Annotated in this window: 51 protein-coding genes and 2 tRNA genes (2 of these 53 running past the window's edge); 37 read left to right on the top strand and 16 right to left on the bottom strand. The window is 57.5% G+C overall.

Annotated features, from left to right (window positions below):
* Together COA55_RS02080 and COA55_RS02075 are read right to left on the bottom strand one after the other, a co-directional pair.
* Positions 1-100 carry the beginning of an SDR family oxidoreductase gene (locus tag COA55_RS02080; RefSeq protein ID WP_290500395.1) on the bottom strand. It extends 770 nt beyond the left edge of the window, so the window shows 100 of its 870 coding nt (coding positions 1-100); the start codon lies at positions 98-100; its stop codon lies off the left edge, out of view.
* A gap of 109 nt (positions 101-209) precedes the next feature.
* Positions 210-2,012, bottom strand: coding sequence for an acyclic terpene utilization AtuA family protein (locus COA55_RS02075; RefSeq protein WP_290500393.1), 1,803 nt, complete (start codon positions 2,010-2,012; stop codon positions 210-212).
* Positions 2,013-2,384: 372 nt separating this feature from the next.
* On the opposite strand from COA55_RS02075, the gene COA55_RS02070 reads away from it, so the two are divergent.
* From COA55_RS02070 to COA55_RS02000, 15 genes are all read left to right on the top strand, one after another.
* Positions 2,385-2,981 (top strand): TetR/AcrR family transcriptional regulator, encoded by a 597-nt coding sequence (locus tag COA55_RS02070; RefSeq protein ID WP_290500391.1) that lies wholly within the window; start codon positions 2,385-2,387, stop codon positions 2,979-2,981.
* Positions 2,978-3,166, top strand: coding sequence for a hypothetical protein (locus COA55_RS02065; protein WP_063520823.1), 189 nt, complete (start codon positions 2,978-2,980; stop codon positions 3,164-3,166). The genes COA55_RS02070 and COA55_RS02065 overlap by 4 nt, the downstream gene beginning before the upstream one ends.
* Before the next feature lie 174 nt (positions 3,167-3,340).
* Positions 3,341-3,416: transfer RNA gene (locus COA55_RS02060), tRNA-Val, on the top strand.
* A 36-nt stretch (positions 3,417-3,452) separates the two neighbouring features.
* Positions 3,453-3,529, top strand: a tRNA-Asp gene (locus COA55_RS02055).
* 666 nt (positions 3,530-4,195) lie between these two features.
* Entirely contained in the window at positions 4,196-5,557 is a 1,362-nt protein-coding gene (locus COA55_RS02050) for a hypothetical protein (RefSeq protein ID WP_063538553.1), read from the top strand.
* A 133-nt stretch (positions 5,558-5,690) separates the two neighbouring features.
* Positions 5,691-6,764, top strand: coding sequence for a cyclic nucleotide-binding domain-containing protein (locus tag COA55_RS02045; RefSeq protein WP_063538551.1), 1,074 nt, complete (start codon positions 5,691-5,693; stop codon positions 6,762-6,764).
* A 65-nt stretch (positions 6,765-6,829) separates the two neighbouring features.
* Positions 6,830-7,735, top strand: coding sequence for an NAD(+) kinase (locus COA55_RS02040; RefSeq protein WP_290500387.1), 906 nt, complete (start codon positions 6,830-6,832; stop codon positions 7,733-7,735).
* 128 nt (positions 7,736-7,863) lie between these two features.
* Complete coding sequence (locus COA55_RS02035; protein ID WP_063520240.1) at positions 7,864-8,136, top strand: DUF1315 family protein; 273 nt, start codon at positions 7,864-7,866, stop codon at positions 8,134-8,136.
* 280 nt (positions 8,137-8,416) lie between these two features.
* A complete protein-coding gene (locus COA55_RS02030; protein ID WP_290500386.1) occupies positions 8,417-10,903 on the top strand; it encodes a hypothetical protein in 2,487 nt (828 codons plus the stop codon).
* Between the two features lie 106 nt (positions 10,904-11,009).
* Positions 11,010-13,619 carry an aminopeptidase N gene (gene pepN / locus COA55_RS02025; RefSeq protein ID WP_290500385.1) on the top strand — a complete coding sequence of 870 codons (2,610 nt, stop codon included), beginning with the start codon at positions 11,010-11,012 and terminating at the stop codon, positions 13,617-13,619.
* Positions 13,620-13,850: 231 nt separating this feature from the next.
* Positions 13,851-15,851: a DUF1302 domain-containing protein gene (locus tag COA55_RS02020; protein WP_290500383.1), complete on the top strand. Its 2,001-nt coding sequence runs from the start codon at positions 13,851-13,853 to the stop codon at positions 15,849-15,851.
* A 46-nt stretch (positions 15,852-15,897) separates the two neighbouring features.
* Positions 15,898-17,304, top strand: a complete 1,407-nt coding sequence (locus tag COA55_RS02015) for a DUF1329 domain-containing protein (RefSeq protein ID WP_290500382.1) — start codon at positions 15,898-15,900, stop codon at positions 17,302-17,304.
* Between the two features lie 118 nt (positions 17,305-17,422).
* On the top strand, positions 17,423-18,514 hold the full coding sequence (locus COA55_RS02010) for a YCF48-related protein (protein ID WP_290500381.1): 1,092 nt from the start codon (positions 17,423-17,425) through the stop codon (positions 18,512-18,514).
* A gap of 11 nt (positions 18,515-18,525) precedes the next feature.
* On the top strand, positions 18,526-20,907 hold the full coding sequence (locus COA55_RS02005; protein WP_290500380.1) for an MMPL family transporter: 2,382 nt from the start codon (positions 18,526-18,528) through the stop codon (positions 20,905-20,907).
* Between the two features lie 246 nt (positions 20,908-21,153).
* Complete coding sequence (locus COA55_RS02000) at positions 21,154-22,164, top strand: quinone-dependent dihydroorotate dehydrogenase (protein WP_063521044.1); 1,011 nt, start codon at positions 21,154-21,156, stop codon at positions 22,162-22,164.
* A gap of 230 nt (positions 22,165-22,394) precedes the next feature.
* Here the strand turns inward: COA55_RS02000 and rmf are convergent, their stop codons facing one another.
* Positions 22,395-22,601: a ribosome modulation factor gene (rmf, locus tag COA55_RS01995; protein ID WP_007149522.1), complete on the bottom strand. Its 207-nt coding sequence runs from the start codon at positions 22,599-22,601 to the stop codon at positions 22,395-22,397.
* 255 nt (positions 22,602-22,856) lie between these two features.
* Between rmf and rlmKL the strand changes: the two genes are divergently transcribed.
* Positions 22,857-24,971 (top strand): bifunctional 23S rRNA (guanine(2069)-N(7))-methyltransferase RlmK/23S rRNA (guanine(2445)-N(2))-methyltransferase RlmL, encoded by a 2,115-nt coding sequence (rlmKL, locus tag COA55_RS01990; protein ID WP_290500379.1) that lies wholly within the window; start codon positions 22,857-22,859, stop codon positions 24,969-24,971.
* Positions 24,968-25,189 (top strand): glutaredoxin family protein, encoded by a 222-nt coding sequence (locus COA55_RS01985; RefSeq protein ID WP_063520833.1) that lies wholly within the window; start codon positions 24,968-24,970, stop codon positions 25,187-25,189. The genes rlmKL and COA55_RS01985 overlap by 4 nt, the downstream gene beginning before the upstream one ends.
* 96 nt (positions 25,190-25,285) lie before the next feature.
* Here the strand turns inward: COA55_RS01985 and COA55_RS01980 are convergent, their stop codons facing one another.
* Genes COA55_RS01980 through lexA form a run of 3 tightly spaced genes read right to left on the bottom strand, consistent with a single transcriptional unit; the run spans position 25,286 to position 27,153 of the window.
* The gene (locus COA55_RS01980) at positions 25,286-26,119 is read right to left on the bottom strand and encodes a TatD family hydrolase (RefSeq protein ID WP_290500377.1); all 834 of its coding nucleotides are present in this window, start codon (positions 26,117-26,119) and stop codon (positions 25,286-25,288) included.
* A complete protein-coding gene (locus COA55_RS01975) occupies positions 26,067-26,483 on the bottom strand; it encodes a DUF1499 domain-containing protein (protein WP_290500375.1) in 417 nt (138 codons plus the stop codon). Before COA55_RS01975 ends, COA55_RS01980 begins: the two co-directional genes overlap by 53 nt.
* Before the next feature lie 55 nt (positions 26,484-26,538).
* Positions 26,539-27,153 (bottom strand): transcriptional repressor LexA, encoded by a 615-nt coding sequence (lexA, locus tag COA55_RS01970; RefSeq protein ID WP_063520830.1) that lies wholly within the window; start codon positions 27,151-27,153, stop codon positions 26,539-26,541.
* Positions 27,154-27,453: 300 nt separating this feature from the next.
* Between lexA and COA55_RS01965 the strand changes: the two genes are divergently transcribed.
* Positions 27,454-28,104, top strand: coding sequence for a cyclic nucleotide-binding domain-containing protein (locus COA55_RS01965; protein WP_063521693.1), 651 nt, complete (start codon positions 27,454-27,456; stop codon positions 28,102-28,104).
* A gap of 63 nt (positions 28,105-28,167) precedes the next feature.
* On the opposite strand, the gene COA55_RS01960 is transcribed toward COA55_RS01965, so the two are convergent.
* The gene (locus tag COA55_RS01960; protein WP_290500372.1) at positions 28,168-28,605 is read right to left on the bottom strand and encodes a universal stress protein; all 438 of its coding nucleotides are present in this window, start codon (positions 28,603-28,605) and stop codon (positions 28,168-28,170) included.
* 215 nt (positions 28,606-28,820) lie between these two features.
* Between COA55_RS01960 and topA the strand changes: the two genes are divergently transcribed.
* The 15 genes from topA (at position 28,821) to COA55_RS01885 (ending at position 45,119) form a co-directional block, all read left to right on the top strand.
* Complete coding sequence (gene topA / locus COA55_RS01955) at positions 28,821-31,565, top strand: type I DNA topoisomerase (protein ID WP_290500370.1); 2,745 nt, start codon at positions 28,821-28,823, stop codon at positions 31,563-31,565.
* A gap of 73 nt (positions 31,566-31,638) precedes the next feature.
* Positions 31,639-32,169: a hypothetical protein gene (locus COA55_RS01950; protein ID WP_290500369.1), complete on the top strand. Its 531-nt coding sequence runs from the start codon at positions 31,639-31,641 to the stop codon at positions 32,167-32,169.
* A 287-nt stretch (positions 32,170-32,456) separates the two neighbouring features.
* Positions 32,457-33,248, top strand: coding sequence for an outer membrane lipoprotein-sorting protein (locus COA55_RS01945; RefSeq protein WP_290500368.1), 792 nt, complete (start codon positions 32,457-32,459; stop codon positions 33,246-33,248).
* A gap of 17 nt (positions 33,249-33,265) precedes the next feature.
* Positions 33,266-34,549 carry a hypothetical protein gene (locus COA55_RS01940; RefSeq protein ID WP_290500366.1) on the top strand — a complete coding sequence of 428 codons (1,284 nt, stop codon included), beginning with the start codon at positions 33,266-33,268 and terminating at the stop codon, positions 34,547-34,549.
* 116 nt (positions 34,550-34,665) lie between these two features.
* Positions 34,666-35,322, top strand: a complete 657-nt coding sequence (locus COA55_RS01935) for a TetR/AcrR family transcriptional regulator (RefSeq protein WP_290500365.1) — start codon at positions 34,666-34,668, stop codon at positions 35,320-35,322.
* Positions 35,323-35,416: 94 nt separating this feature from the next.
* A complete protein-coding gene (locus tag COA55_RS01930) occupies positions 35,417-35,887 on the top strand; it encodes a L,D-transpeptidase (protein ID WP_063520895.1) in 471 nt (156 codons plus the stop codon).
* A complete protein-coding gene (nagZ, locus tag COA55_RS01925) occupies positions 35,887-36,933 on the top strand; it encodes a beta-N-acetylhexosaminidase (protein ID WP_290500363.1) in 1,047 nt (348 codons plus the stop codon). The genes COA55_RS01930 and nagZ overlap by 1 nt, the downstream gene beginning before the upstream one ends.
* Before the next feature lie 70 nt (positions 36,934-37,003).
* Positions 37,004-38,161: a mechanosensitive ion channel family protein gene (locus COA55_RS01920; RefSeq protein WP_290500362.1), complete on the top strand. Its 1,158-nt coding sequence runs from the start codon at positions 37,004-37,006 to the stop codon at positions 38,159-38,161.
* Positions 38,148-38,720, top strand: a complete 573-nt coding sequence (locus tag COA55_RS01915) for a hypoxanthine-guanine phosphoribosyltransferase (RefSeq protein WP_290500361.1) — start codon at positions 38,148-38,150, stop codon at positions 38,718-38,720. Before COA55_RS01920 ends, COA55_RS01915 begins: the two co-directional genes overlap by 14 nt.
* Entirely contained in the window at positions 38,720-39,463 is a 744-nt protein-coding gene (locus COA55_RS01910; protein ID WP_063520891.1) for an S-methyl-5'-thioinosine phosphorylase, read from the top strand. The genes COA55_RS01915 and COA55_RS01910 overlap by 1 nt, the downstream gene beginning before the upstream one ends.
* A 57-nt stretch (positions 39,464-39,520) precedes the next feature.
* Positions 39,521-40,546, top strand: a complete 1,026-nt coding sequence (locus tag COA55_RS01905) for a CNNM domain-containing protein (protein WP_290500360.1) — start codon at positions 39,521-39,523, stop codon at positions 40,544-40,546.
* 39 nt (positions 40,547-40,585) lie between these two features.
* On the top strand, positions 40,586-41,554 hold the full coding sequence (gene cysK / locus COA55_RS01900) for a cysteine synthase A (protein WP_063520889.1): 969 nt from the start codon (positions 40,586-40,588) through the stop codon (positions 41,552-41,554).
* Positions 41,555-41,703: 149 nt separating this feature from the next.
* Entirely contained in the window at positions 41,704-41,982 is a 279-nt protein-coding gene (locus COA55_RS01895; RefSeq protein WP_063520888.1) for a hypothetical protein, read from the top strand.
* A gap of 103 nt (positions 41,983-42,085) precedes the next feature.
* Positions 42,086-43,291, top strand: coding sequence for an NAD(P)/FAD-dependent oxidoreductase (locus tag COA55_RS01890; protein ID WP_290500359.1), 1,206 nt, complete (start codon positions 42,086-42,088; stop codon positions 43,289-43,291).
* A 115-nt stretch (positions 43,292-43,406) separates the two neighbouring features.
* Entirely contained in the window at positions 43,407-45,119 is a 1,713-nt protein-coding gene (locus COA55_RS01885; protein ID WP_290500358.1) for an alpha/beta hydrolase, read from the top strand.
* Positions 45,120-45,147: 28 nt separating this feature from the next.
* On the opposite strand, the gene COA55_RS01880 is transcribed toward COA55_RS01885, so the two are convergent.
* On the bottom strand, positions 45,148-45,564 hold the full coding sequence (locus COA55_RS01880; RefSeq protein WP_290500357.1) for a thioesterase family protein: 417 nt from the start codon (positions 45,562-45,564) through the stop codon (positions 45,148-45,150).
* Positions 45,565-45,990: 426 nt separating this feature from the next.
* Between COA55_RS01880 and COA55_RS01875 the strand changes: the two genes are divergently transcribed.
* Positions 45,991-46,917, top strand: a complete 927-nt coding sequence (locus COA55_RS01875; RefSeq protein WP_290500356.1) for an oxidoreductase — start codon at positions 45,991-45,993, stop codon at positions 46,915-46,917.
* A 161-nt stretch (positions 46,918-47,078) separates the two neighbouring features.
* The gene (locus COA55_RS01870; protein ID WP_290500355.1) at positions 47,079-48,800 is read left to right on the top strand and encodes an alpha/beta hydrolase; all 1,722 of its coding nucleotides are present in this window, start codon (positions 47,079-47,081) and stop codon (positions 48,798-48,800) included.
* Positions 48,801-48,805: 5 nt separating this feature from the next.
* On the opposite strand, the gene COA55_RS01865 is transcribed toward COA55_RS01870, so the two are convergent.
* Positions 48,806-49,402, bottom strand: a complete 597-nt coding sequence (locus COA55_RS01865; protein ID WP_290500354.1) for a peptidoglycan binding protein CsiV — start codon at positions 49,400-49,402, stop codon at positions 48,806-48,808.
* A 252-nt stretch (positions 49,403-49,654) separates the two neighbouring features.
* Positions 49,655-53,134: a transcription-repair coupling factor gene (gene mfd / locus COA55_RS01860; protein WP_290500353.1), complete on the bottom strand. Its 3,480-nt coding sequence runs from the start codon at positions 53,132-53,134 to the stop codon at positions 49,655-49,657.
* 108 nt (positions 53,135-53,242) lie between these two features.
* Here mfd and COA55_RS01855 point away from each other — a divergent pair, with 108 nt between their 5' ends.
* A complete protein-coding gene (locus tag COA55_RS01855) occupies positions 53,243-53,530 on the top strand; it encodes a hypothetical protein (RefSeq protein ID WP_290500351.1) in 288 nt (95 codons plus the stop codon).
* On the opposite strand, the gene COA55_RS01850 is transcribed toward COA55_RS01855, so the two are convergent.
* Genes COA55_RS01850 through COA55_RS01825 form a run of 6 tightly spaced genes read right to left on the bottom strand, consistent with a single transcriptional unit; the run spans position 53,505 to position 57,238 of the window.
* On the bottom strand, positions 53,505-53,978 hold the full coding sequence (locus COA55_RS01850; RefSeq protein WP_290500350.1) for a GNAT family N-acetyltransferase: 474 nt from the start codon (positions 53,976-53,978) through the stop codon (positions 53,505-53,507). The two genes, COA55_RS01855 and COA55_RS01850, sit on opposite strands and share 26 nt — an antisense overlap.
* Complete coding sequence (locus COA55_RS01845) at positions 53,978-54,394, bottom strand: tail fiber protein (RefSeq protein WP_290500349.1); 417 nt, start codon at positions 54,392-54,394, stop codon at positions 53,978-53,980. Before COA55_RS01845 ends, COA55_RS01850 begins: the two co-directional genes overlap by 1 nt.
* A gap of 8 nt (positions 54,395-54,402) precedes the next feature.
* Positions 54,403-54,813, bottom strand: a complete 411-nt coding sequence (locus tag COA55_RS01840; RefSeq protein WP_290500348.1) for a tail fiber protein — start codon at positions 54,811-54,813, stop codon at positions 54,403-54,405.
* A gap of 13 nt (positions 54,814-54,826) precedes the next feature.
* Positions 54,827-55,240, bottom strand: coding sequence for a tail fiber protein (locus COA55_RS01835; protein WP_082872413.1), 414 nt, complete (start codon positions 55,238-55,240; stop codon positions 54,827-54,829).
* Between the two features lie 7 nt (positions 55,241-55,247).
* Positions 55,248-56,021 (bottom strand): hypothetical protein, encoded by a 774-nt coding sequence (locus tag COA55_RS01830; RefSeq protein ID WP_290500347.1) that lies wholly within the window; start codon positions 56,019-56,021, stop codon positions 55,248-55,250.
* Positions 56,021-57,238: a hypothetical protein gene (locus COA55_RS01825; RefSeq protein ID WP_290500346.1), complete on the bottom strand. Its 1,218-nt coding sequence runs from the start codon at positions 57,236-57,238 to the stop codon at positions 56,021-56,023. The genes COA55_RS01830 and COA55_RS01825 overlap by 1 nt, the downstream gene beginning before the upstream one ends.
* Before the next feature lie 195 nt (positions 57,239-57,433).
* On the opposite strand from COA55_RS01825, the gene tesB reads away from it, so the two are divergent.
* A protein-coding gene (tesB, locus tag COA55_RS01820) for an acyl-CoA thioesterase II (protein WP_063520590.1) crosses the window boundary here: on the top strand, positions 57,434-57,671 show its start. Its footprint extends 641 nt past the window's final position; 238 of the gene's 879 nt are visible here — the first part of the coding sequence; its start codon is at positions 57,434-57,436; its stop codon lies off the right edge, out of view.

Below are 57,671 nucleotides of genomic sequence, written 5' to 3'. Positions count from 1 at the left end.
GCTCATGGGCGGTACAGCGGCCGATGCCGGAGCCGCCGCCGGTGACAATGATATTCTGGCCGGCGAACAGGTTTTCTTTAAAGACGGAACGGTATGACATGTTTTAGTCCTTGGTTTGTCCTTCTTTGTGGGAAGCGATGCTTGCATCGCGAATAGCGCTCGGTCGTGGTGGGCGTCGATTCGTCATGCAAGCATGACTTCCCACAAAATTATTCATTTTCTGTGAGTGTTTTGGCGATTTCGTTGCTTACTTTTACAGGCATATCCAGTAACTGCTGGGCAAAGGCCTTGCCTTGCGGGTCAATGCGCAGCGAAGCGATGCCGCCGCCGCCCAGGGCGTTTTTCAACAGAAAGTTGAAGGCATTCATGCCGGGCATGGACCAGCGGTGCACGCTGCCTGCGTCCGGGTCCAGCACGTGCTGCATGTATGTGGCCACACTTTGCTCGGTCAGCGCCGCATTCAGGTAAGGCAAATATTCCGCCTTGCGAGCGATGACGCCGATGTTGGCATGATTGCCCTTGTCGCCACTGCGGGCCCAGGCCAGTTTGACCAGGGGCACTGTGGTGTCGGTGTCAGCATCGTCGTTGGCGGTGCCGTAGTCCGTGTCCTGGGGCAGGGCGCTGGCATCAAAGACCTGACCGGTGGGGATGTCGACGGATTGCGTGTTGCCATCCAGGTCCACAGTGGCGGTTACTGCGCTTTTTTCTACCAGGGTAGAAAACAGGCGGATGCGCGGGAAGGGTTTGGGGCGGCCGCCGACCAGGCCGGAAAGGCCCGGCGCCATGCCGGTGGCGGCCTGGGCGATTTCCCGGGCAAACAGGCCCAGCGCTTTCTTGTCATCGTGCAGGGCGGCGATTTTGACCACCACTTCACGGGTGTCCGCGCGGCGGGCATTAGCGCCATAGGTACTTTCGCTGCCGAGCACTTCCACACTGGTGTCGCGGAACGGGGCCATGCCGAGCTGCTGAAAGAGACCGGCCACTTTTTTGAGTATGGCGTCGGCGACCACCTGGCCTTTGGCGGGTGCATCGATGCCCCCCATCAAAAAGGAGGCGGTAATCCGGTTGCCGTCCGGGTAGGTGGCGGAGACTTTATAGCTGTCCGTGGGGGGCAGGCCCCGGGCGCCGGAGACGCTGACTCGATGCTCGCCGACCTGTTCCAGTGTCACCTGGGTAAAATCGCACACCACGTCCGGCAGCAAATAGGCTCGGGGGTCGCCAATTTCGTACACGATCTGCTCGCCCACGGTGGCGCAGGTGACCAAACCACCGGTGTTGTCAGGCTTGGTGATCACAAAGTGGCCATCCGCATGGCATTCGGCCACCGGGAAACCCATGTTGTGGAAGTCCGGCACGTCGCGCCAGTCGGTGAAGTTGCCGCCGGTGCATTGGGCGCCGCATTCGATCACGTGCCCGGCCAGCGACCCCTGGGCCAGCTTGTCGTAATCCTCGGCGGACCAGTCGAACTCGTGCATCAGCGGGCCCAGCACCACGGCAGAGTCGGCTATGCGGCCGGTCAGCACGATGTCGGCGCCGGCATCCAGTGCTGCCTTGATGGGCAGGGCGCCCAGGTAGGCGTTCATGGTGACCGTCATGGGGGGCAGGGGGGCGCCGCTGTCCAGTTCGGTCACATCGGCAAAATCGTTGCGGCGTGTATTCAGATCGTCCCCTTCTACCAGGGCAATCTTCATTTCCACGCCGGCGGCCGTAAACGCTTTTTGCAGGGCATCGCGGCAGGCACGGGGGTTCACGCCCCCGGCGTTGCTGATCACCTTGATGTTTTTCGCCTTGATGTCCTTGGCGAGAGGGGCCATCACATTGGTGACAAAGTCATGGGCATAGCCGGCGTTGGGGTCTTTCATCCGCGCCCCGGCCATGATCGACAGGGTGACTTCGGCCAGGTAATCGAACACCAGGTAATCCAGCTCGGTCTGGTGGACCAGCTGGAAGGCAGCACTGTTGGTATCGCCCCAGAATCCGGCGGCACAACCGATGCGAACAGGCTCTGACATGGTGGCTCCATTTGCGTGTGAGTTCATGGTCTCGTAAGCTACCAAGCAAGCGCTTGGTTTGTAAAGGGCTTGGCGGGTCGATGGAGCATTAATTACGAAGCCGCTGTAGGAGCTTGCTTGCAAGCGAACCGTGCGTCAGCACAGCCTCAATCGAGGCATATCTCCGGGCTTGACGTCGGAGCAATCTGGCATTCCAGATTTCTTGGACGTTTTTTTGAAAGCATGAAAGGAAACGTCACCGATTTCCTCGCTTGGGCTCGGTTCGCTTGCAAGCAAGCTCCTACAGTTTTATCGGAGCAGGGTGGTGGCGCTGCCCTTGCAGCTTGCAGACCGGAGTCGGGATAATGCCCCTATACAAAAAAGAGGATGGCAATGGCTGAGTCACTGGCAATTAATGGAATCGATGATTCTCCCCGCGGGCGTCTGCTCAGTGCCGCGGCTCACCTGTTTCGGGATAAGGGGTTCGACCGCACCACGGTCCGTGATATTGCGGCGTCGGTGGGGATTCAAAGTGGTTCCATCTTTCATCACTTCAAGACCAAGGAGGATATCCTCTATGCGGTGATGGAGGAGGTGATTCACTTCAATACCGAGCGGCTGCGTCAGGCGGTGGCCTCCCATGCGACCGGAAAGGACAAGTTGCGGGCACTGATTCGGGCGGAGCTGCAATCCATTGTGGGAGATACGGCCGAGGCGATGACCGTGATGGTCACCGAATGGCGCTGTCTGAGTGCAGACAAGCAGGCTCGAGCGCTCAAATTACGCAGTATTTATGAGCAGCTGTGGCTGGATGTATTGTCGGAATTGCACGATCAGGGCGAATTCACCACGGACCCTTTCATTATGCGTCGCCTGCTGACGGGGATGACTGGCTGGGCCCCAAACTGGTTTGACCGTGAAGGGCCGCTGAGCCTGGATGACCTGGCCGATATCATGCTGGCCCGGGTCATTGGTGAGTCCGCACCATGATTGGTAATGCCATAGCCTGGGGAGAAACCGGTTACTCCATCATCGAGGAGGGCGAGCTGAACCGACAGACCTGGGCGCTGGATGTGCATCATTATCTGATTGCCCGGCCGAATGGGCAGTCTCTGCCGGGAAAATTCACTCTGGAAGAGGCAAAAGCGAGAATTGAGGCGCTGGAGGCAGGGTAGATCGTCTGTGGTGCTCTGCATGGATCGGTGCCATTTTCGCCGGTTTTGTGGCTGTTTTGTCCAAGTTTTAGGCGTATCGCCCATTTTCTAGGCAAACGAACGGCTTTCTGAAAAAAAGCCGTTGACACCCCCGGCCCAATCCCTAAAATGGCGCCCACTTCGCAGCGCGAACAAGGGTGATTAGCTCAGCTGGGAGAGCATCTGCCTTACAAGCAGAGGGTCGGCGGTTCGATCCCGTCATCACCCACCATATTTAGCAAGTGAAAGAATTCCGAAAGGGATAAGTGGAGCGGTAGTTCAGTTGGTTAGAATACCGGCCTGTCACGCCGGGGGTCGCGGGTTCGAGTCCCGTCCGCTCCGCCACTATTCAGCAAGAAAGGCTCTCCTTCGGGAGGGCCTTTTTTGTGTGTGAAAAACGCTGAAAACGGCACGCTTGATGCCAAATGCCTGATGTTTGACGCAAAACGGTCGCTGTTCCTGCGTTGTTAGTTCTTGCCTTTGTCCTTGCGTGCTCCCGGTTTTTCTTTGTCAGGCATCCAGCGTCAGGCATCTGGCGTTACCTTTCATGAACTTGTCACTTTCTTTCTGTCTAATTTCACGGACAACATGTGAAACGATAGAAGGAAAAAGACAATGGATGATTATCTGGAAGAGCGTCTGGAAGAAAAGCTGCTGATGGAAAGCTTGGAAGAGTGGCTGGAAGATGATGATTGGGCAGATGACGGCGAGGAGTTGTAATCCTTCGCCGTTCTCTGCCCCTCTTTGGTTGCCCCTCCGTCCATCCCGCCTCATTTCTGTCTGCCTTTTCTGCCGCAACGTGACCCCGGTACTGTTCTGATGGCGTTGTCTGACGCAAGCTATTGGCGTGACTTTTGTTTAACTGCCTTTCAGGTCACACTCTTTCCATAAGGCCTGACTATAATTGGCAGCGCCGCGACTGTAGGTGTCACTTTTGGGAGTGACGCGATGTGCGACGCATCTGCCTGCGGCGGCCACCTATAAAATAATTTCAAGGGAAGGACCGGCACCATGGCTGCATCCTCTGTTACCTCGGAAGCAATTCTGTTTTTTGATCATCGGGGTATTTCCAAAAGCATGCTCTACGCGGATTTCGAAGCCATTCTTGATGGGATGGTGGGGGTGCCGGAGTTTGCAGACAAAGAGGTGCGCGGGGCCTATTGCCTGGTGAATGGCCAGTTACGAGTGCGCTCGCTGGTATTGTTCACCATTGATTTCGATGAAGACGGTATGGCCGATACCACCTGGAATGTGCCGTTGCGTCATCTGGCGGAACACGCAGGCCAGGGCCCGGACATGGGCGCAGGCCCGATTCGTCTTGCCTGCCGTAGTCAGTGCCCGGTGGCCTGGCATCAGGACCAGATGTGGGACCCGGGAATGAAGCCCGGTGCCAATGATTTTATCGCGATCCGTGATTCCATTCGTGAGCGAGGCCCGAAAATGGGCCTGGAAATGGATGATGAGATGGATGCCGCTGCACCGCCAGTGGTGGGATCCTCTGCTCCTACAATCGCACCGGAAGCCGATGAGTCGCAAAAGAAAGCGGATCAGGAGCGTGTTCGCCTGGCACGCATTATCAAAGAGCTGCGCCTGCGGGTGCAGACCCTGGAAAACACCCAGTCTGAAGATGCCGCCAAGGTGCGCTATGCGGCTCAGCAGAAAGAAGAAATCCTCAATGCCCAGCTGGAAAAGGTGATGGGCCAGTTCAAGGCGATCAAATCCCAGAATGGCGCCTTGCGGGAGCAGAATGAATCCCTGAAAGGGCAGTTGTTGTCCCTGAATCAGAGTTTGGAAGAGCAGAGCCGCCGCAGTGAGCACCAGGGAAGCGAAATGGAGGTGCTGACGGAACAGTACAAACTGGCGCTGGAGCAGCGGCTGGAGGAAGAGCGGGCGAAGATGTCCGAGCAGCTGCACGCACTGGAAATGGATGTACTGACCCGCGATGACCTGATTGGCCAGCTCCGTGGGGAAATTGCCGAACAAAAACGCAATAAGGCGAAAGATGCGAACAGCGGGGCCCAGAAGACCCTGGAGAAGCTGGAAGAACTGGGGCTGAGCTTTATCGCCTTTCACCCTGGAGCGGGGCACATTTCCATTGCCGCGGACCAGGTGGCCAGCTACATGGAAAACCCGATCGCCTTTGCGGCACGCAAATGCCTGGTAACCGAGGATCATTACCGGGCCTGGTTGGCGCACTATGAAAGCCCCACCTGTCAGGTTCCCGTTGGGGCCGACCAGTCTCCCTGTGGCAAGCGGGTAATCCGTGTGGAGGTGCCCAATCAGTTCAAGCCCGGGGTGTCAGATTGCAATGCTAACCGCTGCCCGAACTGCCGCAATGACTCTGCCATCGACAATGTGCTGCGATTCCGTTGAGCGAGCAATTGTGAACTGGGTCCGCCAGGTGCTTGATTGGTAAGATTTTTGCAGTACTTTTTTCTGATAGGGGCTTTGGCCTGGCAGAATTGCAATCACCATTGCAACAACAAGAACATCGGGAGCCGCTGTTATGGCGCAGGAATCCATCGATAAAAGCCTGTTACAGACGTTTGTGCCGGTTAACGCGCTGTCTGGGGATCAACTGGACTGGCTGCTCGACCAGCAGGAAGTGTGCCGCTATGCGTCAGGTGATGCCCTTTTTTCGCTGGGAGATCAGGACAACACCACGATTTACCTGCTTAGCGGCCGGGTTGAACTAACCGATGAAGACGGCAATAGCCATACAGTCAGTGCTGGGGATACCGCATCCTGGCACCCACTGGAGCATGTGCAGCCCCGGCGCAGTACCGCAAAAGCCGTGGGTGAGGTGAGTGTGGTGCGCTTTGACAGCTTCCGGCTGGATACCATTTTGTCATGGGACCAGTCGGCGGGTTACGTCATTCTTGATATTAATGCCAACTCTGCCTACCAGAACGACCGGGAATGGATGATCCGGTTGCTCAAGTCCAAGCTTTTTCATCGGGTGCCGCCGACCAATATCCTGGAAATCTTTCGGCGTCTCAAAGCCACCCGCCACAAAGAAGGTGAGGTGATTATTCGTCAGGGAGAGGCCGCTGATTGCTGCTATATCCTGAAAGAAGGCGTATGCGAGGTGTCGATCAGCATGGGCGAGAGTGAGCCCACGCCTGTGGCCATGCTGGAAGAAGGGCAGTGGTTTGGTGAGGAGGCGCTGTTGTCCGGCAAGCCGCGTAACGCCACGGTGACCATGGCCACGGACGGTGTGCTGATGAAGCTGGATCGGCAGGACTTCGATGCGCTACTGCGCGAGCCCATCATTAATACCATGCCCGGCGATCAGGTGTTGTCTTCCGCAGAGAAGGGGGCCTGGTGGCTGGATGTGCGTACCAGTGACGAATTCGACCAGGAGCATTTGGTCGGGGCTACCAATATGCCGCTTAACGTATTGCGCCTCAAATCCCGTTTGTTGGATCCGGGCAAGACCTATATCGCCTACTGTGATACCGGCCGACGTAGCGCCACCGCCGCTTTTCTGTTAAAAAACGCCGGCCTGGATGTGATCGTGTTGGATGGCGGCCTGAATGCCAATGCTGGTACCCTGCACGAGTACCTGACTCAGGGGTAGCGCTTGCCGGATGGTGAGGCTGCCCGGCCTTCGGGTTTCGCATCACCCGACGCAGCATTACCTGAATGAGATCCCCCCCTGTGGCGCAAGAGAAATTTCGCAATATTGGTTTAATCGCACGGTCTGAAAGTGAGCAGGCGCTCTATTCGTTGCGCCAGCTGATCCATTTCCTGCATGGCCGTGATTGCACCGTCATCCTCGATAAACACATTATCGGCAATCTCCCGGAGATGGGCTTGCAGGCCGCCAGTGCCTCACAAATGGGGGAGTCCTGTGATCTGGTGATTGTGGTTGGCGGGGATGGTAGCCTGCTGGGCGCAGCGCGTACGTTGTCCCGCTATAACGTGCCGGTACTGGGTGTGAACCGCGGCCACCTGGGTTTTCTTACCGACATTCTTCCCTCTGAAATCGAATCCCGGGTCGGTCAGGTGCTGGATGGCGAGTACAGTACGGAGAAGCGTTTCCTGCTGGATCTGGAAGTGCGGCGGGGCAAAACGGTGGTGGGTGGGGGTAGCGCCCTGAACGACATTGTGCTGCTGTCGGGTGACAGTGTGCACATGATCGATTTTGAATTGATGATCGACGGGCACTTTGTCTACGGACAGCGCTCCGATGGCCTGATTATCTCTACGCCCACCGGCTCTACCGCCTACGCCCTGTCCGGTGGTGGCCCCATCATGCATCCCAAGCTGGATGCCATGGTGCTGGTGCCCCTGAATCCTCACACCTTGACCAGCCGTCCGCTGGTGGTGGCGGGTGACAGTGAAATCAAGATCCATATCACCACGGAAAAAGTACGGCCCCTGGTCAGCTGCGATGGCACAGAAGGGATTCGTCTGCAGGTGGATGATGTGATCGCGATCCGCAAAAAACCGCATCGCTTGCAGCTGATTCATCCTCCTGGGCATGATTTTTATCAGGCGTGCCGCTCCAAGCTGGGCTGGAGTAGCCGGCCTGGTGATGGCAGTTGATGGTGTGTCTGTAGGAAGCTGCTTGCAGCCGAACCGTTTTCGCTTGCAAGCAAGCTCCTGCAGCCGCAACGACCACCCATGATGCGCCAGACGTTTGGCGTGCTGCCGTTTTAAAATGAGTTATCGATATGAACTACCAGAGCTTTGAAGATCTTATTGCGTCCATGACCCCGCAAGCCTGCGACAACATGCGCCGTGCAGTGGAAACCGGCAAGTGGGCGGATGGCCGGGTTTTAACCCGCGAGCAAAAAGAGCTCTGCCTGCAGGCAGTGATTGCCTGGGAGCAAAAAAACCTGCCTGAAGAGCAGCGCACCGGGTATATGGAACAGGCCTGCAAGAGCAGTGAAGAAAAACCGGAAGAGCAGCCGGTAATCTTGCGTGGCCCGGATACGCTGCAGTAAACATATTTTAAGTATTTGAATACTTTTCGTCGGTGACCGGCGAGTCGTCCCTGAAAAAACGCCTGCCGGCGTTTCTCGCCATTATTTTTCTGTTACGCGCGTTTGTGGAAAAACGGAATTAATGTATTCTTCCTAGAAACCCTGCTTCGGTAGTGGGGTTAGCGTAGGCACAAATAATTCGTTTGGCTAAAGAGCCTTCTGCTGCTTGTATCAAGCCCCCCTGAGTGTAAGTGCAGGCAACGGCAGGAATTAGATAATAAAAAGTGGTTTGGGAGAGATCATGAATACTTATAAAAAGGTACTGCCTCTGGCAGTAGCTATGGCGCTGGCTGCTTGTGGCGGCAGCGACGATACCGTACCGGATCAGAGTGAGGGGGGCATTCCCGTTGACGCAAACGGCGCGCCCCCCGCTGAATACGGCACGTACGCCCGTTTTAATCCCGTGGCCTCGGATCTGCCGCTCAATACAGATTTGGTTTTCGCAGACAGCACCGACGGCACTGCCGATGCCGGCGTTCCCAGTAATCCAGTGACGGCGGCACTGAATCAATTAGATGGATTTTCCACCTCGGCGTATTTTGACATCGCCTTTGCCGGTGGTGATGACGGTGGCAGTCTGGACCCTCTCAGCCTTTGTACGCTGGCCGTCGAATGCGAACCCGATGTTTCCCCCAATGTCTTCCTGGTGCCTTTAGCCATCGAGGGTGATGCCTTGTCCCCGCCTGAGGGTGTGGTACCAATGCCTGATGTGGATGCGCTGGCTGAGACGGCGATTAGCGCCAGTGCAGTGTCGCTCGACGTCGAAGACGACAGTGTGAAAAACACGCTGCGTATTACCCCACTCAAGCCGCTACTGCCCGCAACGAAGTACTTGGTTTTTATCACTAATGGTGTCAAGGATAGCACTGGCAAGCCGGTGGTCGGGTCGCTTAAATATAAGGCGCTAGGTGGCCCCGTCACAGGCTCTCTTGGTGACGCGGTTAAGGGATGGGAATCGCTGGCTGCGGCGGTGTTGACTGGTGACCCGACGTCTCAGGCAGCCAAAGACTCGCTGGCTATTTCCTTTACCTTCACCACCACCAACCCGATTGCGCCGCTAGTGGCCATGGCGGCACCGCGGGCTCAAGGAATTCCTGGCGCGCTTGATAATAGTACTCCTGTGTCTCGTGATGTGGCTGTTAGCGTTCAAACGTCACTGGATATTGCGCGTTTGACTGGGACTGATTGTGCGCAACCTCAGCCAGGCCAGTTGCCTTGCGAAGTTGGCTCTTTGTTCACCGGGCAGATTACCCTGCCTTACTATCAGTCTGCCGCTAGCAAGGCAGTGCCTTTTGATCCTTCCTATCTGGCAGAGAGCTGGCGCCCTGATACCACTTTGGCGGGCAATATTGGAGCAACTGTTCCGCAAGACGAGGACGGTAGCTTAAATGTGACCTACCGGTACCCGTTCGCTGAAGAAAAGACCACAGAGTCCGTGCCGTTGCAGGTGACGTTGCCTGAACCTGATTATCAGCCTGACTTTGGGGGCGGGGCTACTTGTTCGCAGCTGACGGCAGTGCCTGATAATCCGATTTCGGGGGGCTATCCCGTAGCGCTTTACATCCATGGTATTACCAGTGATCGTGCCTCTGTTGTTGCGCTGGCGCATACGCTGGCTAGTCAGTGCGTGGCGACGGTGGCGATTGATTTGCCGGTCCATGGTATTGCCGCCAATAGTCCTTTTGTATCGGCGTTAAATGTTGAGAAGGTTTTGATCCCTGAGGGGGCACCTGGGGCCGGTACTCTTTTGTATCCTGCTTTATATGGTGATGCGGCTCCTCGTGAGCGCCACTTTAACGTCGCGCAAAGTGAGACTGCGCAGCCAGTGGAAATGAATTTTGATGCCCCAACCGAGCTGGATCGCTCTGGCGCCTGGTTTGTTAATCTGGGGAACCTGACGAATACCCGTGATAATCTCCGTCAGGCTGTAATGGACCTGCTGAATGTTAATGCAAGTCTGGATGCCATTGCGGCTCAGGACCTTGATGATGATGCAGACCCAGGGACCTTGCTGTTTGATAAGAGCAAGCTGTACGTTGTGGGGCATTCTTTGGGCAGCATTGTCGGTTCGGTATTTGCCACAGTAAATGAGCAGGCGAGGGGCTTGGATGGGGTGGATTCCAATTTGAACCCCATTAAAGGGCTGGTGGTTTCGGCTGGTGGCAGCCAGTTAAGTCAGATCCTTAATAATTCCTCGACTTTGGGCCCGACTATCAAGGCGGGCTTGGCTGCTAATGGTGTCGAAGAAGGTACTACCAATTACGAACGGTTCCTATATGTTGCGCAAAGCACTGTGGATTCCGGTGATCCGGTGAACTTTGCTCAGGCGTTGGGCGCACTGGATGTCCCTGTGCTGGTACAACAGATTGTCGGTGGCGGAGCAGATGAAAGTGTCAGCTGCGACGTTCCTGGAGGGCAATTACCTTTGCATACATCGGATAAAGTTGTACCTAATGAGGCTGAAGGTGCGCCTTTGGCGGGCACAACACCGCTGGCGATGCTGCTGGGCGATGCAGCGGAGTTGGTGAACTTGACCATCGGTCACCATGCGTCTCTGTTGCGTCCTAATGAATGTGGAGATGACGGGGTGGCTCCAACTGATCTGGAGCTTTTGGCCACAGGTGAACTGCAAACCGAAGTGGTAAGCTTTATTCTGTCCGGGGGGGCTGCAACATCAGTAGGAACGGCAGGAGGCGGCGCCGCTGCAAACTTCGTTGAAACCCCGTAAAAGCTAAGTCAGTCTGCTAAAACGACAACACCCCGCTTCGGCGGGGTGTTGTCGTTCTGGGCTAGCGATTATGATGGCGGTTCCCGTGATTTGTCAGGAGCAGTAAATGGAAACCGCGCACAGTGCAGTGAAAACCACCCGTCTGGCGGACTACCAGCCGCCGGCCTATCTGGTTGACCGGGTGGCGCTGGATGTGGATATCCGCGATGGCGTCACCACCGTGACCAGTAGCTTGTCGTTACGTCGTAATCCTGCCTCTCCTGACGCCACAGTAATGACCTTCAATGGTGAAGGCCTCCTCTTGCGTACTCTGGCGCTGGATGATGTGGTGCTCAATAGCGACCGTTACCACTATGAAAACGGTTTGTTAACCGTTGAGGGTTTACCTGAAGTCTGCACACTCACTTCTGTGGTGGATATTGAGCCGGAAAAAAATACCGCGCTGGAAGGGTTATACCAGTCCAATGGCATGTACTGCACCCAGTGCGAAGCGGAAGGTTTTCGCCATATTACGTTTTTCCCGGATCGTCCGGATGTGCTGGCCCGGTTCACTACCACGGTAAGGGCCGACAAGGCCCGCTATCCGCTACTGCTCTCCAATGGCAATCCGATAGATCAGGGAGAAGAGGGGGATCGCCACTGGGTGACCTGGGAAGACCCGTTTCCGAAACCCTGTTATCTGTTTGCGCTGGTGGCCGGTGACTTGGCTTGTCTGGAGGACACTTTCGTGACGGTATCCGGGCGCAAGGTGGCATTGCGCCTGTATGCCGAGCACCGTGATCTGGACAAGCTGGACCATGCCATGGCGTCGCTGAAAAACGCCATGCGCTGGGATGAGCAGGTTTACGGCCGGGAATACGATCTGGATATCTACATGATCGTGGCGGTCAGCCACTTCAACATGGGGGCCATGGAAAACAAGGGCCTGAATATCTTCAACACCTCCTGTGTGCTGGCCCATCCCGCGACTACCACAGACGCAGGGTTCCAGCGGGTGGAATCCGTGGTGGCTCACGAATACTTCCATAACTGGTCCGGTAACCGGGTTACCTGTCGCGACTGGTTCCAGCTAAGCCTCAAGGAAGGGTTTACGGTCTTTCGCGATCAGCAGTTTTCGGCGGACATGAATTCCGCTGCCGTTCAGCGGGTGGAGAACGTGGATTTCCTGGTGAATCACCAATTCCCGGAAGATCAGGGGCCCATGGCTCACGCTGTTCGTCCGGAGGAATACCAGAAGATTGATAATTTCTACACCCTGACCATTTATGAAAAGGGCGCGGAAATTGTTCGCATGCAGTATCACCTGCTGGGGGCGGAGAATTTCCGCAGGGCGACAGACCATTATTTCGAGGTAAATGATGGCAAGGCGGTAACCTGTGATGACTTCGTAGCCAGCATGGAGGCCGTTTCCGGCCGTGATCTGGACCAGTTCAAGCGTTGGTACAGCCAGGCGGGCACGCCGGTGCTGACCGTTACCGACGCGTACCGTGACGGGCAATATCACCTCACTTTTCGGCAACATACTCCTGTCACCCCCGGTCAGGAGGACAAGCAGCCTCTGGTGATCCCGATCCGTCTGGCCCTGCTGGATGAACAGGGTGCGCCCTGTGCGCTGGGCGCGAACGGGCAGGGTGAGCAGGTCATCATTGTGGATCAGGTGCAACAAACCGTGTCTTTCGCGGTGCCTGAAGGTGTGACGCCCTCGTTACTGCGTGGATTCTCTGCCCCGGTGGTGCTGGATTATGCCTACACGCAGGCGCAGCTGGCACGACTGCTGGCGTATGACAGTGATGGCTATTGCCGCTGGAATGCGGCTCAGCGCCTTTACTTTGCCGCCCTGGATCGGCTGGTGGTTGAGCCTGGGGAGGCGGATGCTGAAGCTGCGGCGCTGGTGCCCGTGCTGGAACAGGTCATTGCACGCAGCGATGAAGATCCCGCTCAGGCCGCGTTGTTGCTCACCTTGCCCAGTGAAGTGGCATTGGGTGACCGGCATACACCCTTGAGCCCGGCATCCATTCACCGGGCTCACCGTGCCATGAAACGGGCACTGGGCAAGGCTCTGCAACCGTACTGGCTGTCGCTGGCAGAAAACCTGCTGGCGACGGAATTGAGCATGGATGGCCGTGCCATGGGGCGGCGGCAATTACGTAATCTGGCACTGGACTTTTTGGCAGCAGGCGGACACGACGAAGCGGCGCGATTGGCGGTGGAACTGTTCGAGCTTCCCCTGTGCATGAGCGAAGAGCTGGGCGCGCTGAAGGTACTGGTGCACCATGGCTTGCCGGGGGCTGATCAGGCACTGGCACAGTTTGCCGAGCGTTGGCAGGAAGAGGCGCTGGTGATGGATCAGTGGTTTGCGGTGCAGGCTACGGTGCCGGGCGAGCAGACCGTCGAGCGAGTCAATGGCCTGCTCGAACACCCGGCCTTTGACTGGAAAACGCCAAATCGGGTGAGGGCACTGGTGGGTACATTCACCAATGGCAACCCGTCAGCCTTCCATGCGGAAAATGGGGAGGGCTACCGGTTGTTTGCTCAGGCACTGTCCCGGCTGGATGCCATCAATCCGCAGGTGGCGGCCCGCCTTGCCAATGGTGCGGCGCGCTTGCCTCGGCTTGAACCGCAGCGCCGGGAGCGGCTGGCAGAAGTGCTTGCCAATGTGCAAAAAAATGCATCTGGTAACGTGGCAGAAGTACTGGGCCGTATACTTTCATCCTGATTTCCGGGAGTCGCCTGATGGAGCTGTACGGGGCGAATAACGGGATGACCGGCTAGTCGTTAATAATAGAGTACACAGGGGATTTATTTTTTTTCGTGATGTGTAAGAATTATGCATTAGCTCGGGCGGTGGTTTGTATCAGGAAGAATGATGGGACCTGTTGCAAATGGGAGCTGCTGTTGCCCGAGTAAAAAACAATAAAGCCATGCGCATGGCAATTCGGAGAGCTACATGAATAATAATCACCTGCGTAAAACCAGGCTGGCGATGGCTGTCGCCAGCATCACTGCCCTTACCGGGCTGTCCCTTCCTGCTTCAGCGGTTCAACTGGATTTTGAAAACCCGGACTGGTCCGGGCGACTGGATACGACCTTGTCTGTAGGTGCCTTGTTCCGGACCGAAGGGCAAGACTCCATGTTGGCAGCCACCGGTGATGTGGTGGACATGACCAAGGCCGGTTACGGTTCTCAGATCAACAAGAACGATGCCAATAATAACTACGATACGGGCCTGGCCTCTCTGGTGTATAAAATCACCCCGGAGCTGGATCTGAGCTGGCAGGGCAAGTACGGCATGTTCCTGCGTGGTACGGCGTTCTATGATCAGGTGATCATGGGTGGCAATCATGACGGTGGTGTTCTGAATGCGTCTGCTCCGTATTTCCCAGGCAATGGTTTTAGCCGTTACGCCACCTATTCGGATTATGCGAACAATGGCACGGGTGATGATTTTACCCGTGACGCCGAGCGCTATGCGGGCCAGCGTGCGCGTCTGCTGGATGCGTATGTGTGGGGTAACTTCGATATGTTCGATCGCCCCCTGAACGTACGTCTTGGTCAGCAGGTGATTAACTGGGGTGAGGCGCTGTTCATGCAGAATGGTGTTAACACTGCCAACTATTTTGATCTGAATGCCTTGCGTCTGCCGGGTTCTGAAATCAAAGAGGCCTTGCTTCCCCTCAATAGCTTGTACTTCTCCTATGGCTTGACTTTCAATTCCACCCTTGAGGCGTTCTACCAGCTGGACTGGAAGAACTCGGAAGATGCGCCAACGGGTACTTACTTCTCCACCCATGATGCCTTCCCGGGCAAGGGTGCCGATAATGTGATCATCGATGGTCGTGTTGTGGCTCTGAGTGCTGGTGCTCCTGGTCTTGAGACTGCTTTCGCTGCTTATACCTCTCAATTCGGCGACTATCAATATGAAGCGACCCAGGTAACGGTAGATCGCATTCGTGATAAAGAAGCTTCCGATAGTGGCCAATTCGGTCTGGCCTACCGGTATTTTGCTGAAGGCCTCAACGGGACTGAGTTTGCTCTGTATTACACCCGAACCCATGCAAAAACGCCGATCGTAGGCGCTCGGCTAAATAACATTAATACTGGTGGGGCAGGCAATCCGGTAGGGATTGCTAATACTATTGATACCACTGAATACCAAATGGCCTATGTTGAAGATCAGGACATGTTTGGTGCCAGCTTCAACACTAGCATTGGCAATATGTCGCTGGCGGGCGAGCTGGCTTACCGCCCGAAAAGAGCCATTATCAACGAAGTGGGGGATAACCTGATTTCTGCCCTGGCAGGGGCTGCTGCAAATTCCGCACCCACAATTGATTCTCTGACAAACCATTGTGTGCGTGCGGAGATAGGGGGTAGCTGCCTTAAAGGCTCTACACTCGTCGACGAAGGACAGCTGTACTATTTTTATGACGAAGTGGAAAGCTATAACGGTTCTTTGGTTAGCATCTTCAACTTTGGTCCCACTTTCGGCTCCGATGGTTTGATTGCCTTGTTGGAATTGGGCATTGAGCATGTAGAAGGGCTTGAAACATCTGGTGAGTACTACAACTCTACCGCTGCAATTCTGGGTAGCGAAGCTGATATTTTGAACGGCAATGGTGATGGTGTTGCGGATAAGAATGAAACTGATGATTATGGTCTGGACCCCACCTCTTGGGGCTACCGTGCAGTCTTGAAAGCAGATTACAGCAATGTCATGGCCGGTATTTCGATGAGCCCCAGTATCCGTTTTGCCCATGATGTCGAAGGTAACTCTCCGATTGGCGGCAACTTTATGGAAGACCGTAAAGCAGCCACCCTGGGTGTGAGTTTCCTGTACTTGAACAACCTGGAAGTGGCCATGTCTGGTACCACCTTCTGGGGCGCCAAATATTCCAACAAACTGGCCGACCGGAACAACGCTTCGGTTTCTGTTAAGTACTCTTTCTAATTTGTTCCAGGCCGGCGTGCCGGCCTGTTTTTAACGGAGAGCAATCATGTTGAAGAAATTGACCGCAATGGGTGGTGCACTGGCACTGTCTCTGAGCGTAGCGGCCAATGTGCACGCTGGTGTTTCCAGCCAGGAAGCGGCGAAACTGGGTACATCCCTGACGCCTTTCGGTGCACAGATCAAGGGCAACGGCAAAGCTACCTCTACAGGTCTGGGTATCCCGGATTACACCGGCGGCATCCAGCGCAAGGATATCCCCAAGGAGTACACTCGTCCGGGCCAGCATCACCCGGACCCGTACAAGTCTGACAAAATCGCCTTCACCATCAACGCCCAGAACGTGTCCCAGTATGCGGACAAGGTGCCGGACGGTGTGCAGGCCATGCTGAAAACCTACCCGGATACCTTCAAGCTGAATGTGTACCCGAGCCACCGCTCTACGTCTGCGCCGCAATGGGTGTACGACAACACCAAAAGCAACGCCACCAAGGCCAAGCTGGGTGAAACCGGCGTGGACAATGCATTCGGCGGCATTCCATTCCCGATTCTGAGCGGTACTAACGAGCAGAAAGCCAAGCAGGCAATCTGGAATCACATTCTGCGCTGGCGTGGTCTGTACGTGGTGCGTCGTGCGTCAGAAGTGGCCGTTCAGCGTAGCGGTGCCTACTCGCTGATTACCTCACAGCAGGAAGTGTATTTCCGTTATTACGATCCGAAGTACAACTTTGACTCCCTGGATAACATCATTTTCTACTACCTGTCCTTCACCAAAGCGCCGGCACGTCTGGCTGGCGGTGCGGTACTGGTACACGAAATGCTGGACCAACAAAAAATGCCGCGCCAAGCTTGGGGCTACAATGCCGGCCAGCGTCGCGTGCGTCGTGCACCCAACCTGGCTTACGACACGCCGATTGCGGCGGCCGATGGCCTGCGTACGGCAGACGACACCGATATGTATAACGGTGCGCCGGACAAGTACAACTGGAAGCTGGTTAGCGAGAAACCAGTGGAAATGTTCATCCCGTACAACAACTACAAGCTGGATAGCCCGGATGTGAAGTACGAGACCTTGCTGCAGCCAGGGCACGTCAATGCGGATTACCAGCGTTGGGAACTGCATCGCGTCTGGGTGGTGGAAGCAAACCTGAAAGAAGGTGAGCGACACATCTACCAGAAGCGTCGTTTCTATATTGATGCGGATTCCTGGCAGATTGCCGCCATCGACCAGTACGACCGTCGTGGCGAGCTGTGGCGCGTGAGCTTGGCTTACATCAAGAACTACTACGAAGTGCCGACCCAGTGGACGGCTCTGGATACCTTCCACGACCTGCGTGCTCAGCGTTACCACGTGCAGTTCCTGGATAACGAAGAGTCTTCCATCCTGGATTACAGCCAGCCGGTACCGGGCGATCGTTATTTCCACCCGGCAGCGCTACGTCGCCGCGGTCGTTAATTATAAAAAATGCCGGCTCAATGAAGCCGGCAAGGCAAAACGACCGGGACGCCACCCATGGCCCCCGGTCGTTTTGTGCTCGGCCCTGGAACGGGGCCCTCGGGAAGAGTAAGGGACAATGAAAAAAACAGTGTTAATGGCTCTGTCGGCCATGCTGTCTGCGCCCCTGCAGGCAGATTTCGTTACGAATGATGCTCCACTGGTCACGGCTAACAATTATCTGGATATCGCTTATGCGGATAGCCGGGTCGTTGCTGTGGGTGACCGGGGTAAAATTCTCTATTCCGATGATCAAGGCGATCACTGGAAGCAGGCGGTAACGCCATCTGAAGTACTGCTCACCTCGGTGTGTTTTGCTGATGCCCGCCATGGCTGGGCCGTTGGCCACGATGCGGTGGTACTGGGCAGTGATGATGGCGGTGAAACCTGGACCGTGCAGTACAGTGACCCCTTGGGTAGCGGCGAGGAGGATGCGGCGCCGGTTGAGGAGGAGCTGGATGACTACGCCATGGATGATCTCTATGGCGACCCCTATGGTGATGATGCCTACGGTGATGAAGGCGACGATCTCTATGGCGATAGTGCTGCCATGGCACCGGTAGATACCTCCGGTGCACCGTTGCTGGATGTGTTCTGTGATAGCCGTGATCGTGCCGTTGCTGTGGGAGGATATGGCTACTTCCTGCAAACCACCGATGGTGGTGAAACCTGGAATAAAGCTCTGGATCGTCTGGATAACCGTGATGGCTGGCATTTGTATGACTATGCCGCTGCCAAAGGTGGAAACGATCGTTACGTGGTGGGCGAAAAAGGCGTGATGTTCCACTCAGCTGATAAAGGCATGAGCTGGGAAAAACTGCAAAGCCCTTACAGCGGCACCCTGTTCGGGGTGACGGCGATCTCTGATTATAAAGCGCTCACTTACGGCCTGCAGGGCAATGTGTGGTTGACGGCCAATCGGGGTCGCAGTTGGGTGAAAATCCCCTCAAAGCTGAGCCGTGGTGTTAACGATGGCACGGTACTGGCGGATGGCACCGTGGTACTGGTCACTAACGCCGGTGGCATCCTTACCAGCCATGATGGCGGTCAATCTTTCTCCCTGCGGTTCTTGCCGGATCGCGATTCTATCTCCGCAGTTCTTCCCCGTGATGCAGGTGGCATTCTTGTCGCCGGGCAGGGTGGATTGCGCGTGATTGAAGACGTTAAATAAGGGGCTCAGCAATGTCAGGTCGTATTTCCAAAAGTATTGCCAGTGGGCTGTTTGCTGTTCGGCCCCTGATTCTGCTGGCCTTTATCGCAGCCACCGTGCTGTTGGGGTTCCAGGCTAGCAAGATCCAACTGAACACCGATATCCGCAAGATGGTTCCGCTGGATCATCCTTATATTCAGAACTTCCTCGAACACCAAAATGACTTGAGCTTGGGTAATGATGTCCGCGTGATTGTTGCGGAAACTCAAGGCGATGACATTTTCAACGAAGACTATGTCAATGCGTTGAAAGAAATCACTGACGAAGTGTTCGCGCTGGAAGGCGTTGATCCGAGCAAAATCCGTTCACTGTGGACCAGCAATGTACGCTGGAACGAAGTGACCGAACAGGGCTTTCAGGGCGGGGAAGTGATTCCTGCAGGCTACGATGGCTCGCAAGATTCGCTGGAACAACTGCGCACCAACGTGCTGCGTTCCGGGCAGGTGGGCCGTCTGGTCGCCGATAACTTCCAGTCCAGCGTAGTACACGCCTATTTGCTGGATGCGCTGGGCGATGACGGTGTCGATATTCCGGTTCTGTCCGCCCGGCTGGAAGAGATCCGCGGCAAGTATCAGGATAAATACCCGAACGTTCGCATTCACATTGTCGGCCTGGCAAAAAAAGCTGGTGACGTGATGGCGGCAGCGGAAGAAGTGGCCATGTTCTTCTTCTTCACCCTGGGGCTGATCGCGCTTCTGCTGTTAATCGATACCCGCTGCCTGCGCAGTGCACTGACCGTGACGGCCTGCTCCTTTGTGGCCGTTATCTGGCAGCTGGGCATTGTCAGCAGCCTGGGCTTCACCATCGATCCCTATTCCATGCTGGTGCCGTTCCTGGTGTTTGCCATTGCGGTATCCCACGGTGTTCAGATCGTTAACACCCTGGCCAACTACGCCGCAGAAGGGCGTAGCTCGCTGGATTCGGCACGCTCTACCTTCCAGGCGCTGTGTGTGCCGGGCATGGTGGCACTGGTGTCGGATGCCATCGGCTTCCTCACTCTCTACATGATTGATGTGGGTGTGATCCGTGAGCTGGCCATGGCAGCCAGTATTGGTGTGGCGGTGATTATTATTTCCAACCTGGTGGTGGTGCCGCTGGTACTGTCTTATCTGGGCGTGAGCGGAGCTTCCGTTCGCAAGATTCAGGCAGGGGAGAAAAAAGATCATCCGTTGGCAGGATTGTTTGCCCGCTTTACTCGCACCCCACTGGCCGCGCTGTCCATCGCTGTGGCAGTGGCGGGTTACGGTGCCGGTATTTATCTGAGCCAGGACCTGAAAATTGGTGATCTGGACAAAGGGGCGCCCGAATTGTGGCCGGACCCGTGTGAAGACATGGATTGCCCCCGTGGTTATGAGCCCAAACCTCGCTACCGCTACAACCATGACGTCAACTTCCTGGTATCCAATTACTCAGTGAGTGCGGACGTACTGGTGGTTATGGGCAAGACCCCGGTGGAATCCTGTAACACCTATGCGGCCATGCAAATCGTGGATGACCTGGCGTGGAACCTGCGCAATGTGGAAGGGGTGCAAGACGTGACGACCATCGCGTCTGCGACGAAGCTGATCTCGACCAACATGAATGAAGGGTCCATGAAGTGGGCGACCATTTCCCGGGACCAGTATGCGCTGAATAACGTCATGAGTTTCATGCCGGACAGCCTGTACAACCTGGATTGCTCGCTGACACCGGTTTATGTGTTCCTGGACGATCACAAGGCTGAAACGTTGGAGCGTGTTACCGGTGCAGTGGCTGACTTTGCCGAGGCTCGTAACAACAAGGATGTGATGGAGCTGAAGCTGGCCTCCGGTAACGCCGGCGTGGAAGCGGCCACCAACCAAACCATCGCCGCCAGCCAGTACCCGATGCTGGCTCTGGTTTATGCGGTGGTGTCGGTACTGATCCTGATCGCTTTCCGCTCTTTCCGTGCGGTGATTTGTATCATTGTACCGCTGGGGCTTACCTCCATTCTCTGTCAGGCACTGATGGCTCACCTGGGTATCGGCGTAAAAGTCGCGACTCTGCCGGTGATCGCTTTGGGTGTAGGTATCGGTGTGGATTACGGCATTTATATCTACAGCAAGCTGTCTGAATACCTGAAGCAGGGTATGGAACTGGAAGATGCCTACAAGCAGACCCTGAAAACTACAGGTAAAGCGGTGGCGTTCACCGGGATTACCCTGGCGGTGGGTGTTGTCTTCTGGGTCTTCAGTTCCATCAAGTTCCAGGCGGACATGGGCATCCTGCTGACCTTTATGTTCCTGTGGAACATGATCGGTGCCCTGTGGCTTCTGCCGGCTCTGGCTCGCTTCCTGCTCAAGCCGGACCCGGCCCGCGCCAAACTACGCAGTTAACTGGCGCGCTGATTTCGTTAGTTATGTTCAAGCCCGGCTCTGCCGGGCTTTTTTTGTGCCGCTTTGCGGCTGCAACACGGTTCACGCTGCAGGCAACATGCCCCGCGTAGCGGATGTTGGGAGGGGATAGCGCGTGGACCGGTTTTCCAATGGGTTCACCGTTCGCTTCACTGTCGGACACAAAACATCGAAGTCACCGGAGCCGTTGGCTATAATGCCGCCGATTACCACCGATCGGGCTCTTTCATGCTGTACTCCCTGGCACGACCTTTACTGTTCTCTCTCTCTGAAGAGCATTCTCACGAGCTGACGCTGGCATTGCTGCGCAAGCGAGCAGGCAAGCTGTGGCCTGGTGCGGTGCCGGCGGCACCGAAAGAAGTCATGGGCATCGAGTTTGCCAACCCGGTGGGCCTGGCTGCCGGGCTGGACAAGAACGGTGACTGTATCGATGGTCTGGCTGATCTGGGTTTTGGCTTTATTGAAGTGGGGACTGTCACGCCACGTCCGCAACTGGGTAATCCTCAGCCGCGCCTGTTCCGCCTTCCCCAGGCCCAGGCGCTGATCAACCGGATGGGGTTCAATAATCTTGGCGTGGAATACCTGGTAGGGGCGGTGAAACGTAGCCGCTATAAAGGAGTGCTGGGGATCAACATTGGCAAGAACAAGGATACCCCGGTGGAAGATGCGGTTCAGGACTACCTGATTTGCCAGCAGAAAGTGCATGCCTATGCCAGCTACCTGGTGGTCAATGTGTCCTCGCCCAATACGCCGGGTTTGCGCACCCTGCAGCACGGTGCGGCTCTGGATGAGCTGCTGGGTACGTTGCGCGAAGCCCAGACGCGCCTGGACCAGGAGCACCGTCGCCGGGTGCCGCTGGTGATCAAGATTGCCCCGGATAACAGCGAAGAAGAGCTGCAGGGGATGGCAGAAGCCTTTGTGCAGCACGGAATCGACGGTGTGTGCGTGGGCAATACCACCTTGTCCCGCGAGGGCGTGCAGGGCCTGAAGCATGGAGAGGAGCAGGGTGGGCTCAGTGGTGCGCCGTTAACCCCCATTGCCAACCGGGCGCTGGCTGCCATGCGCCATGCGCTTAATGGTCGTATCCCGATTATCGGCGTGGGGGGCATCAATAGTGCTGATGATGCGCTGGAAAAACAGCGCCAGGGTGCGGACCTGGTACAGATTTACAGTGGCTTGATCTACCAGGGGCCGGGTCTGATCGGTGATATTGCCCGTGCCTGGCCGAAAGGCATTTGAGCTAAAGGCGCAACGGGTTTTCAGCCGCCTGCTAGCGCTTTATACGAAGCCGCTGTAGGCGTTCCCTTCCAGGGGACGAACCTCGTGCAGCGAGGGCGTTCTCAGTGGTCAAAAGGTTTTCATCCTGGTTGCGTATTGAGATGGACATTAAAGACGGATATTAAAAAGGGCCCGGGTGGGGCCCTGTGGGTCGGCGCGTGAACGCGTCGGCGTTGTGAAACTGGAAGATATTAACCGATATTTTTCAGATTCTGGATGCTGGCGACGCCGAGCATTCCGTGAGCAAAGTCAGTGCGACCTTCGCGCCATCCCCCCATCCAGTTGGTGCGTGCCTGGAGCGTGCCAAACGGGCAGTCTTCGCGGGATTTTCCATCCAGGCCGGCGTTGTATCCCCGGTTGTAAGCGCGGTCGTCTTTACTACGTTTTTGTCGCTTCATAAACGCTTTCCCTTTCACAGATAGCGGTACCGAAAAATGGCCCCTCGGCTGAATATGTAGCCAAGTAGCGGGGCCGACACATTCAGTATGTGAAAGCGGTAAGGTGGTGTCGAATACCATGTAGCAATATGGTCAGTGCTGGTTAAGCATATGACGTATAAAGGACAGGTTGATGACCGTTTGTGTAATGCCATGAAAAACAAGCAGTTAGTTTTTCGGGTGGGGCATGAATCAGTCACTTAAGAGGATTTGGTAATGGAATTTGTGGCCACCTGCATGCCAGGCCTGGCAGATTTGCTCAGTGATGAATTGTCTTCATTGGGCATATCCGTAACAGAAACCGGGCGCGCCCACGTGAGCTTCACTGGGGGCTCTGCGGATGCCCTTAAGGTGTGCCTGTGGTCGCGCCTGTCCGAGCGGGTTCTGTTGCATCTGGCCACGTTGGGGGTCACCCCTGATATTGCCCCGGAAAAGCTGGCTGCCAGCCAGGATTGGCTGTCTTTGGTGGGCAACAATGCGCCGGTACACGTGCACATTGAGCACGGCGCAGAGGTACGGGGTGATAACCGGATCAGCGCCAAACGTTTTATCCAGGCTCTACCAGAGCAGTTTGCGATTTCGCGGGAACCGAAGGGCAGTTGCTGTATCCGTGCCCGTCTGGACTTGAACGAAGCGCATTTGTGGCTGGATCTGGCTGGCGAGCCACTTCATCGTCGTGGCTACCGTCTCGCCGGGGGCCGCGCACCGCTGCGTGAAACGCTGGCAGCGGCTATGTTATGGGCCATTGGTTGGGGTAAGCAGGATCGCCCTCCGGCCTTGCTGGATCCGTTCTGTGGCAGTGGCACCTTGGTGATCGAAGCGGCGCTAATGGCCGCAGGCCGGGCCGCAGGGGCCCAGCGCCAGCACTATGGTTTTCAGCACTGGCGCGGTTGTCGTCGCCAGTTGTGGCTGGATGCTCAGCAGGAAGCCGGTGAGAGCGCGAATCGCCCAGTGCCGGCGTTGTCATTGAAAGGCTTTGATGCCGATAGCAAAACCCTGCCATTGGCCTTGCAGAATGCCGAGCGCGCCGGGGTGCGTAATGCGATTCATTTTGAGCGCCGGGAGCTGGGGGCGCTGCGGCCACGCGACTTTGTCGCCAACGGCATTGTGGTGGGTAATCCTCCCTGGGGCGAGCGTCTTGACGAGAAACAGCAGGCGGGCTGGCTACACTATTCCATCGGCCGGATTCTTGCGGTACGCGCGCCGGGTTATCAAGCGTTGTTGTTAGGCGCCGATGTGGATGTGATGGATCGTTCCGGGATGAACCTGGAACAGCAATGGCGCTTGAAGAACGGGCCTTTCAATAACTTTATTCGCCTGTATTCCCCGCGCAAGCAAACGCCGCCTGCGGTGGCGCAAGTCGCTGATGAGGGCGCTTTTAATGTGCCGGAAGGCGCGCAGCCTTTGCTCAACCGTTTGCGTAAAAATGGCAAGCATCTGCGCCGCTGGCTGGAGCGGGAAGATATCCAGTGTTATCGCCTCTATGATCGCGATCTACCGGAATTCAATGTGGCGGTGGATATCTATGGCGACCAGGTGCTGGTGCAGGAATTCAAGGCACCGAAAACGATTGACCCTGAAAAAGCCAAGGCGCGGCGTGACTGGGCGGTAACGGCGGTGCGGGCGGCTCTTGGCGTGCACCGTGAGCAAGTGCACCTGCGTACGCGCGAGAAACAGAAGGGGAACCAGCAATACCAAAAGCTGGATACCCAGGGGCACTACCGCGTAGTGCGTGAAGGTCAGGCGCAGTTGCTGATTAACCTGCAGGATTACCTGGATACCGGTTTGTTTCTGGATCACCGTCCCACGCGACTACGCATTGCAGAGCAGGCCAGCGGGAAACGCTTCCTGAATCTGTTTGCCTACACCGGTTCTGCCACGGTGCACGCTGCCGTCGGCGGCGCCAAACGCACGGTGACCGTTGATTCGTCGAAACGCTATCTGGACTGGACGGCCTGTAACCTGGCGGCCAACGGCTTCTCCACCGATCAGCACGAGCTGGCCCGTATGGATGCCATGCGCTGGCTGGATGAGTGCAAAGAGCAGTTCGATCTGGTGTTCTGCGATCCGCCCACTTTTTCCAACAACAAATCACGCAGTGACTTCGTGGTGGAAGAGCATCATGGCGATTTGATTCGCAAAATCATGCGTTGCCTGGAGCCGGGTGGGGTGTTGTATTTCTCCTGTAATTACCGCCGTTTTCAGATGGATGAAAGCATCAGTAAGTGGTTCGACGTGGAAGATATTTCTCGCTGGAGTATTCCGGAGGATTTCCGGCGAAATGAAAAAATCCATTACTGCTACGCGATTCGTCATGTGGAGGACGCATGACGGTTGTGCTCTATACCACCCTGGGTTGTCACCTTTGTGACCAGGCCAGGGAGCTGGTGGCCATGGTGAATCCGGGGCTGGTGCTTACCCCGGTGGATATCGCCGAGGATGATGCCTTGATCGAACAGTATGGTGAGCGGATTCCGGTGTTGGTGCGTGAGGGCAAAGAGCTGGCCTGGCCATTTGGCGTGCTCGACGTGCAGCAGTTCCTTTCCTGAAGTTGTGGTTGCCGGGTTATACCTTCCAGGCTTTCTGTGCCCTTGGCTAAACCCGACCCGCAGCCTCCGCGGTTTCGTGATGAAACAGCGTCCCGGTTAGCGAAATAACGCTAACGCATTGTGATAGGTCATGGCGGCCACGTCCGGTGTCTGCTGACCACGTAACTGTGCGACCCGCTGGCCAATCCAGGGGAGTAGCGCTGGTTCGTTACGGCGTTTTTTTGGGGGGGCTTCCGGCAGGTCCCGGGGCAGCAGGTAGGGGGCGTCGGTTTCCAGCAGCAGACGCTGATCCGGAATATTGGGCACCAGTTCTGCCAGTGGCTTGCCGCGGCGCTCGTCGCAAACCCAGCCGGTAATGCCGATATGGCAATCCAGATCCAGATAGTCAAACAGCGCCTGACGTGACCCGGTGAAGCAATGTACGACCGCGCCGGGCAAGTCATCGCGAAACGCTTTCAGGATGGGTAGAAAACGCTCGTGGGCGTCGCGCTCATGGAGGAACACAGGCAGCTTCAGCTCTGCCGCCAGTGTCAGTTGCGCTTCGAAGGCGCGTTCCTGGTCCGGGCGGGGAGAGAAGTCCCTATTGAAATCCAGCCCCATCTCACCTGCAGCTTTCGTCTGCTCATGGGCGAGCAATTCTCGCAGTTCTTTTTCCAGGGCAGGCGAGTAAAAGCGGGCGCTGTGCGGGTGCAGACCAGCGGTGGCGAACAGGGTGGGATATTCGCCGGCCAGGGCAATGGCGGCGCGTGACTCGTCGATACTGGTGCCGGTAATCAATTGCCAGGCAACCCCGGCCGAGGCCGCCCGTTCAATCACCGTGTCGCGATCGTCGTTGAATTGCCGATCGGTCAGGTTAACGCCGATATCGGCCCATTGCTCAGGCCCGGTGTTGTGCGTTTTCGAAGGTGTGTTGCTGTGAGGTGCGGTCATCGGTGTCCTGTTCAGATAGCTGCTCGCGCAGAGATTCTACCCGACGACGGTTGGCACCTAAATCCCAATACCCCGCCCGCGAGGCCGAGCGCACTTCCACCACGCCATTATCGCGAACATAGAAAGTCACATCGTCCACAAACCGCAAGATTCGGCTGGTGAAGCGGGCCTGGATGCGTGATTGGCCGACCACGTCATATTCCACGCGGGGCAGGCTGCCAAGCAGGCTTTCCAGCTTTTTCAGGCTGCTTCCCCGATCGGCGCCAGCCTGCAGAGGGGCTACGCGCTTATCGCTCTGTGTGGCCAGGCTGGACACACAGTTCGGAGAATCGGGGCAGGGCGCAAGAAGATGGGTTTCAGCCATGGCAAACGCACTCCATACAATCAGGCAGATACCTATACCCGTGTGGATACAGGCTTTAATAAGAATTCGGGTCACGAATCAGCCCCACAAATATGCCTTCGATGATAAGTTGATCAGCGGGCACCTTGATGGGCTCATAAGCTTCGTTGGCCGGCAACAGGGTGGCGCTGGATTTATTCAACTTTAAGGTCTTCACCGTGACTTCTTCGTCAATGCGAGCCACAACGATTTCCCCGGATCGTGCCACATTGGATTTGCGCACCGCAATCAGGTCCCCATCGAAGATACCCGCATCCACCATACTGTCGCCCTGAACCTTCAACAGATAGGTAGGACGTTGCTTGAACAGCCCCTGGGGGACCGGTACCGTGCGCTCAACGTTCTCAATGGCTTCAATGGGAACGCCAGCGGCAACTTTGCCGACGATGGGCAGTTCCTCTTCGCCCCAATAGGCATGATCCAGCAACTGGATGCCGCGAGAACGATCGCTGTGCAGTTTTATGTAGCCCTTACGCTCCAGGGCGCGGAGATGGTCGGACGCCGCATTCTTTGACTGGAACCCCATGATGTCGGCGATCTCTGCGCGGGTCGGGGCCATGCCGCTGTCCGAGAGACATTCACGGATGCAATCGAGAACCTGTTGTTGCCGGTCGGTAAGTTTGCTGCTCATAACCTTCTCCCTGTTTCCCGCAGAGTGGAGCGCTTGTCAATCTTGCCGGGGCGCTCTTGTTCGGTGCTAGCTGCGCGATTCGTGTAGGCATTCATATGGTTGTTTGCCTGAGCTTGTAAGTCTTGGCTGACAGGCGGTGCTACATTCAGGATGCTAGCATGGATGCTGACTATATGAACAGTGCTATTTGAGCAGTTGTTGGCGAAGTTTTTATACTGCTTTTACGTCCCCGTCGTTGCCCTGCTGCGACGCGGGCACTAGCATATGACAATAATTCCATCATAACAGTGGGGATAGTAGATGGAGCAGGCCAATAATAATGATTTCGGCCAGCAACGGCGGCGCCAGCTGTTAGCCGGTGTGCCGTTTTTTAATGAAATCGCCCGTGATGATCAGGACGAATTTGCGCAGCTTGAAAAGACGACCCGCCTTTGGGTAGCCGCTTCCGGGGAAAGTGTCATCCGTGCTGGTGATGTGGATTCCACCCTGTATTTTTTGCTCCGGGGGCAGCTTGAAGTCCTCTCGGATAACCCAGAGGAAGCTCCGCTTTACTATGTCTCACCCGGTGAAGTATTTGGCACCTTGTCCATGCTTCTGGGAACGCCCCGCAGCGCGACCATAAAGGTGGCGGACAATGCTCGGGAGGCGGTATTGGCAAGCCTGGACTTCAATGAATTCAACGACGATGACAGTGCCTATTCGTTGGCTACTCGTCTGGCCTTCTTCCATATGATTGTTCACCATATCCGCTGGACCCTGGAAGTAAAGCGGATGCAGGCGCCGACCCACGAGCTGGTCCATTCCATGCGCAAGCTGCCGGTTTTTCATGGTGAGAAAAACAGCCAGGAAGAGCTGGCTGCACTGAAAGTGCAGGCTCAGGGGCTGGCTGAATTGTTGTGTCGTTGGAACGGAGAAAGCCAGGCCAGTACCGGGGCGCTGCAGCTTACCTGATTCGCGTTTGCGTCAGTTCCCGTGTGGGGCGCTCCCCCCGGTGCGGGACATCCGGGCTTTCTGTTACTGGTCGACTTTCACGGCCAGTACGTCGCAGTGGGCGCCAGGCACCAGCCCGCGTGCGGTTGAGCCCAGCAGCAGGGCCAGGCCGCTGCGAGTATGGCTGCCCACCACGATCAAATCCGCCCCTAGCTTGTCTGCCTTGTCGAGAATGGTCTTTTCGATGGATCCCATGTCCACGTAAACGTTGGCCTCGGGAATCTTGTATTGCCCTGCGTATTTGTCTGCCATTTCACGGGCCTGTTTCATCAGGCCGCTTTGCAAGTCCGTCACATCCATGGGCACATCCGCGCCGTAAGCCAGAGCTAGCGGTTCGATGACATGGATCAGATGGAGCTCGCCGTCATTGCCCGACAGTACGCCCGCAGCGCGGGACAGCACCTGTGCGGATTCGTCGCTGCCATCAATGGCAACCAGGATTTTACGATAGGGACTGGGCACGGCTCTCTCCCTGAAAACGTGAGGTTTCCTGCAGTATAGCGCGCTTTGCCAGGGTTGCCAGCGGGCTGTTTCACAGATGAGGGTTGCCCTGGCAGGCCTGCCTGTACTACTACTAAAAAAGGAAACCGGGGGCACTTCCTGCTTGACCCGCCTATACCGGCGCTGTCTAAATAGCGCCCATCACGAGCCTTAGACCGGATGTTGAGTACCTGAGAATGGGAAAATCGCTAGTAATTGTGGAGTCGCCTGCCAAGGCCAAGACCATTAACCGCTACCTGGGCGACGACTTCATCGTGAAGTCCAGTGTCGGCCATGTGCGGGATCTGCCGGTCAGTGGCGGCTCCAAAAAGAGCACCCCTCAGGAGCGGGCCAAGGAGGCGGCGTATACCCGCTCCCTGCCCAAAGAAGAGCGGGACGCCTATAAAAAGAAGAAGGCCAAGAAACAGCTGGTTAACCGCATGGGGATCGACCCGGAAAAAGGCTGGGCGGCTCACTATGAGGTGCTCCCCGGCAAGGACAAGGTGGTCGACGAACTCAAGCGCCTGGCTGCGAAAGCCGACCGTATCTATCTGGCAACGGATTTGGACCGCGAAGGGGAGGCGATTGCCTGGCACCTGCGGGAAGTCATTGGCGGAGACGATGACCGGTTCGACCGGGTGGTATTCAACGAAATTACCAAGAAAGCGATTCAGGCGGCGTTCGAAGAACCCGGCAAGCTGGACCTGCACCGGGTGGAAGCCCAGCAGGCCCGACGTTTTCTGGATCGGGTAGTGGGTTTCATGATTTCCCCGCTGCTGTGGGAAAAAATTGCCCGTGGCCTGTCCGCCGGCCGGGTGCAATCGGTGGCCGTGGAGCTGGTGGTGGAGCGCGAGCGTGAAATTCGCGCCTTTATCCCTGAAGAATTCTGGGAGCTGTACAGCGACACCCACAGCGGTGACGGCGAAGCCCTGCGCCTGCAAGTGGCCAAGCATAACGGCCAGGCGTTCCGGCCCAATAACGGTGACGACGCCGGCGCCCACAAGCAGGCACTGGAAAACGCTGGCACCCTGACCATCAGCCAGCGTGAGCAGCGGCCCACCCGCTCCAAGCCGTCTGCGCCTTTTATTACCTCTACCCTGCAGCAGGCCGCGAGCACCCGCCTGGGCTTCGGGGTGAAAAAGACCATGATGATGGCGCAGCGGCTTTATGAAGCCGGCCACATTACCTACATGCGTACCGATTCCACCAACCTGAGTTCAGACGCCGTGGCGGCCTGCCGGGAGTGGATTGGTGAAAAACTGGGTGACAAGTACCTGCCTGATGCGCCGCTGTCCTACAGCAGCAAGGAAGGGGCCCAGGAAGCACACGAAGCCATTCGTCCTTCGGATGTGCGGCGCACCTCGGATTCCCTGAAAGATATGGAGCGCGACGCCCAGCGCCTGTACGAGCTGATTCGTCGACAGTTCATCGCCTGCCAGATGCCCCCGGCGGAATATCTGAGCTCCACCCTGACGGCCACCGGCAACGGTTACGAGCTGAAAGCGAAAGGGCGCATCATGAAGTTTGATGGCTGGACCCGCATTCAGCCACCGGCGTCACGTAAGGGGCAGGAAGATACCTTGCTGCCGGATGTGAAAGAAGGCGATGTGCTGACCATCGACAATGTGGATGCCAACCAGCACTTCACCAAACCGCCAGCCCGTTTTACCGAGGCGAGCCTGGTCAAGGAACTGGAAAAGCGCGGCATTGGCCGCCCGTCTACCTACGCAGCGATCATTTCCACGATCCAGGATCGCGGCTACGTGCGTCAGGACAACCGGCGCTTCTATGCAGAAAAGATGGGTGACATCGTTACCGACCGTCTGGTGGAAAATTTCCCCAACCTGATGGATTACGGCTTCACCGCCAGCATGGAAGAAACCCTGGATGAAGTTGCTGAAGGGCAGCGAAACTGGCAGGACGTGCTCAACGAATTCTACAAGGATTTCGTCAGCAAGCTGGATGCCGCCCAGGGGGAAGGCACTGGCAAGCAGGCAGTGGGGGGGATGCGCGCCAACCTGCCTACCGACACGGATATTGAATGTCCCACCTGTGGCCGCCCAATGCAGATTCGCACCGGCTCCACCGGCGTGTTCCTGGGCTGTTCCGGCTACGGGCTACCGCCGAAAGAGCGCTGCACCGCCACCATGAATCTGCTGCCCGGTGAAGAAGCCGAAGCGGTAAAAGCGGATGACGATGACGAAGCGGAAACCAACGAACTGCGCAGCAAAAAACGGTGCCAGAAGTGTGGCACCGCCATGGAAAATTACCTGATCGACGAAAAGCGCAAGCTGCATATCTGTGGTAACAACCCGGATTGTGATGGTTATGTGGTCGAGAAGGGCGAATTCCGTATCAAGGGTTACGATGGCCCGGTACTGGAATGTGAGAAGTGCGCTAATGAGATGCAGCTGCGCACCGGCCGGTTTGGCAAGTTCTTCAAGTGCACCAATGACGAGTGCGGCAACACCCGCAAGCTGCTCAAGAGTGGCGAACCGGCTCCGCCGCGGGCTGACCCGATTCCCATGCCGCACTTGCAATGCCAGAAAGTGGATGATCATTACTTACTGCGCGATGGAGCCTCCGGCCTGTTCCTGGCCGCCAGCAAGTTCCCGAAAAACCGGGAAACGCGCCCGCCGCTGATCGAAGAAATTCAGAGCGTGGCCAAGCAGCTGGACCCGAAACACGCTTATCTGGCCGAGGCCCCTGCTGAGGATCCTGACGGCAACAAAGGGGTGCTGCGCTACAGCCGCAAGGCCAAAGAGCAGTATGTGATGAGCGAAATTGACGGCAAGGCCACTGGCTGGATGGCCTTCTACCGCGATGGCAAATGGGTCGAAGAGCAGACCAAGAAAAAAGCCCCCGCGAAGAAGAAGGCGGCCGCCAAGAAAAAAGCAGCGAAAAAGAAAGCTCCGGCCAAAAAAGCCGCCGCCAAGAAGTAATCCAGCAAGCATCACGCTTCACGCATGCAGGCGATAGCCTGCGTGTCGCGTGGTGCGTGCAGCGGAGTGATTTATGTCCAGAATGGTTCGAGACAATACTGTTAGCGGTTTACGCGAGCGGATCTACTTTGCCAACGCCCTGTTACGCCAACTGACCCACGAGCAGGTCGAGGCCGCGCCCACCGTGCGCCTGGCGTTACGCGGTGCGGTGGTGTTTCATCTGTATTCGGTGCTGGTGGGGCTGGCGCGACAATCCGGCAAGACCTTTCAGGTAGACGGTGCGGACACCTTGTTCAGCCTGGCGGCGCTGGAGCAGGCCTTTCGGGATGCGGGGGTTGAAGCCCCGGAGATCGCTATTCTGGCCCGCGCCCGTGCCGATCGGGGGGATTTAATCGCCTGGCTGGACGGGGAAATGCAGACCGCACTGGGCGCAGCAGGCCTGGCTCGCCGTCCGGCGCCGCCCAGCGAAGAGAATGCTCTCAACCTGATGGCCGAGGACGGTTACGCGCCTTTGGCCGAAGGGGATCTCCAGCGCCTTGCCGACAGTGTGACCCGGGTGGGAGAGCTGGTGGAGCATTGCATGGGCTATCTGGAAGAGTGGTGAAGGTCAAAGGTCAGGTGACAGTTGATAATGGACAGTTGGCAGTGCGCGACTGAACACTTTCATTCGCTCCAACGTAAGAGGCCGCGCCCGGAAAACGGGTGCGGCCTCTTATGTTGGAAACCAGAAGCATCGTAGGGGCGCGTAGCTGTCAACTGTCGACTATCCACTTCCAACTATTTTTTGGCCTCTTTGGGCATCGCCGTTTTTGTCTGGATCGCTATCATGGTAAACATGCTGTTGCCCGCTTTGCCGGTGCAGCCCCAGACATGTATACCGCGAGGAGCTCCATGAACGTCCGTTTACTGCCCGCCGCTTTGCTAATGGCCCTGGCCGCGCCCGTCGTATTGGCCCAGACCCCGGAAGAGAAAGGCCTGGAGATCGCCCGGGAGGCGGATAGCCGTGGCGAGGGCTTTGGGGACTTTCAGGCCGACATGAAGATGGTTCTGATCAGCAAGAGTGGCCAGACCTCGGAGCGCGAGCTGCGCGTCAAGACGCTGGAAGGAACCGGTGAGGAAGAGGGCGACAAGAGCCTGACCATCTTCGATACCCCCCGTGACGTGCGCGGCACCGCCATGCTTACGTTCAGCTACAAGACCCGTGACGACGACCAATGGCTGTACCTGCCCGCGCTGCGCCGGGTGAAAACCATTGCCTCACGGAACAAATCCGGCCCTTTCATGGGCAGTGAATTCAGTTTTGAAGACATGCGCGGGCAGGAGGTGGAAAAGTACACCTACAAGTACCTGCGCGATGAACCCTGCGGCGAACTGACCTGTTTCGTGGTCGAGCGTTACCCGCAAGATGAGGATTCGGGCTACACCCGGCAGGTTTCCTGGATCGACCAGCAGGAATACCGGACCTGGAAAGTGGACTATTACGACCGCAAGAAAAGCCTGCTCAAGACGCTCACCGCCAGTGATTTTTCACAGTACCAGGACAAGTACTGGCAGCCCGGCAAAATGTCCATGGTCAATCACCAGACAGGAAAATCCACAGACCTGTTCTGGAGCAACTACCGTTATGGTACTGGCCTGAGTGAGTCAGATTTTAACAAGAACAGCCTGAAACGCGCCCGTTGATTTCTTCCGCCAAAAACATGAAGAACTGGCTGGTTACGGCATCGCTGCTGGCAGTGCCACTCGTCTCCTCTGCGTGGGAATTTCGCGGTGAAGTGGCGCTGGAAGGGCGTTATTTTACTCAGGACTCTCCCTATCCCCGGGCGGATTATTCCACCAATGGTTCCGGCTACATCAAGCCGGAAGTTTTCCATGAGTGGAACAATCGTGATGACCTGTTCACCTTTATCCCCTATGCCCGGGTGGACGAACACGATACAGAGCGAACCCATTGGGATATTCGCGAGCTGTCCTGGATTCATGTGGGCGATGGCTGGGAATCCCGGGTGGGCATTCGCAAGGTTTTCTGGGGCGTTACCGAAGGCCGCCACCTGGTGGATATCATCAACCAGACCGATCAGGTGGATCAGGTTGATGGCGAGGAAAAACTCGGCCAGCCCATGATTAACCTGTCCACGGTACGGGACTGGGGGATCGTTGATGTGTTCGTTCTGCCGGGTTTCCGTGAGCGTACCTACGCGGGTGAAGAGGGGCGTCCGCGTACACCTTTGCCGGTGTCCGATAACGCGCAGTACGAATCCTCGAAAGAAAACCAGCGTGTGGATTTTGCCATCCGCTACCAGCAGTACTTCGACAACGGGCTGGAGCTGGCCGTGTCGCATTTTTCCGGTACCAGCCGGGACCCGCTACTGATTCCGGATTCGCTGACGCTGGCCGAGCTGCAGGCACTGATTGCTACCGGGCAATTGCCGTCGGGTAGCGACCCGGAATTTACCCCGCTGTACAACGTCATCGATCAGACCGGCCTGGAGCTGCAATACTTGAACAGCGGCTGGTTATGGAAGCTGGAGGCGATCAGCCGATCCGGGCAGGGCGAGCGCTTTAATGCCGTGGATGGCGGTTTTGAATATACCCAGGTCGGGCTGCTCGATACGGCCACGGATCTGGGCTGGATTGTGGAGTACATCTGGGAAGACCGGGATGACAGTCTGGCGTCTCCTCTGGCCAGTGATGTGTTGCTGGGAACCCGGTTTACCTTCAACGACGTCGCTTCCACCGAGATACTTGCCGGCATCATCTATGACACCGAGGACGAGGAAAAAGCGATCAGCCTCGAGTCCAGCCGTCGTTTCGGCAACAGCCTGAAAGCCAGCCTGGAGGCCCGTTTTTATACCGATACCAGGAAGCCGCAAAGCGCCTCACAACTGTACCGGGATGCGCTGCGCAATGTGAATACCAACCCTGGGCTGGGGCCGATCAGTCGTTCTGACTTTATCCAGGCGGAATTGGTGTATTACTTCTAGAGCCGTGCTTGACGCTGGACGCCGAAAGCCTGACGGGAGCTGTCCCCTTTCTTCTTGACCCTCCTATCAGCCAAACGTATGTTTGAAACGTATGTTTTGAACGCACAGGGCAGGGTATGGCACAGGCGGGGACAGTAGACCGGATTCTTGATACCGCAGAGGTATTGTTTGCCCAGAAGGGCTTCGCGGAAACCAGTCTGCGTGCCATTACCAGCAAGGCCGGGGTGAACCTGGCAGCGGTGAATTACCATTTCGGCTCCAAGGAAGCGCTGATTCAGGCTGTTTTTGAACGGTTTCTGACACCGTTTAGCCTGGCGCTGGATGCCAAGCTCGACGAGATGGAAGCCTCCGGCATTCCCGATACCCCCGAAAATGTCTTGGGTATTGTGTTCCGCCTGGCGCTGGGTACACATCCCGAGGACCCCCAGCGAGCTGCCATCTTCTTCCGCCTTTCCGGGCAGGCGTACAGTCAGCCACAGAGCCACTTGCGCGAATATCTCCACCAGCACTACAGCGCCGTCTTTGCCCGTTTGCAGCGCCATCTGCAACAGGCGGTACCGGATGTGCCGCCCATGGAACTGTTCTGGCGCGTGCAGTTCAGCCTCGGGGCGGTCATTTTCACCCTGTCGGGCATGCAATCGCTGCAAAGCATCAGCAAAGCCGATTTCAATATGGACGCCAGCACGGCGGATATCACCAAACGCTTGCTGCCGTTTCTGGTTGGTGGCATTCAGGCGGAAGTGCCGGATCAGCCGTTGCATATGGGCAAGTAAAGGCGGCAACGCGTGAGGCTGGCCGGTTGCCTGGCCCGGTGATGAGGTAAGGGTTCGCGTTGCAACTTCGCACTTTCAACTTGAAACTATCCCCATGGAACTGATTATCAACTTGTCTGAACAATGGCTGGAGCTGCGTGGCACGCGGACCGAGCGCTTTGCGATTTCCTCCGCTGCTAACGGTGCCGGTGAAGCCATGGGGAGTGGTGCTACGCCCCGTGGTAGCCATGTGGTTCGGGCCCGCTTTGGTGCAGGGTTGCCGCCTGGGGCGGTACTACTGGGGCGGAAGTTTTCCGGCGAAGTATTCGACGCCGATCTGGGCGCCCGCTTCCCCGAACGTGACTGGGTGCTGAGTCGCATTTTGTGGCTTGGTGGCCTGGAACCGGGGCGGAATCTGGGTGCCGACGTGGATAGTTTCCGGCGCTTTATTTATATTCACGGCACACCGGACAGTGAGCCCATGGGCACTCCTGCCTCCCATGGCTGTATCCGGATGCGAAATGATGCGGTGATCCGTTTGTTTGACCAGGTGCCGGTGGGCACCCGGGTGACGATCATCGATTAATGTCTTCTGCCTACAAGGTTGCCATGTCTGCATCCGCCTCCCCGTTATTAATGCTCGACCTGGAAGGGCTTGAGGTCAGCGCCACGGAAAAAGACATGCTGGCACACCCCGGTGCCGGTGGTCTGATTCTGTTTACCCGTAATTATGCCAACCGCGAACAGCTGGCTGAGCTGGTACGCCAGGTTCGGGCTGTACGTCCGGACATGCTGATCGCCGTGGACCAGGAAGGTGGGCGAGTGCAACGCTTTCGCGACGGATTTGTTCGCCTGCCGCCCATGGCCGCGCTGGGGCAGCGTTATGACCAGTCTCCTGCAGAGGCCGTGCGTGAAGCGGCGCTGCTGGGCGAGTTGATGGCGTCGGAGCTGACCGAGCTGGATATCGATATCAGTTTTGCGCCGGTGTTGGATCTGGATTACGGCAACAGCTCGGTGATTGGTGATCGCAGCTTTCATGGTGATGCTGATGCCATGATCGCCCTGGCCGGGGCTTTTATCGATGGCATGAGTGCCGCGGGTATGGCCGCCACGGGCAAACATTTCCCCGGCCATGGCCATGTGGTGGCCGATTCCCATCTGGAATTGCCGGTGGACCCGCGCCCGCTGGCCGAGCTGGAGGCTGCCGACATGCGCCCCTTCATGGCGCTGGCCGCGAAACTGGACGGCATTATGCCTGCCCATGTGATTTATAGCGCGGTGGAGCAGCAGACTGCCGGCTTTTCCCGTTTCTGGTTGCAAACACAGCTGCGCGAGCGGCTGGGTTTCCGAGGGGTGATTTTTTCCGATGACCTGTCCATGGCCGGTGCTCACGGTGTGGGAGGTTATCCGCAGCGGGCACAGGCGGCCTTGGAAGCCGGTTGCGACATGGTACTGGCCTGCAATTGCCGCGAAGGGGCAGAGCAGGTACTCGACTTCCTGGGGACGCACCGGTTCCAGGGCCAGGTCCCGGCAGCCGGGCTGCGTGCGCGACCACGCTTGCCTATGGTGGCGGAGCGCAGGGCGGTTGCGACCGAGTTGGCTGTGGCCCTGCGTGAGCAGGGCATTACGTAAAACAGGCCTGCGTGAAAACTAACGAAAGAAACAGGCTCTAACTGAACAGTAAAAGCAAAGGAAGACATTAATGAACTGGGACTGGAATCAACTGCTGCAGTGGCCAACAGTCGAGACGCCAATGGATATCTGGCTGACTCAGCTATTTATCATCGTGCTGTGCACGGTATCCATCAACTTTATTCTGATGCGCATTATCGATGTGGCCGAACGGTTGATTGGCAAGACCGAGACCCTGTGGGATGACGCCTTGCTGGAAGCCGCACGTATCCCGGTTCGTCTGGTGTTCTGGGTGATCGGCTTGTCGGTGTCCATGGAGCTGCTGCAGGCGGTGTCCGCAGAGGAAAATGCCCTGTTTGAGTTTGTGCCTCAGGCACGCCGTATCGCTTTTATTATCATCATTGCCATGTTTCTGAGCCGGTTTATTTCCTATACGGAAAAGAACCTGATTGATCCGGGCCGTATGCGTAAACCCATGGATCAGTCCACTGCAGCGGCAATTGCAAAGTTGCTACGGGTATCCGTCGTTATTACGTCTCTGTTGATTATTTTGCAGACGATGGGTTACAGCATATCCGGTGTGTTGGCCTTTGGTGGTATTGGCGGCATGGCGGTGGCGTTTGCCGCCAAAGATCTGTTGGCCAACTTCTTCGGCGGCATGATGGTTTATTTGGACAAGCCGTTTCGGGTCGGAGATTGGGTGCGCTCACCGGACCGCTCCATCGAAGGGAGCGTGGAAGATATCGGTTGGCGCCTGACCCGCATCCGCACCTTTGATCAGCGCCCGCTGTATATTCCCAATGCCATGTTTACCTCCATCGTGCTGGAAAACCCGTCGCGGATGTACAACCGGCGTATCAATGAAAAAATCGGCATCCGCTATGATGACTGGCAGAAGATGCCGGGGATTGTGGCTGATGTGCGCACCATGCTGGTTGAACACGAAGATTTGGAAACGGAAAACCGTACCCTGATCGTGAACTTCGATAGCTACGGGGCCTCTCACCTGGAATTCTTTATCTATACGTTCACCAAAACCACCCAATGGGTGCAGTACCATGAGATCAAGCAGGACGTGCTCATGAAAATCATGAATATTGTCCACGAGCACGGTGCCGAGTTTGCGTTCCCCACGCGTACACTGCACCTGATCAGCCAGAACGATGATGCCCCGGCGACGGGCCTGGAAGATAACAACCCGGAGGAGGCACAGCATGTCCAGCGCTGATGAATTGCAACAGGAATTGATGACGGTTCGCCGTAATGCCATCGAACTGCATTCTGCTGATCAGGTGCAGGAAGCCATCGCCAAGCTGGCTTTCGAGGTGACTGAAGCCTGTTCCGGCAAGGTGCCGGTGTTCGTCACCATCATGAATGGCGGCATGATCTTTGCGGCGGAACTGGTCAAGCGTCTGGATTTCCCCCTGGAGATGGATTACCTCCACGCCAGCCGTTATCTGGGAGCCACCAGTGGTGGGGATGTGGAATGGATTGTGACACCCAGTGCCACGCTGGCCGGTCGCCATGTGGTGATTGTGGATGACATCCTGGACGTGGGTTCTACCTTGTTGTCGATTATTGAAGCCTGTAAAGCCCAGGGAGCAGCATCCGTGAAAACCTGTGTGCTGGTGGACAAGCAACACGACCGCAAGGCAAGGCCGGGCCTGAAAGCCGACTTCACCGCGCTGGAAGCGGATGATTATTACCTGTTCGGCATGGGCATGGATTACAAGGGATTCTGGCGTAATGCGCCGGGTATTTATGCGGTAAGAGAGAGCGATCTCTGATGTTGGCTTTCATTGGTGGTACCGGCCTCACGCGCATGGACAACTTGCGCATCATCAAGACTCACACGGTGGAAACCCGGTTTGGTTCCCCTTCCGCACCGGTAGTGGAAGGGGAGCTGGATGGCCAGAACGTCCTGTTTCTCGCTCGCCATGGTGATCCGCACGTATTGCTGCCGCATCAGGTGAATTACCGTGCCAATTTGGCCGCGCTGAAAGAGGCCGGCGCCACAGCGATTGTGGCGGCCAATGCGGTGGGCGGTATTACCGCCCAGGCGCCCACCGGTGCGCTGGTGCTGCCGGATCAGATTATTGATTACACCTACGGCCGGGAGATGACCCTGTTCGACGACCTGGATGAACCCCTGGTGCATGTGGACTTCAGCTGGCCGTTTGATGTGACATTGCGCAATGCCCTGAAAGCCCGCCTGGCGGCGGCTGAGCTGAGCTGGAATGATGGCGGCTGCTATGGCGCAACACAGGGGCCGCGGTTGGAAACGGCCGCTGAAATTGCCCGCCTGGAGCGTGATGGCTGCGATATCGTCGGCATGACCGGCATGCCTGAAGCGGTGCTGGCCCGGGAGCTGGGATTGCCTTATGCCATGCTGTCTCTGGTGGTCAATCCGGCGGCCGGCAAGTCCACCCATGAAATTACCATGGCGGAAATCGAAGCGGTCATCCACGATGGGATGGCCAATGTTCGCCAGTTGCTGGCGGACTTTGCGCGGCATTATTCGCCGTCATAACCTCAATTCAAGCAGCCGGTTTATCCGGTTGCTTGCTGTCATAAGGAGCATGCATCGGTGACGTTGCTGATTATATTCGCCACCATTTCTATCGGTTTTTCCTTTGTGTGCTCCGTGCTGGAAGCGGCACTGCTATCCATTACGCCCAGTTTTATTGCCGGCCTGCGCGACAGCAACCCGAAGCTTTACAAGAGCCTGCGTGCGTTCAAGGATGATATCGACAAGCCCCTGTCTGCCATTCTGACTCTTAACACCGTGGCGCATACGGTCGGCGCCACCGGCGTCGGTGCCCAGGTGGCAGTGGTGTTCGGGGAAGCCTGGCTGGGGGCCGCGTCGGGAATCATGACGCTGGCGATTCTGGTGTTCTCCGAGATCATTCCGAAAACCATTGGCGCGAAATACTGGCGTTCACTGGCACCGATGCTGCCGCCCACGCTCAAGGTCATCATGGTGTCGCTGTTGCCTTTTGTCTGGCTGTCCAAGCTGATTACCAGTCGTATTGGTGGCAACGAGCATGATGTGGATGTGCGGGCTGAAATTCGCGCCCTGGCAGACATGGGTGAGGACCAGGGCGCCCTGGATGACGATGAACACCGGGTGATTCATAACATCCTGCGCCTGCACGATATCCGGGTGGGCGCCATCATGACCCCGAGCACGGTTTGCCGGGTGGTCGAGCCAGGCCTGACCGTCCGCGAATTCAAGGAACGTGAAAAGGGGCAGCCGTTTTCCCGTTACCCGGTGATGAGCGCCAGCGGTGAAGCGAAAGGGTATATCCATAAATCCGATTTACTGGATAGTGGCCCGGACCAGACCATGCAGACGCTGGCCCGTGAAGTATCCATGGTGCATACCACGCTGAATATTGAAGACTTGTTTAGCGCCATGTTGACCCAACGTCAGCATATGGCGGTGGTTTATGATGACCACGGCACCTGGGTGGGCCTGATCACCCTGGAAGATATTCTGGAAAGCATCCTGGGCCGTGAAATCATGGATGAAACCGATAACGTGGCCGACCTGCGCCTGTATGCGCGCCAACGCTGGAACCGGCGGCTGAAAAAGCAGGACAAACCACAGTAAGGCATTGCGCAACGCGCGCCGAGAATGGAGGAGAGCATTATGACCGGCATTTACCAAGACAATAGCGAAACCATCGGTAACACCCCCCTGGTGAAGATCAATCGCATCAGTCAGGGCAATATTCTCGCCAAGATCGAATCCCGTAACCCGGCCGGCAGTGTGAAGTGCCGGATTGGCGCGTCCATGATCTGGGACGCAGAGAAGAGCGGCAAACTGAAGCCGGGTATGACCCTGGTGGAGCCCACCAGCGGTAATACCGGTATTGCTTTGGCCTATGTGGCGGCGGCCCGGGGCTACGATCTGGTGCTGACCATGCCGGACTCCATGAGCCTGGAGCGCCGCAAGATCCTCAAGGCGCTGGGCGCCAAACTGGTACTGACGCCTGGCCCGAAAGGCATGCCCGGTGCGATTGCCAGGGCGGAAGAGCTGGTACAGGAAAACCCGGACAGCCATTTGATGCTGCAGCAGTTCAATAATCCGGCCAACCCTGACATCCATGAAAAAACCACCGGCCCTGAAATCTGGGACGCCACCGGTGGTGATATTGACGTGCTGGTTTGTGGCGTTGGCACCGGAGGTACGATTACCGGTGTCTCCCGTTTCATCAAAAACGAGAAGGGCAAGGCGATCACTGCCGTGGCGGTGGAGCCAGACTCCTCGACCATGATCTCTGCTGCCCTGAAAGGGGAAGAGCCCACCCATGGCCCCCACAAGATTCAGGGCATTGGTGCTGGTTTTGTGCCGAAGAATCTGGATATGGCAGTGGTGGACCGGGCGGAGCAGGTCAGCAACGAAGATGCCATGGAATGGGCCCACAAGCTGATGCAGGAAGAAGGTATTCTGGCCGGTATTTCCTGTGGGGCGGCCATGTGTGTGGCGGATCGCCTCAGCCAGCAGCCGGAGTTTGCCGGCAAGACCATTGTGGTGGTGCTGCCGGATTCCGGCGAACGTTACCTCAGCTCCCCCCTGTTTGCCGATACCTTTACCGAACAGGAGCTCGGCCAGTAGCGCCGGGTGTCGCTGCGTGCCCGGGTATCCCTTGCGGGTTAACCCGGGCGACGTGCTGTACTGCCAGGGGCAGGCAGGGTATAAAGGCACGATAAGCCCGAAACGGGCAGTTAGTTTTCCGCCTTGAGGCGGGCTATTGGGGGAACACCATGAAGAGCACCCTGAAATACCTCGCAGTCATGCTCTGCGGTGCCACATTGCTCAACGGTTGTTATTTTGAAGAAGATGACATCAGCAGCAGTGACCGGCAGGAGCCACTTCCTATCGTGAACAATGATGCGCCGCAAGGTACACGCGTGGTGCCGGGCGAGCAGGTCATGAGCAGCGGTCGCCACCGTAACGACATTCAGGTGGCCAACGGCGCTGCCGCGATCAAGGCGAGCAGCGAACATTACAGCACCACCGCCGAAATCTCCGTTATTCAGTAATCGCCGGCCTGGGCCGTAAACCTGCCTGCCGTACAAGCCACACCGATGGCACCGGCGGTGCATCCCCGTTATCCTTGCCGGCCGGATTCAGGCTGGTGGTTTCATGTCAGGTAAAACAGGGGCAGGCACAACCGAGGTAGATGTGGTCGTGATCGGTGCTGGCGCAGCCGGGCTGATGTGTGCGGCCACGGCAGCGTATCAGGGCCATCGGGTGTTGGTGCTGGACCATGCCAACAAGGCTGGCAAGAAAATCCTCATGTCCGGTGGTGGTCGCTGCAACTTCACCAACCTGAATACCACACCGGAGCATTTTGTCTCCGCTAACCCGCATTTCTGCAAATCGGCTCTCAAGCGTTACAGTCCCTGGCACTTTGTGGAGCTGGTGGAACGTCACGGCATCGAACACGTGGAAAAAGCGCCGGGGCAATTGTTCTGTGCGGACTCCTCCAAAGATATTCTTGGCATTCTGCTGACGGAATGTGAGTGGGCCGGAGCCGAGATCCGCTTAAAGACTGATATTCGGCGCGTCAGACAAACGGCATCAGGCTTTGCGTTGAGCGCCAGTGGGGGCAGCGTTCAGTGTACAAAACTGGTGGTGGCCTGCGGCGGCCTGTCGATCCCCACCATGGGTGCCACCGGCTTCGGGTACCAACTGGCGGAACAGTTCGGGCTGGACGTTTTGCCCACCCGTGCCGGGCTGGTACCGTTTACCCTGCAACCGGATGACAAGGCCTGGCTGGCCGCCCTGTCTGGCATCAGCACCGATGTGGTGGCGCAAACCGCAGGTGCATCCTTTGCCGAGCCCATGCTGATTACCCACCGTGGCCTGTCCGGGCCTGCCATGTTGCAGGTATCCAGCTTCTGGACGCCGGGACAGCCAGTGACGGTAGATTGGTTACCCCAGGTGGCGGACCCGTTTGCGCAGTTGGTGGAGGAGCGGCGAGAGCACCCTAATCGTGGCCTGGAGCGTTGGCTGCGCCAGTATTTCTCCCAGCGTCTGGCCGCTGCACTGGCCGATCAATTCGGCTGGCAGGGCAATCTTCAGCAGTTCAGCAATGAACGGCTGGCAAGTGTTGCTGCGACGCTGAAAGGCTGGGCGTTCAAACCCTCGGGCACGGAAGGCTATCGCACGGCGGAAGTGACCCTGGGCGGGGTGGACACCGATGCGATTTCCTCAAAAACCTTTGAAGTCAAAACGGTACCCGGGCTGCATTTCATTGGTGAGGTGCTGGATGTGACCGGGCAGCTGGGCGGGTTCAACTTCCAGTGGGCGTGGGCCAATGGCTGGTGTACGGGGATGGCGCTGTAAGTCATGCCTTGGTGGGCGATTGAATGAGGCGAACGGTGGACTGAATCGCTTGCCCCTCTGATACCCCCTTCCTATTATGGTGATGACGAGGCGTGGTCGGGTAGGTGGGGTGGTGGTGAATGACACGGATAATGACGAGCTGATTGGTCAGATTTACGAGACGGCGCTTTCCCCGGGCGACTGGGTGGATCTGGTCGATACCATTACCAGCTGGACAGATGTTCCCTCAGGCCCATCACCGGAATCGGTGAGTATCGCTATTGATAACAGAAGAACGCCTGCCGAAGTCGAAGTACTGATCAATCATCTGGATCGCGCCGTGCGCAGTAGTGCGTATATGCATGCACTAGAGGACCGCACCCGTATCCTCAACGACATGTACAACCAGATGCCCTGGCCCATGCTGATGCTCGATGAGCAAATGTGTGTGCTCGAATGCAACCCGGTAGCGGAACAGGCCTTGTCCAGTGGGCCGTTGGAGATTCTGCCGGACGGGTCTTTGCAGTTCAGTGATCGTGAACTGCGCCAGTCCCTGAAGCGGGTAATTTCACTGGAAGCAGGGCGGGAAACGCAGCTTCTCAACTCCCGGCAGGACTCGGTTTCCTTACTCTGCCTGCCGGTGGAAAAGTCCGATGCGCCAGGCAGCATTTCCCAGGTACGCACCATTGTCTGGGTGTTGGCCGGGCAGAGCATGGTGACGCCCTCGCCGGAGATGCTCCGGTCCGTCTTTCATATTACCCATGCCGAATCCCGTCTACTGCACCTGCTGTGTAAAGTGGGCAATCTGAACCAAAGTGCCGAGCTGCTCAATATCAGCGTGCACACGGCCCGCACCCAGCTCAAGTCCACCATGAGCAAGCTCAACGCCAGCAGCCAGGTGCAATTGGTCAGTCAGGCCATGGGGCATGCCCTGGTGCAGGCAGCCCGGTTGCCGCATGTGCAGGCTGAACGGGAATTTACACTGTCGTTACCCGACGGCCGGGTACTCAGTTGGTACGAGTATGGCGATCCGAGTGGGCGCCCGGTACTGACGCTGGATAACCTGGGGGCTGCGGTGCCCGACCATACGTTTTTTGATGGCTGGTACCGGGAAAAAGGTTTGCGCATGATCATGATCGTGCGCCCCGGATATGGCATTTCTACCTACAAGAAGAACTTTGAATTTCGGGATTTTGCTGACGATATTCTGGCCCTCTGTCAGCACCTGAAAATTCAGCGGCCGCCGATGGCGGCGTATTGTGGGGGTGGTCCCTATGCCCTCTGCGCCGCAGCTACGCATCCGGAAATTTTTGAGCGGTTGGGTATTCTTGCCAGCACCGTCCCCATTGAGCATTTTGAGCTGGATAAACTGGACCGCTTACACAAGATGTTCCTCCGGCTTTTTCGTCGCGACCCACGTTTGTTTGTGTTGATGGGCCGGCTCGGCTTGCGCGGCGTGCAACATGCGCCGGAAAAGTATTTTGCCAAGCTGGCCAAATCGCTCTGTCAGCATGATCAGGACGTGCTGGGTAATCCGGATCTACTGGGCCGTTTAATCAAGTGTATGCGGCGGAGCCATTTCCAGGGCGCAAAAATTCTTATCGATGAATACCTGCGTCTGCAGTTTCCCTGGAAAGTGGATCTGGGGGATATCTCCATTCCTGTGCTTCACTGGCACGGTGAAGACGACCGGATTATCTCTATCGGTAGTGCCCGTGGTCTGGCGTCCGAGATCCCCGGCGTGAGATTTCGCAGCTTTTCAGGATTGGGGCGTTTCATGATCTATGCCGTCTGGGAGGACTTTCTCAGCGAGTTGCTGGAATTACCGGCGGATACGGAAAACGGGTAACCGTCCGCAGGGAGTATTCGGTAGCGCCTTAGACAATACCGGGGAACTTTGCCTTGAAGTCATCGGGCACGGGCATCACGCCGTGGTTCTGGTGATCAAAAAACACGAAGCCCTGTTTGGCTAGCACCACCAGTTGCCCGCTGGGTTGTTTGGTTACCCGAAAAATCAGGTCCGCTCCGTACTTGTTGAAATCCATCAGCCCCACTTCAAACTGCAAATCGTCCTGCGCAAAGCTCTCGGCACGATAACTGGCTACCAGGTCGGTCACCACAATGCGCTCCTGGCTGTAATCGATATCGCAGAAGAATCGGTAGCGAGCTTCGGAAAGCAGCGAAATCATCTGATCATTGCCCACATGTTTACCGGTATTCAGGTCGGTCATGCGCACGTTGATAGTGTGGGTGTAAAGAAACTGTTCGGGCAAATCGAGTGTAACGCGTGCCATGGGGTGAGACTCCGGTGGAGTGGGGGTGGGGGCTTATTTTAGGTTCTTCGCGGGTTAGAGTGAAGAATACGCTATTTGCCGTTTGATGGGTTTATCACGAATACCCGGCATTTTGCCGAACGCTCGACGCCGGATGTCTGACGTAAAACCCCATGGCCTGAGAGGTTGTCGTTATTGCGACATCCTGCTTTGAGGGGCACTTTGAAGAAGGGCCAGGGTCATGATTCAGGCAATTGTGAGTAAGGCATTTTGCGCAGAGAGCATGGCGGCCAAGGTTTTTAGGTTTTGAAGGCAAGCGTCCGCCGTAGGGCATCCGGCGTCCAGCGGTTGCCTGGCAGCGATCTGACTAATTGGCCCAACAGGAACGTGCTACCGTTCTGGCGACGGCGAACAATACTGCCAACATCCATAAACCAAGGACGAGCCATGGCTAAATCCAGCTGGCGCCCAGCACATATTCCTGACCTTACCGGCAAGACCATAGTGGTCACCGGTGCCAACAGTGGTATTGGCCTGGAAGCGGTGAAGCTGTTTGCCGCCAACGGCGCAGAGGTGATCCTGGCATGCCGAAATACGGCCAAGGCGGAAGCAGCGGTGGAGCAGGTCAGAGAACGGACTCCAGATGCCAGGTTGATTGTCATGTCGCTGGATCTGGCGGATCTGGCATCGGTAAAGGCGTTTGTTGTGGCGCTGAAAGAACGTATCAGCACGCTGGATATTCTGCTCAACAACGCGGGTTTGATGGCGCCGCCGCTACAGCGCACCAAGGATGGCTTTGAAATACAGTTTGGGACCAATCATCTCGGGCACTTCGCGCTTACCGGTCCCTTGCTTGATCTGCTGGACGCGGCGCCGGCCCCGCGTATCGTGCAGATCTCCAGCTTGGCGCACCGTAGCGGAAAGATCATGTGGGGGAATCTCAATGCGGAGAAGCGTTATTCCCGCTGGCCGTTCTATTGCCAGAGCAAGCTGGCCAATCTGATTTTTGCCAAGGATGTGCACCGCCGTTTGCGCAAACGCGGCTCAAACATTCAGGTAATGGCAGCCCATCCTGGCTACTCGGCGACCCATCTGCAGGACACCATTCCCGGCGGCGGGCTGTTCAACAAATTTATGGCCCAGCCGGCAGAGATGGGCTGCCTGCCGGGGGTGATGGCGGCCACCAGCGATGATGTGATTTCCGGAGGTTATTACGGCCCGGATGGAAAAATTCTCGAGCTGCGAGGCTACCCGGCACAGGCCTTTGCCCGAAAAATCACGGATAACGAAGGCCTGGCGCAACGGTTATGGGACGAGTCCGAACGGCTCACGGGCGTTCGCTACCTGAATACACAAGGAGAGGACGAAGCATAAGCCGTGATGTTTGAAAGGCGTGCCGGCAGCTATGTGGTCGAAGATGCTGGCACGTTGCCAGTCCCTCCCACGCTTCAGGATTCCCTTTTCATCTCCTTTTGGTTGCCGCTTACCAGGTCCCTGCCTATGCTATTTCATGGCTAACCGAATCGGGGACGGTTTTGAAAAACGACAATGATGCATTGATCGGCAAGATCTATGAAACCGCGTTATCCCCGGGCGACTGGGTCGAACTGCTGGATACCATTGCCGGTTGGACGGAGGTAGAAGAGGGCTCCCTCATCGAGCAGGGGGCTGCAGAATCGGCTCTGGTGCCTGGCCCGGCACCGCGTCGTGCAGAAGTGGAAGGCCTGATTTCGCACCTTGAGCGAGCTGTACGCTCCAGCTCCTATATGCATGCGCTGGAAGACCGCACCACCGTGCTCAATGCCATGTACAACCAGATGCCCTGGCCCATGCTGATGCTGGGTGAGCAATTGCAGGTGCTGGAATCCAATCCGGTGGCGCAGCAGGTGCTGGCGGATGGACCTGTCCAGCTGCGCGCAAACGGCACCTTGAGTATTGCGGACAGGGAGCTGAAACAGGCTCTGGAGCGGGTAAACCGGCTCGCGGAAGGACGAGATACGCAGCTGCTCACCTCGCCTCAGGACGGCATTTCTTTATTGTGCCTGCCGGTGCAAAAATCGGATGCGCCCGGGTCGATCGCCCAGGTGCGCACCATCGTCTGGGTGCTGGCGGGGCACAGCGTAGTGACACCGTCGCCAGAAATGCTGCGCTCCGTGTTCAGTATCACGGAAGCAGAATCCCGGTTGTTACACCTTCTGTGCAAGGTTGGAAATCTCCAACAGAGCTCGCAATTGCTGAACATCAAGATTAGCACTGCCCGCAGCCAGCTGAAATCGGTTATGGGAAAGCTCAACATCACCAGCCAGGTGCAGCTGGTTAGCCATGCCATGGGGCATGCGCTGGTGCAGGCTGCCCGCTTGCCCCGATTGCAGGACGAAGACGAAGAGCACACCGTCACCCTTGCAGATGGGCGGGTGTTGAGCTGGTATGAGTATGGTGACCCCAAGGGCAGGCCGGTACTGACGCTGGAGAATCAGGGGGCGTCAATGCCCGACCATACCGTGTTTGAAGACTGGTACCGTGAGCGCGGCCTGCGAATGATTTTGATCGTCCGGCCCGGCTATGGCATTTCCACCTACAAGCGTAATTACCAGTTCAAGGATCTTGGCCGGGATATCCAGTTTTTGTGTGAGCACCTGCATATCCGCAAACCGCCCATGGCGGCGTACTGTGGCGGTGGCCCTTATGCACTGTGTGCAGCGGCGCTCTATCCGGAGCTGTTCGACCGGTTAGGCCTGCTGAGCACGACGCTGGCGGGAGATCACCTGGAGCTGGACAAGCTGGAACCCATTCATCGGATGAGCCTGCAGATTTCCCGCCGCGATCCTCGCCTGTTCATGTTGGTGGGACGGCTGGGGGTGCGTGGGGTACAGAAGGCCCCGGAACGCTTCTACAAGATGCTGGCGCGGGGCATGTCAGCGTCGGACCAGGCGGTGTTCAACAATCCTGATCTGCTGGCGCGGACCATCAAGCGGACTCGTCGAGGCCATTTTCAGGGCGCGCGCATCATGATGGAAGAGTACCTGAATCATCTCAAACCCCTGGGGGTGGATCTCAAGCAGATTACCGTGCCGATCCTGCAGTGGCACGGTGAAACCGATGGCATTATTTCCATTGATGGGGCGCGTCACCTTGCCGCAGATTTACCGAACGTGCAGTTTCGCAGTTTCCCCGAACAGGGGCACTTTATGATCTACGAACTGTGGCAGGATTTTTTGACCGAGCTGCTGGAACTGGATGCTCCTGCGTCGGCCTGAGGTGTTCAGGCCCGCGTAATGCGGACCAGCATGCCGAACAGGGCATGGTCGAAATAGTACACCTGGTGGCCCGCAAGGCGTCGCTTCTCGTCAATGTCCACGTACAGGCGCTCGCCGTTACTTTCCGTGTTAAACCAGATCTGTGGTGTCACATGGAGGTAGCGGGATTTGCTGAACTGCAGGGTGCCTTCCAGTTCCGGTATTTCACCGTCTGCCGTGGGCAGTGTCTGCCCGCCGCGCACATAGACCGGCAAGGTTTCCGCCTTGCTGCCGATGGGCTGCTCCCAGGCGGCATGATACAGCTCGCGGTAGTCGCCGGTGCCTTCCATGCGTTCCAGCATATAGCGAAGCACTTCGTCATCCTGGGACAACGGTTGCCAGGCGCCCCGGGCAATGGCATCCGGGTCGGCCATCTCGCTGGCTTCTGGTTGGCCAATGGGCACGGCCTGTGAGGCGTAGTGAGGCTGCAGGCCGGTGGCCCAGATTTCTTCACTGCTGGCGTTGTTTTGAGCAAACACCAGCACTTCCACTTTGTACCAGCTTTGTGCGATGGCGGTGTTGCCAAACAGGACCAGAACAACCAACAGTAAAGCGCGATGCATTGAACACTCCTTGTTTCGCCTTATAACGCCGAATGCATAACGCACGACGCCGGATGCCTAAACCCTGACCCCAAGATCAAAACCCTGTTTTCCGGTTTTATTGCATCTGGCGTCATGTGTCTGGCGTTTAATATGGGGGCCGACTATACCCCAATCAGCCAGGATTGCTCACGGGCGATGGGGCGATCGGCACGGATTTTGTGACAAGAGTGCGATTTGAGCCGCTCTCCGACGTGCTGGTTGAATGTGTATTCAGCCAGCGGCGCCTGTCTGGATGCTTTGGGCCGCGAGGCGCGTGAGCAGTTCCTGCACCACCTGAATACGTTCTTCCGCTGTCTCGCTGTCTTCCACAAAGCGCAGGGCGTTGGCACCTTCCAGCTTGAAGCGGTTGGGGCCGGACTGGACCAGTTTGACAATGGTGAGCGGGTCCACCGGGGTGCGCTCGCCGAATTCCAGTTTGCCGCCGGTGGCGTGGGCGTCCAGGCGGATAATGCCCAGCCGCTCTGCCTGCTGGCGTAGCTCGGTAACGGCAAACAGGTTTTTCACCGGCTCTGGCAGCAGGCCAAAGCGGTCGATCATTTCTACTTGTAGTTCTTTCAAACCCGCACGGGTTTTGCAGCCGGCGATGCGCTTGTAGAGCGTGAGGCGGCCGAACACATCCGGCAGGTAGTCTTCCGGGATCAGTGCGGGAATGCGCAGGTTCAGCTCCGGGCCACCGCTGAGCGGCTTTTCCACGTCCGGTTGCTCGCCGCGTTTCAGCGCTTCCACTGCTTGCTCAAGCATTTCCATGTAGAGGCTGAAACCGATGGTTTCGATATTGCCGTGCTGCTCTTCGCCGAGTAGCTCGCCAGCACCGCGGATTTCCATGTCCTGGCTGGCGAGCATAAAGCCGGCACCCAGGTCGGTGGCTTGCTCGATGGCTTCCAGCCGTTTGATGGCGTCCTTGGTCATCACCTTGGGGCTGGGGGTAATCAGGTAGGCGTAGGCCTGGTGGTGACTGCGGCCCACCCGACCACGGAGCTGATGGAGCTGGGCCAGGCCAAGCTTGTCGGCGCGATCGATGATGATGGTGTTGGCGCTGGGCACGTCGATACCGGTTTCGATGATGGTGGTGCTCACCAACACGTTGAAACGACGGTGGTAGAAGTCGCTCATTACCGCTTCCAGTTCCCGCTCGCGCATCTGACCGTGGGCAATACCCACACGGGCATCAGGGACCAGCTTGCGGATGTCCGCGGCGGTTTTCTCCATGGTGTCGATATCGTTGTGCAGGTAATACACCTGCCCGCCCCGCAGCAGTTCACGCAGCAGCGCTTCCTTGATGGCGGTATCGTTGTGCTGCTGCACAAAGGTCTTCACGGAGAGGCGTTTTTGCGGCGGTGTGGCGATGATGGAAATATCGCGCATGCCGCTCATGGCCATGTTCAGGGTGCGCGGAATCGGGGTGGCGGTAAGGGTGAGAATGTCACACTCGGCACGCATCTGTTTCAAGCGTTCCTTGTGGCGCACCCCGAAGCGGTGTTCTTCGTCGACAATAATCAGGCCCAGATTGTCGAAGGCCACGGTTTCCTGGAGCAGCTGGTGGGTGCCCACCAGAATATCCACCTTGCCTTCCTTCAGCCGTTGCAGCACTTGGGTCTTTTCCTTGGCACTGCGGAAACGGGACAGCACTTCGATATTCACCGGCCAGTCGGCAAAACGGTCAGTGAAGGATTCGTAATGCTGTTGGGCGAGCAGGGTGGTGGGGACCAGTACGGCCACCTGGGTCTGGTTTTCCACGGCCACGAAGGCGGCGCGCATGGCCACCTCGGTCTTGCCGAAGCCCACGTCGCCGCAGACCAGCCGGTCCATGGGCTGGCTGGATTGCATGTCCGCAACCACAGACGCAATGGCGGCCTGCTGATCCGGGGTCTCCTCGAAGGGAAAGCCGGCGCTGAAGCGATCGTAGTCGTTCAGGTCCACATCGAACTGGCGGCCTTCACGGGCCTCGCGGCGGGCGTAGGTGTTAAGCAGTTCGGCGGCCACGTCATGGATTTTTTCGGCGGCTTTCTGGCGGGCCTTGGTCCATTGCTCGGTGCCCAGGCGGTTCAGTGGCGCGGTGTCGCCGCCACCGTAACGGCTGATCAGGTGCAGAGAGGAAACCGGCACATAGAGCTTGTCGCCGCCGGCGTATTCCAGCAGCAGGAATTCGTGTTGCTGGCGGTGCACTTCCATGTGGGTGAGGCCGAGATAGCGGCCCACGCCGTGTTCCAGATGGACCACGGGGGAGCCCACGGTCATTTCCCCCAAAGAGCGGAAGGCCTGTTCGGCGGCGCCATCGTCGCTGCTGGATTTACGGCGCCGGCGTTGCAGCACCCGTTCGCCGTACAGGTCGTTTTCGGTGACCACTAACAAGGCGTGTTCCGGGGCGTAGAAACCGGCGTCCAGCTCGCCCCGGGTCAGGCTCCAGCGCGCCGGGTTGGCGATGAAGTCCGGCCAGTTGTCTTTCATGGCCGGCTGGATCTGAATTTTCTGCATCAGCTCCAGCAGCGCTTCCCGTCGCCCGGCGGTTTCCGCACAGATCAGGATATGGGTTTCCGGGCGCGCGTCGGAGAAGGTATGCAGCAGGGCAAGCGGATTATTGGCGCGCACATCGGCGGTGAGTGCGGGCATGGGCGCCACATCAAAGTGAATGGCCTGGTCCGTGCCGGGCGCCTCGCTATGGGCCTGACGCGCGCGCGGGTGCTGTTTCAGGGCCGCGTTCAGTTCGTCCGGGCGCAGGAACAGTTGCCAGGGAGCCAGAATCGGGCGGTGAATATCGTGGCGGCGGGATTCGTGGCGTTGTTCCACATCCTGCCAGAAGTGTTCGATGGCGTTTTGGCAGTCGGCCAGTTCTATCAGCCGCACATCGTCGGGCAGGTAATCGAACAGGGTGGCCATCTGTTCGAAAAACAGCGGCAGATAATATTCCAGGCCGGGGGCTGCCAGGCCGTCCGTCACGTCTTGATAGAGGGGAACGTGACGGGTATCCACATCGAAAACATCTCGGAAGTTGCTGCGGAAGCGGGCGATGCCTTCGGCACTGAGGGGGAATTCCGCCGCAGGCAGCAAGGTGATGTCGTCCACTTTGCCGGTGGAGCGCTGGCTTTCCGCTTCAAACAGGCGAAGGGATTCGATTTCATCATCGAACAGTTCGATACGGAATGGCTGCTCGGCGCCCATGGGGTAGATATCCATGATCGCGCCGCGTACGGCAAACTCGCCGTGCTCGTACACGTTGTCGCGCTGCCGGTAGCCGCTGGCGACCAGCCGGCTGCGGGTGGCTTCCATGTCGAAGCGATCGCCCACCTTGAGCAGGAAGCTGTTGCCGGTGATGTGGATCGGCGGCGCCAGGCGCTGCATTAGCGTATTGACCGGCACCACCAGAATGCCCTTGTGGGTGGTGGGCAACTGGTGCAGTACCTGAATGCGGTCGCTGATGATGTCCTGGTGGGGGCTGAACAGGTCGTAGGGCAGGGTTTCCCAGTCCGGGAACAGCATCACCGGCGTGTCGCTGCCGGCCAGATAGAAGCTCAGGGAGTCGGTGAGCTGCTGGGCGCGGCTGCTGTTGGGCGCCAGGATCACGAACAGGTGGTCTTCGCTGCGGGCCAGCTCGGCCAGTACGGCGGCCATGCTGCCGGCATTGAGGCCGGCCCAGTCCTTGTAGTGCTCTCGCCCGCTGGGAAAGAGGTTGCTGTCGGGGAGTAGCTTCATCGAGACCCGTTCCTGCGCATTCGGTGAGATATCAGGCGGCGTATTGTAGCCAAGGGTGACGGTGCCGTCAGCGCCGTCTACACTGCGGGCATCATTTGGGGAGGTGGCATGATCACATTACAACAATGGAAAGATTGTGAAGGGCAGACTTTCGCGCTGGAAAATGGCGATAGTTTGACGCTGGCAGAAGTGAATGTGCCGGTGTCTCCCGAGGGGTGGGAGTGCTTTTCCCTGCTGTTCGCGGGCCGGTTACAACTGGAGCAAGGCGCGGTGGTTATGCGCAACGAGATGCTGGGTGAGGCGTCCGTGTTTCTGGTGCCGGTGGGGCCGCTGGGCGCCAGCGATGGCACCTGCCATTTCGAGGCGGTGTTCAATCGTCAGCTTGCCAGCGCATAAGCAGGTAGACGCCCTTGTCTTCCTGCTCCTCAAAGCCCAGCCGAAGATAGAGTCGCCGCGCCGGGTTATTGGTTTCCACGTGAATAGTCAGGGGTTTGCCGGCCTGGCGAGCCCGTGATTGCAGGGTGGAGAGAATCTGTGACCCCAGCCCGGTACCGCGAAAGGCGGGTAGCAGGGCGATGTCCACAATGCGAATTTCCTGTTCCCAGTCCGAGACATACATCCGCCCGGCGGTCTCCCCGTTTAATTCGATCAGGTGCCGTTCCGCTTCCGGGTAATGCTTGAGGTAGTGTTCGTGCTGCGCCTTGGCCTGCAGGGCCAGAAAGGCATCCTGCTGCGCCTGGGGCCAGCCGGTCTGCGCCACTTCTTCCTGGCGGGTGCTGGTGTAGATGGCCAGTAACATCGGCGTGTCGCTGGCACTGACCGGGCGTAAACGGTAGCTGTGCATTACGAGCGGGAAGGGTAAATGCCGACCAGGGCCACAATGAAATGCACAAACAATTGTGGGGTTAGCGACTCTGCGTTAACAGGAAGTGCCTCCCAGGTCTGTTGTGTTTTCCCCAGGCCGCGATCAATGTTGACGCTGGTGGTGGCTGCAACCGAACCACTGGCATTGCTGCCACTTTTGGCGCCCAGACGAACCGGCGCAAGCCCCGGGCCCGTGCCCGCGTGCACCGGGGAGCGCCCACGGCAATCCGGCAAACCGAAAGTGGTTCTGCCGTCGCCACCATAAATGGTGCCGAACAGGGAAAACAGCGCATCGTTCTGTGATACGGCCAATATCTGGCCATCGCAGAATGCCCAGCCTCGCGGCGCAAAATTGCCGGCATACATGCGAATCTCGCCGATAAAGGGTTCAGACATAGGAGCCTCTAGGTTCTGCTGGGGAAAAGCCCTTGCAGGGCGATGGCAAAGTTCAGCGCGATGGAGTCCATCTGCGCGCCCCGGGTGGCAACGGTGGTGGTGTTCAGCGTGCTGCCCAGGTTGCGATCCAGGGTCAGGCTGTCCAGGGTGTCTCCGTCGCCGGCAGGGCCGGTTGTGTTCGTCGTTCCCCCTTTAGCGCCGAGATTGATGTTACTTGTTTCAATATGCATGGGCGTGCGGCCACGCAGGTCCGGAAGCGCAAAACTGGTTCTGCCGTCGCCGCCGTAGGTGGTACCCAGCAGAGAATAAAGGGATTGATTCTGGTTGATGGGCAGAATCTGGCCATCACAAAACGCCCAGCCTCGGGGCGCAAAGTTGAAGCCGTAAATGCGGATTTCAGCGAGAAAGGGTTCGCTCATCAGTAAATGACTCCTAGCCTCTGGATGGGTAGAGCCCTTGCAGGGCAATAATGAAATTCAGCCCCAGATAAGGGTGGCGCTGATCGCCCGCAGGTATTTTGGCGGCCACGCTGCGGGTGGTCTGACTATTGCCCAGGTTACGGTCAGGCACGACGCTCTGTACCACGTCTACCGGGTTGTTTGCGGCCACCTGACCAAGGCGATAGTTTGGCAGTCCGGGGCCTCTGCCGGGATGTGCGGGTGCCCGGCCTTGCAGGTTGGGCAGGGCGGTGGTCGAGCGGCCATCTCCTCCGTAAGTGGTGCCAATCAGGCTGAACAACGCGGTGTTCTGGCTGATCGGCAGCAGTTGCCCATTACAAAAAGCCCAGCCGCGTGGGGCAAAGTTACTCGCAAAGATGCGGATTTCGGCGAGAAAGGGTTCGCTCATAGTGACCTCATACGCTGATCAGCAAGTTACTGCCCGGTTGCCAGCTCAAGTGAGCCAGCTGCTGAGCGCCGGTTTGGGGGAGTGTCAGTAGCGGGCTGGAACGATCTGCCCAGCAGAGCTGCTTCTGGCAACGGTCCATGATCAACAGCTGGCCGTTTACCGCGGCCAGGCCGCCGGGCATGGTTAGTGTGCTGACCTCACTGCCCAGGCTGTGGCCCGCCAGGGTGAAGTGGTGCAGCCGTCGATCACCGAGGGTGAGCAGGGTGATACGCTCTCGGGTTTTGGCCAGTGAGGCGGGACCATTCAGGGGCAGGTCGCTCTCCAGCCAGGTTCTGGTTTCATTGCGGATATCCAGTCGCATCAGACGATGGCCATGTACATCCGCGATCACGGCATGATCACCATTGAGGACAAAATCGGCAGGTTCCAGCAGATCGGTCAGATTGATGTGGCGGGCCAGGGTGCCGTCGGGCCGGAACCAGCTTAGCCGGCGCTGACTGCGGTCCAGCAAGACGGCGTTATCACCGTCCAGGGCCGCGGCCACGATGCGGGTTTCGTTGGCTGCACCGGTGGTCAGGTTGATGGTACTGCCATGGCGATACCACAGGGCTTGCCGGCCATGGTCGCTGATCTGCAGGCGCTGGTTCTTCCCCAGGGCAATCGCTCGCGCCGCACTGACCAATTCCACGCGGGTTGCCGTGGTGCCAGCGACCAGAGGGGTGCTGAGCAGTATTCCGGCCGCGCCGCCTGCCGCGATAAACTGCCGTCGCGTGATAGCCATTAGTTGGCTACCGCGCAAGTGATGGTGATGGCGCTGGGCGTAGCGGCTGCGCCAGTCTGCCAGGTTTCGCAACTGCCGCTCCAAGTGCCGGCGGCACTGGGGTAGCTGTTAGTAATGTAGCTATTGCTGGCGCACTGAACGCCGCCGGCGAGTACTACGCCACTGTCACATTGACAGCTTGTCGCACTGGTACAGGCCTTTTGAGCAACATTGCTGGTGCTGAAAGTGCCGGCAGGGCCGGTCATGCCGGTGGGACCCATTGGGCCAGGGGGGCCCATCATACCCGGAGTGCCTATGGGGCCTTGGGGGCCAGTGTCGCCGATAGGACCCGCAGGCCCCTGGGTGCCGGTATCCCCTTTGGGTCCGGTGGCGCCATCAGCACCGGTGGGACCTTGCGGGCCGGCAGGGCCTYGCGGTCCAACTGCGCCAGTGTCACCGACGGGACCCGCGGGCCCCTGGGCGCCGGTATCCCCTTTGGGTCCGGTGGCGCCATCAGCACCGGTAGGACCTTGCGGGCCGGCAGGGCCTTGCGGTCCGACTGCGCCAGTGTCACCGACGGGACCCGCAGGCCCCTGGGCGCCGGTATCCCCTTTGGGGCCAGTTGCGCCATCAACACCGTCTGCGCCAGGAGGCCCCGCGTCACCGGTATCACCCTTGGGGCCAATCAATCCGCTATCCGGCCCAACCCACTCGCCGAATTCATTAATGACAAGGTCATCGGCGATGCTGATTGTGCGCGGTGTTATGTCGCCATTAACTTGTTCGGCTTCACGCGCCTGCAAGGCGTAGGGGACGCTACCGGTGGTAACCGCAAGGCGTGGCGTCATTTCGCTGTCGCCATCGATGGCCAGGCCCAGTTCTACCTGATCGCTGCCGAGTAAATCCTCGGGTAGCGGGTTGCTGGCGTCGTCGCCGAGAACCACGCTATAGCGGCCGTCTTCTGCGGTAATTACCTGGGTTTCAGTCCACAGTACCGCCCCGAGCCCCTGGGGGTCGGTGACTGTGCCGCCAGCGGTTTGATAGTCCGTGGTTCGCCCGGACATATCGTAAAGGGTAACCACCACATCAAAGGTACCGTGCAGGGGGCGCAGCGTGCTGATATCAGTGAGATACCCCTGCACGACCAGGCGGGAAGGAACCTCCGCATAAGCGGAAGGTGTTGAAAACGCGCAGAGAAACACCACTGCCGTCAGGCAATGGCGGAGTGATTGAAGCATCAGATTGTCCCCCAAGAGATGCAGAAGGTCAGGCCTTCTTTCGTCGTTGTGCATATATTAGGCAATTTATTGCCAAGCAAACAAGCTGTATCCGCTATTGCGCCTGCCTACTTTCCAGTATGCCGTCAATCTCAATTTTTTTTTGAGTTGCAGGTAGTATGACGGCCATTGGTTTTATTGCGCTGAGGATTGGCTATGAAAGCACCGGTTCGGGAGCTGATGGGTCTGTTTGATCTGGAGCAGCTGGAGAACAATTTGTTTCGCGGGCAGAGCGAGGCCAATGGCCAACGCAGTGTGTTTGGTGGCCTGGTGGCCGGGCAGGCGCTGCTGGCCGCCTCGCGGACGGTGGATGACACGCGGCAGGTCCATTCGCTGCATGCCTATTTTCTGCGCCCGGGGGACTTCAATATACCGATTGTCTATGACGTGGACC

The sequence above is a fragment of the Alcanivorax sp. genome (genome assembly GCF_002733835.1).
Lineage (GTDB): Bacteria > Pseudomonadota > Gammaproteobacteria > Pseudomonadales > Alcanivoracaceae > Alcanivorax.
This window is presented reverse-complemented; position numbering and strand designations above follow the sequence as displayed.

Coding starts and splice junctions, on each gene's coding strand:
- COA55_RS01895 (WP_063520888.1), top strand. CDS start 41,704: ATGAAGAGCACCCTGAAATACCTCGCAGTCATGCTCTGCGGTGCCACA.
- COA55_RS01865 (WP_290500354.1), bottom strand. CDS start 49,402: ATGCATCGCGCTTTACTGTTGGTTGTTCTGGTCCTGTTTGGCAACACC.
- COA55_RS01875 (WP_290500356.1), top strand. CDS start 45,991: ATGGCTAAATCCAGCTGGCGCCCAGCACATATTCCTGACCTTACCGGC.
- COA55_RS02000 (WP_063521044.1), top strand. CDS start 21,154: ATGCTGTACTCCCTGGCACGACCTTTACTGTTCTCTCTCTCTGAAGAG.
- lexA (WP_063520830.1), bottom strand. CDS start 27,153: ATGAGCAGCAAACTTACCGACCGGCAACAACAGGTTCTCGATTGCATC.
- nagZ (WP_290500363.1), top strand. CDS start 35,887: ATGTCTTCTGCCTACAAGGTTGCCATGTCTGCATCCGCCTCCCCGTTA.
- cysK (WP_063520889.1), top strand. CDS start 40,586: ATGACCGGCATTTACCAAGACAATAGCGAAACCATCGGTAACACCCCC.
- COA55_RS01950 (WP_290500369.1), top strand. CDS start 31,639: ATGTCCAGAATGGTTCGAGACAATACTGTTAGCGGTTTACGCGAGCGG.
- COA55_RS01945 (WP_290500368.1), top strand. CDS start 32,457: ATGAACGTCCGTTTACTGCCCGCCGCTTTGCTAATGGCCCTGGCCGCG.
- pepN (WP_290500385.1), top strand. CDS start 11,010: ATGGAAACCGCGCACAGTGCAGTGAAAACCACCCGTCTGGCGGACTAC.
- COA55_RS02045 (WP_063538551.1), top strand. CDS start 5,691: ATGGCGCAGGAATCCATCGATAAAAGCCTGTTACAGACGTTTGTGCCG.
- COA55_RS02015 (WP_290500382.1), top strand. CDS start 15,898: ATGTTGAAGAAATTGACCGCAATGGGTGGTGCACTGGCACTGTCTCTG.
- COA55_RS01965 (WP_063521693.1), top strand. CDS start 27,454: ATGGAGCAGGCCAATAATAATGATTTCGGCCAGCAACGGCGGCGCCAG.
- COA55_RS02040 (WP_290500387.1), top strand. CDS start 6,830: ATGAGATCCCCCCCTGTGGCGCAAGAGAAATTTCGCAATATTGGTTTA.
- COA55_RS01910 (WP_063520891.1), top strand. CDS start 38,720: ATGTTGGCTTTCATTGGTGGTACCGGCCTCACGCGCATGGACAACTTG.
- topA (WP_290500370.1), top strand. CDS start 28,821: ATGGGAAAATCGCTAGTAATTGTGGAGTCGCCTGCCAAGGCCAAGACC.
- COA55_RS01915 (WP_290500361.1), top strand. CDS start 38,148: ATGTCCAGCGCTGATGAATTGCAACAGGAATTGATGACGGTTCGCCGT.
- COA55_RS01940 (WP_290500366.1), top strand. CDS start 33,266: ATGAAGAACTGGCTGGTTACGGCATCGCTGCTGGCAGTGCCACTCGTC.
- COA55_RS01845 (WP_290500349.1), bottom strand. CDS start 54,394: ATGTCTGAACCCTTTATCGGCGAGATTCGCATGTATGCCGGCAATTTT.
- COA55_RS01850 (WP_290500350.1), bottom strand. CDS start 53,978: ATGCACAGCTACCGTTTACGCCCGGTCAGTGCCAGCGACACGCCGATG.
- COA55_RS02030 (WP_290500386.1), top strand. CDS start 8,417: ATGAATACTTATAAAAAGGTACTGCCTCTGGCAGTAGCTATGGCGCTG.
- COA55_RS02035 (WP_063520240.1), top strand. CDS start 7,864: ATGAACTACCAGAGCTTTGAAGATCTTATTGCGTCCATGACCCCGCAA.
- COA55_RS01890 (WP_290500359.1), top strand. CDS start 42,086: ATGTCAGGTAAAACAGGGGCAGGCACAACCGAGGTAGATGTGGTCGTG.
- COA55_RS01985 (WP_063520833.1), top strand. CDS start 24,968: ATGACGGTTGTGCTCTATACCACCCTGGGTTGTCACCTTTGTGACCAG.
- COA55_RS01935 (WP_290500365.1), top strand. CDS start 34,666: ATGGCACAGGCGGGGACAGTAGACCGGATTCTTGATACCGCAGAGGTA.
- COA55_RS02050 (WP_063538553.1), top strand. CDS start 4,196: ATGGCTGCATCCTCTGTTACCTCGGAAGCAATTCTGTTTTTTGATCAT.
- COA55_RS01920 (WP_290500362.1), top strand. CDS start 37,004: ATGAACTGGGACTGGAATCAACTGCTGCAGTGGCCAACAGTCGAGACG.
- COA55_RS01930 (WP_063520895.1), top strand. CDS start 35,417: ATGGAACTGATTATCAACTTGTCTGAACAATGGCTGGAGCTGCGTGGC.
- COA55_RS01980 (WP_290500377.1), bottom strand. CDS start 26,119: ATGACCGCACCTCACAGCAACACACCTTCGAAAACGCACAACACCGGG.
- COA55_RS02070 (WP_290500391.1), top strand. CDS start 2,385: ATGGCTGAGTCACTGGCAATTAATGGAATCGATGATTCTCCCCGCGGG.
- rlmKL (WP_290500379.1), top strand. CDS start 22,857: ATGGAATTTGTGGCCACCTGCATGCCAGGCCTGGCAGATTTGCTCAGT.
- COA55_RS02020 (WP_290500383.1), top strand. CDS start 13,851: ATGAATAATAATCACCTGCGTAAAACCAGGCTGGCGATGGCTGTCGCC.
- COA55_RS01975 (WP_290500375.1), bottom strand. CDS start 26,483: ATGGCTGAAACCCATCTTCTTGCGCCCTGCCCCGATTCTCCGAACTGT.
- COA55_RS01835 (WP_082872413.1), bottom strand. CDS start 55,240: ATGAGCGAACCCTTTCTCGCCGAAATCCGCATCTTTGCGAGTAACTTT.
- mfd (WP_290500353.1), bottom strand. CDS start 53,134: ATGAAGCTACTCCCCGACAGCAACCTCTTTCCCAGCGGGCGAGAGCAC.
- COA55_RS02065 (WP_063520823.1), top strand. CDS start 2,978: ATGATTGGTAATGCCATAGCCTGGGGAGAAACCGGTTACTCCATCATC.
- COA55_RS02005 (WP_290500380.1), top strand. CDS start 18,526: ATGTCAGGTCGTATTTCCAAAAGTATTGCCAGTGGGCTGTTTGCTGTT.
- COA55_RS01840 (WP_290500348.1), bottom strand. CDS start 54,813: ATGAGCGAACCCTTTCTCGCTGAAATCCGCATTTACGGCTTCAACTTT.
- COA55_RS01830 (WP_290500347.1), bottom strand. CDS start 56,021: ATGGCTATCACGCGACGGCAGTTTATCGCGGCAGGCGGCGCGGCCGGA.
- rmf (WP_007149522.1), bottom strand. CDS start 22,601: ATGAAGCGACAAAAACGTAGTAAAGACGACCGCGCTTACAACCGGGGA.
- COA55_RS02010 (WP_290500381.1), top strand. CDS start 17,423: ATGAAAAAAACAGTGTTAATGGCTCTGTCGGCCATGCTGTCTGCGCCC.
- COA55_RS01880 (WP_290500357.1), bottom strand. CDS start 45,564: ATGGCACGCGTTACACTCGATTTGCCCGAACAGTTTCTTTACACCCAC.
- COA55_RS01855 (WP_290500351.1), top strand. CDS start 53,243: ATGATCACATTACAACAATGGAAAGATTGTGAAGGGCAGACTTTCGCG.
- COA55_RS02075 (WP_290500393.1), bottom strand. CDS start 2,012: ATGTCAGAGCCTGTTCGCATCGGTTGTGCCGCCGGATTCTGGGGCGAT.